The sequence below is a fragment of the Cylindrospermum sp. FACHB-282 genome (assembly GCF_014697195.1).
GTDB lineage: Bacteria > Cyanobacteriota > Cyanobacteriia > Cyanobacteriales > Nostocaceae > Cylindrospermum.
Genome location: NZ_JACJRJ010000017.1, coordinates 57,672 through 113,745 on the forward strand (window position 1 = coordinate 57,672; position 56,074 = coordinate 113,745).

27 protein-coding genes and 1 pseudogene (1 of these 28 running past the window's edge) are annotated in these 56,074 nt (G+C 42.8%); 11 read left to right on the forward strand and 17 right to left on the reverse strand.

Annotated elements, in window-relative coordinates; genetic code table 11:
- Positions 1-10,318, reverse strand: partial view of a type I polyketide synthase gene (locus tag H6G32_RS11115; protein ID WP_190458066.1) — the 5' portion only. 620 nt of this gene lie to the left of the window's left edge; the window shows 10,318 of its 10,938 coding nt (coding positions 1-10,318); the start codon lies at positions 10,316-10,318; its stop codon lies beyond the left edge, outside the window.
- Positions 10,319-10,365: 47 nt separating this feature from the next.
- A complete protein-coding gene (locus H6G32_RS11120) occupies positions 10,366-24,354 on the reverse strand; it encodes a type I polyketide synthase (protein WP_190458069.1) in 13,989 nt (4,662 codons plus the stop codon).
- A gap of 1,142 nt (positions 24,355-25,496) precedes the next feature.
- Between H6G32_RS11120 and H6G32_RS11125 the strand changes: the two genes are divergently transcribed.
- The 7 genes from H6G32_RS11125 to H6G32_RS11155 all read left to right on the forward strand — a co-directional run bounded on the left by H6G32_RS11125 (position 25,497) and on the right by H6G32_RS11155 (position 32,694).
- Entirely contained in the window at positions 25,497-26,468 is a 972-nt protein-coding gene (locus tag H6G32_RS11125; RefSeq protein WP_242046562.1) for an NAD-dependent epimerase/dehydratase family protein, read from the forward strand.
- 24 nt (positions 26,469-26,492) lie between these two features.
- Positions 26,493-27,821, forward strand: a complete 1,329-nt coding sequence (locus tag H6G32_RS11130) for a phthiocerol/phthiodiolone dimycocerosyl transferase family protein (RefSeq protein ID WP_190458071.1) — start codon at positions 26,493-26,495, stop codon at positions 27,819-27,821.
- Between the two features lie 122 nt (positions 27,822-27,943).
- The gene (locus H6G32_RS11135; RefSeq protein ID WP_242046563.1) at positions 27,944-29,095 is read left to right on the forward strand and encodes an ABC exporter membrane fusion protein; all 1,152 of its coding nucleotides are present in this window, start codon (positions 27,944-27,946) and stop codon (positions 29,093-29,095) included.
- A gap of 73 nt (positions 29,096-29,168) precedes the next feature.
- On the forward strand, positions 29,169-30,527 hold the full coding sequence (locus tag H6G32_RS11140; RefSeq protein WP_190458075.1) for a cytochrome P450: 1,359 nt from the start codon (positions 29,169-29,171) through the stop codon (positions 30,525-30,527).
- Between the two features lie 54 nt (positions 30,528-30,581).
- Complete coding sequence (gene devC / locus H6G32_RS11145; protein WP_190458078.1) at positions 30,582-31,748, forward strand: ABC transporter permease DevC; 1,167 nt, start codon at positions 30,582-30,584, stop codon at positions 31,746-31,748.
- Between the two features lie 368 nt (positions 31,749-32,116).
- A complete protein-coding gene (locus H6G32_RS11150; protein ID WP_190458080.1) occupies positions 32,117-32,377 on the forward strand; it encodes an AbrB/MazE/SpoVT family DNA-binding domain-containing protein in 261 nt (86 codons plus the stop codon).
- On the forward strand, positions 32,365-32,694 hold the full coding sequence (locus tag H6G32_RS11155; RefSeq protein WP_190458083.1) for a type II toxin-antitoxin system PemK/MazF family toxin: 330 nt from the start codon (positions 32,365-32,367) through the stop codon (positions 32,692-32,694). The genes H6G32_RS11150 and H6G32_RS11155 overlap by 13 nt, the downstream gene beginning before the upstream one ends.
- A 123-nt stretch (positions 32,695-32,817) precedes the next feature.
- Here H6G32_RS11155 and secA read toward each other — a convergent pair whose 3' ends face one another.
- From secA to H6G32_RS11185, 6 genes are all read right to left on the reverse strand, one after another.
- Positions 32,818-35,610, reverse strand: coding sequence for a preprotein translocase subunit SecA (gene secA, locus H6G32_RS11160; RefSeq protein ID WP_190458085.1), 2,793 nt, complete (start codon positions 35,608-35,610; stop codon positions 32,818-32,820).
- Positions 35,611-35,931: 321 nt separating this feature from the next.
- Positions 35,932-36,471 carry a cytochrome C gene (locus H6G32_RS11165; protein WP_190458129.1) on the reverse strand — a complete coding sequence of 180 codons (540 nt, stop codon included), beginning with the start codon at positions 36,469-36,471 and terminating at the stop codon, positions 35,932-35,934.
- A gap of 512 nt (positions 36,472-36,983) precedes the next feature.
- A complete protein-coding gene (locus H6G32_RS27535; protein ID WP_190458087.1) occupies positions 36,984-38,954 on the reverse strand; it encodes an NACHT domain-containing protein in 1,971 nt (656 codons plus the stop codon).
- Positions 38,955-39,373: 419 nt separating this feature from the next.
- Complete coding sequence (locus H6G32_RS11175; RefSeq protein WP_190458089.1) at positions 39,374-39,817, reverse strand: hypothetical protein; 444 nt, start codon at positions 39,815-39,817, stop codon at positions 39,374-39,376.
- Between the two features lie 36 nt (positions 39,818-39,853).
- On the reverse strand, positions 39,854-40,762 hold the full coding sequence (locus tag H6G32_RS11180) for an AAA family ATPase (protein WP_190458093.1): 909 nt from the start codon (positions 40,760-40,762) through the stop codon (positions 39,854-39,856).
- Positions 40,763-40,928: 166 nt separating this feature from the next.
- The gene (locus H6G32_RS11185) at positions 40,929-42,041 is read right to left on the reverse strand and encodes a bifunctional riboflavin kinase/FAD synthetase (protein WP_190458095.1); all 1,113 of its coding nucleotides are present in this window, start codon (positions 42,039-42,041) and stop codon (positions 40,929-40,931) included.
- A gap of 96 nt (positions 42,042-42,137) precedes the next feature.
- Here H6G32_RS11185 and H6G32_RS27080 point away from each other — a divergent pair, with 96 nt between their 5' ends.
- Positions 42,138-42,269: a hypothetical protein gene (locus H6G32_RS27080; protein ID WP_255502417.1), complete on the forward strand. Its 132-nt coding sequence runs from the start codon at positions 42,138-42,140 to the stop codon at positions 42,267-42,269.
- A 121-nt stretch (positions 42,270-42,390) separates the two neighbouring features.
- On the opposite strand, the gene H6G32_RS11190 is transcribed toward H6G32_RS27080, so the two are convergent.
- Entirely contained in the window at positions 42,391-43,287 is an 897-nt protein-coding gene (locus H6G32_RS11190; RefSeq protein WP_190458096.1) for an MBL fold metallo-hydrolase, read from the reverse strand.
- Positions 43,288-43,572: 285 nt separating this feature from the next.
- Positions 43,573-44,370 carry a 5'/3'-nucleotidase SurE gene (surE, locus tag H6G32_RS11195; protein ID WP_190458099.1) on the reverse strand — a complete coding sequence of 266 codons (798 nt, stop codon included), beginning with the start codon at positions 44,368-44,370 and terminating at the stop codon, positions 43,573-43,575.
- 191 nt (positions 44,371-44,561) lie between these two features.
- Here surE and pheS point away from each other — a divergent pair, with 191 nt between their 5' ends.
- Complete coding sequence (gene pheS, locus H6G32_RS11200) at positions 44,562-45,554, forward strand: phenylalanine--tRNA ligase subunit alpha (RefSeq protein ID WP_190458101.1); 993 nt, start codon at positions 44,562-44,564, stop codon at positions 45,552-45,554.
- Positions 45,555-45,738: 184 nt separating this feature from the next.
- Entirely contained in the window at positions 45,739-46,212 is a 474-nt protein-coding gene (locus tag H6G32_RS11205) for a shikimate kinase (protein WP_190458104.1), read from the forward strand.
- Positions 46,213-46,214: 2 nt separating this feature from the next.
- Here H6G32_RS11205 and H6G32_RS11210 read toward each other — a convergent pair.
- The 7 genes and pseudogenes from H6G32_RS11210 to H6G32_RS11240 all read right to left on the reverse strand — a co-directional run.
- Positions 46,215-46,373: pseudogene (locus H6G32_RS11210) on the reverse strand (RecQ family zinc-binding domain-containing protein); the annotation flags it as partial.
- An 80-nt stretch (positions 46,374-46,453) separates the two neighbouring features.
- Complete coding sequence (locus H6G32_RS11215; RefSeq protein WP_190458106.1) at positions 46,454-47,089, reverse strand: hypothetical protein; 636 nt, start codon at positions 47,087-47,089, stop codon at positions 46,454-46,456.
- Between the two features lie 100 nt (positions 47,090-47,189).
- On the reverse strand, positions 47,190-47,342 hold the full coding sequence (locus H6G32_RS11220; RefSeq protein WP_190458108.1) for a hypothetical protein: 153 nt from the start codon (positions 47,340-47,342) through the stop codon (positions 47,190-47,192).
- Between the two features lie 483 nt (positions 47,343-47,825).
- On the reverse strand, positions 47,826-49,271 hold the full coding sequence (locus H6G32_RS11225; protein WP_190458110.1) for a RecQ family ATP-dependent DNA helicase: 1,446 nt from the start codon (positions 49,269-49,271) through the stop codon (positions 47,826-47,828).
- 240 nt (positions 49,272-49,511) lie between these two features.
- Positions 49,512-50,174 carry an ester cyclase gene (locus H6G32_RS11230; RefSeq protein WP_190458113.1) on the reverse strand — a complete coding sequence of 221 codons (663 nt, stop codon included), beginning with the start codon at positions 50,172-50,174 and terminating at the stop codon, positions 49,512-49,514.
- A 364-nt stretch (positions 50,175-50,538) separates the two neighbouring features.
- Positions 50,539-52,143 carry a 2-isopropylmalate synthase gene (locus H6G32_RS11235; RefSeq protein WP_190458115.1) on the reverse strand — a complete coding sequence of 535 codons (1,605 nt, stop codon included), beginning with the start codon at positions 52,141-52,143 and terminating at the stop codon, positions 50,539-50,541.
- 92 nt (positions 52,144-52,235) lie between these two features.
- Positions 52,236-52,757: a LabA-like NYN domain-containing protein gene (locus tag H6G32_RS11240; protein WP_190458117.1), complete on the reverse strand. Its 522-nt coding sequence runs from the start codon at positions 52,755-52,757 to the stop codon at positions 52,236-52,238.
- A gap of 718 nt (positions 52,758-53,475) precedes the next feature.
- Here H6G32_RS11240 and H6G32_RS11245 point away from each other — a divergent pair.
- Positions 53,476-55,836: a serine/threonine-protein kinase gene (locus H6G32_RS11245; protein WP_190458119.1), complete on the forward strand. Its 2,361-nt coding sequence runs from the start codon at positions 53,476-53,478 to the stop codon at positions 55,834-55,836.
- Positions 55,837-56,074: the final 238 nt, after the last annotated feature.

The following is a 56,074-nucleotide window of genomic DNA, read 5'->3' on the forward strand; positions in this document are numbered from 1 at the left end:
CCTTTTCTAGGGCTTGACTTTCCCCGGCAATAACTGTGTTTTGGGGAGTATTTACGGCGGCGATCGCAACTTGCTCCCCAAATGGTTTGAGGAACTGGGTCACCGTTTTCTCATCCGTAAATACTGCTGCCATACCGCCGATCTGCGGTAGCCTTTGCATTAACTGTCCCCGACGTGCTATTAGTCGCAAACCATCTTCCAGGCTAACCACACCTGCCACACAAGCTGCTACATATTCACCTACACTATGTCCTAAGACAACATCAGGCTCTACACCATAGGATTGCCACAAAGTGAATAAGGCGTATTCAATGGCAAATAAGGCAGGTTGGGTATAAGCTGTTTGATTTAAAAGCGACTCTGCACCAGTTTGGGGGTAAATTACCGACAACAGAGATTGCTCTAAGTAAGGTTGGAGAATGCTGTCACATTTGTTGAGGCTGTCGCGGAATGTCGGTTGCGTTTCGTACAGTTCCCGCGCCATATTAATTTTTTGAGAACCTTGACCTGTGAACAGAAAAGCAACGCGGGGACGTTTGCGCGACTCCCAACTACCAATAGCCATTCCTGACATTGGTTTGTCTGAAACGAAAGCTTCGAGTTTAGCTTGCAAATCTGCAATGGTAGTGGCTGTAATTGCCATGCGGTGGATGAAGTGGGAGCGACCGCAGTTAGCACTGAAACATAGGTCACTGAGTTTTGTGTGTGGATTTTGGGCTAAATAGGAAAGATATCGCTTCCCTAGTTCTTGACGTGAATTTTGATTGCGAGCCGATAATGTCAAAATGCGGATGGGAAGCTCAACAGTTTTGTCTGGCTGCAAAATTGTTGGTGCTTCTTCCAAGATGACATGGGTGTTTGTACCGCCAAAACCAAAGCTGCTAATGCCCGCACGTCGCACACCCTGTATTGGTTGCCAAGGACGCAGACGATTATTAACGTAGAAAGGCGTATCCTCAAAATTAATGTAGGGATTGGGAGTTTTAAAGTTGAGCGTTGGCGGCAGTTGTTTGTGTTTAAGTGCCAAAATCACTTTAATTATTGATGCCATCCCAGAGGCTGGTTCTAAATGACCGATGTTGCTTTTTACCGAACCGATGGCACAAAACTGACGGCGTTGGGTTTGTTCGCGGAACACTTCTGTGAGGGCGTTCACTTCGATGGGGTCACCCAAATCAGTACCCGTGCCGTGTGCTTCTATATAGGAAATAGTTTCGGGATTGATATTTGCTTGTTTGTGTGCATTTTTGATCACGGCAACTTGGGCGCGGCTATTGGGCGCTGTTAACCCGTTCGATCTGCCATCTTGATTGATGGCAACGCTTTTGATCGTTGCATGGATCGTATCGCGATCGCGCAGTGCTTGTTTGAGTGGTTTAATCATTAATACACCCACACCCTCGCCGCGTACGTAGCCATCAGCACTGGCATCGAATGTTTTACACTGCCCCACAGGAGACATAAAACCTCCTTTGCTAAAGAAAATATAAGATTCAGGTGCAAGAATTACGTAGACACCGCCGACAATAGCTGTTTCGCAATCCCCCTGAATGATGCTTCGTACTGCGGTATTCAGTGCCACAAAGGAAGATGAACAGGCTGTATCAATAACTAAGCTAGGGCCTTTGAAATTGAATTGGTAAGAAATGCGGTTAGCAACAATAGAAAGGGAATTACCCAAACCCAGACTAGCGGTTACTTGTTCTTTAGAACGTACTTGAGTCTGGGCATATTCTGCCGAGCTCAGACCAATAAACACCCCTGTCGAGCTACCCTGAGATGTCTCTTTAGCATAACCAGCCATTTCCATCGCTTCCCAAGCAGTTTCCAAAATCAGGCGCTGCTGCGGGTCCATCGCTTCAGCTTCCCGTGGTGAAATACCAAAGAATAGGGGATCAAACTCATCTATGGATTTCATAAATCCGCCCCACTTGGTATACATTTTCCCTGGGGTTTGGGGGTCGGGATCGAAATATTCATCCAGCGACCAGCGTTGATTGGGAATTTCCCGAATGCAATTAATACCGTTGGCCAGGTTGTACCAATACTCATCTAAATTTTCGGCATTGGGGAAGCGTCCAGAATAACCAATAATTGCCATATCCGTATCTGCAATTTCGGCAAATTCCTCTTGCCGATTCATGGGATTCTCTGGCGCAGATTGGTTATTTATGGCTGTTGATACTGATTTTTTACCGTTAGCGGTAGCAACAGGCGCTCTTACAAGTTCTGATGTTTGATTTAGAGGGTTTTTGGCAGTTATTAGCTGCGGTAAGCTGGCTGTAACTTTTCCCTGAGATTTACCGCGCAACAGGAAATCTACTTCTAATTGACAAATGGCTTTACCCCATTTATCTAGAATTGCAACCGGACAGGTGTAACGAACTTCCCCTTGCAGTTGCAGTTTTTCCAGCAGTGTGGAAATTTGTGCAGGTTCAAGGTAGACATCACAATACACGTCATTAATCGCCATCTCCTGATAGGTGATGCGTACACCCAAGACTACAAAATTAACATGATGTGCCGATAATGACTGTACCAGTGCCATTGCTGCTACTGCTTCTCCCAGAGAAAACATTGCCCCAGCGTAAATTGTGCCGATATGGTTAAGGTTTTCTGGTTTTGCTGGCAGCATTACGGAGATGCCGTTACTCGTTTGCTTAATAACTTCGATACCCAACTTGTCAACTATCGGCACACCGATTGGTGGTAGAGGCGTTAGGGATACTACTGGTGGTGTTGGTTGTACGTTAGCCGTGTCTGCAACAGAAGAAATCGCTGCTGTTGGCTCGTTTAAATTGCGCCCCCATTCACCCGCATTGGGTTGTTCTGATAAATATGCCGCTAAAGCATCTACAGTTGGGTAATCAAAAAGTAATGTCGCGGGGAAGGAACTCTGGGTCTGCTGCTGAATTTCTTTCACAGCCCGCACCGCTAAAATCGAATCTAGACCCATTTCTAAAAAGCTTTGTTGCGGATCGATTTGTTCTGGTGGAGTTTCCAGCACTGTTGCCATGACATTAATTACCTGCTCTTGGATTTGCTGACGCAACAAGCGAGGTGACAGGTTATTAGTAGTTTTAGTAGTGGCAGGTGTTAGTTGGGGTGTAATAGGTTCTAGTTTCTTGGCTGCATCCGTAACAACTGGGTGATCATTTGCCGCAGTCAGTTTCAATTCTACAGGCTGAGAAATATGCTGATTTTGGTTGAAAATTGCAATCCCAGCATGGGTAGGTAATAAAGTTAAAGCTTGTTTTAATGCAGTTAAAGCAGTAGGAGTAGTCAGAGCAGCCAAGCCGCGCTGTTGTGCAGACTCTAGCAAATGTTGACCCATGCCAGTTTCTGCCCACAAACCCCAATTAATACTTAAAGTTGGCAACCCTTGGGCATGACGCCACTGGGCAAAACTATCTAAATAGCAATTGGCCGCGGCATAATCTGCTTGTCCAATATTCCCAGTCAACGCCGCCACTGAAGAAAATAACACCATCAACACTGGTGATTGCTGTTGGCTGCTGAGGCTATGTAACAACCAAGTGCCGTATACCTTCGGCTGTAACACCTGGGCTAGTGTTGACTTTGACTTGGAACGTAACAACCCATCTTGAGTTATCCCTGCGGTGTGGAAAATTCCGTCTATTTGTCCGTATTCACTGTTGATATTGGCAAATAAACGTGACATCGAGATCAAATCAGCTACATCCGCTTGTGCAATTTCCAGTTTGCTACCCAGGGCGACAATTTTTTGCAGTTGATGAATTTTAATACTGGTGGGGTCATCCTGGGGATGTGTCTGTAACCATTGTCTCCACTCTTCTGTTGCTGGGAAGGAAGAACGGGCGCTCAAAATTACAGTCACTGGTGCAAGTTGTGCTAACCAATGGTCAACTGATAAGCCAATCCCCCCTAATCCCCCCGTGATTAAATACACGCCATTTTCCTGGGGCTGCCACGGAGAATTGCCAACATGATCAACTGGTGCTAAAACTCGTCGCCAGCGTTGTCCGTTGTTGTAGGCAATTTCTGCTGCTGTAATTGGGCTGGTTAATTCTTGCTGTAATTGTGTAACTAACTCTTTTAAATCAGTTTGGTTGTCAATTTGCACTTCTATGGCTTGGGTTTGCAGTTGCGGCATTTCCCAGGCGATGGTTTTCAGTAATCCCCAACTGGTTGCTGCTTCTGGATTTTGGATCTGACTGGGTGTTTGGCTGTTGGCTGTGACTAAACGCAGATTTAAGCCTTTGGGTAGGTATTTTTCTTCTACTAGAGCCAATATGAGTGCGTGTAAGCTGCGTAAGCCACGCTCTAGTCCTTGTTCCAGGGTCACTAGGCTATGCTGGTCGCCCTTAGCCGTTGCTGTCCAGAGATGGACGATTTGTTGTACTTGTTGTTGTTGGATGATTTTGGCTAGTTGTTGCCAGTGTTGGGGCTGTTGGGGGTTGAGGGTGTAATGTTGGTTTTGATTTGTAAATTGCTGGCCGCCAGAGACAGTGAGAATCTTGATCCCCCTTTGAGCCAGGCTATGGGCGAGGCTTTGGCCAATGCTTTCTGGTTCGATGAACAGTAACCAAGGCTGTTGGATGTTGACCTGTTGGTTTGTATTGATGGGGCTGGTTTCCCATCTGTTTTCATGGAGTAATGATTGTGGGGTTTGGCTCACCTGTTCGCGCTGTCTGATGCGGCGCAGACGAACTTGTTTCATTTCTACCAATACTTCTCCCTCTGGGGTCGCTAAAATCACATCTGCTGTGGCATTTTCCCCAGGAGAATTTGTTGTGTCTCTCAACTTAGCCCAACTCAGTACGTGATTGGGGAGGTGATTGTAAATACAAACTTCATCGATCGCAAAGGGAATATAGAGGAATTGCGATTGTTCTGGTTGTCTAAATAGTACTGCTAAAGCTTGGAGAGCAGCATCTGCTAAGACTGGATGCACTCGATAAGCTGAAGCGCTGGCCAACCATATATGCGGTAGTTGTAATTGAGCTAATACTTCGTGCTGACCAAATTGGACTTGAGTGAGAGCTTGTAGTGCCTCTCCGTAGTTTAAGCCTGCCTTAGCAAAACCCTGATAAATTTGTTCTCCGGATAATAGTTGGGAACACCTGGCTGTAATGTTGCTAATATCAAGTGCTGTCGGCTTGCTGAATGTGGCTTCTGCCAACTGCGCGATCGCATTATCTGTCCAATGGGACTCTGGTGTTGGATTTTCTAGAGAGCTACGCAAGTAGAAGTTTAAATTTTGACTGTTCTTAGTAATTAATACTTGAGTCCAGACTTCTCCCGATGCACCTAAGTTGAGCGGACGGCTAAAGACGATTTGTGACAACCGATAAGTTTTATTTGGCTGCAAATATTGGGTTGCGGCTGCCATAAATTCGATGACGCTTGCTCCTGGTAATAGAGCAAGATCATTAACTTGATGATGCTGTAATAACAGAGAGTTTTGCTGATGCCAATGTTTTTCAAACACTGCTCCTTCTAGGTTTGAGCGTGGCTGTCCCAACAAAGGATGTATGGACATTTCCCAACTGCTATTGGCAATATTTTCTTGTACTGGTTCCAGCCAACAACGCTGACGTTGAAAAGGGTAGGTAGGTAGTACAACGCGCTTTCTCATCAAACCTGCATCTACTGCTTGCCAATCGATTTCTACTCCCAAACAGTAAAGTTCTGCTAGCTCTTTCAGTAATTCTACGTAGGTGTGATCGGTAAGAGGAAGAGCGGCATTGCTTGTAAATTCTGGAGCTAATCCCAGATGTGGCACAATTTTATCGCTGAATAAACTGCCTTGACACCAGTTTCGCAATGCTGTTTGTGCTGAGGGTGGTAATTGTTGCAGTCGCTCTACAATTGAGGAAAAGGTTGTTTCCTCTATTACTTTAGGGCTGAGAAAAATAAGCGATCGCCGTAGGGAGGTTTTGTTGGCAGCTTGTGAGATGATGTAAAGCTTATCTGCTAATTGATCTTGAAAGCGTACAACTAAGGCTAGACGATGGCGGAAATGAGTTCTGCCAGTATTGACGGTAAAGCAAATATCGCGGATATCAGCGCTATCTTCTTGATCGAGATATTCTAAATAACGCTCTACCAACTGTTGCAAAGCTTCGGGACTTTGGGCAGAGAGAGTAAAAATATGGGCTGGTCGGTCTTGTGCTGGTCTCTCGACTGGGATTGTTGGGGCTTCCTGAAGAACCGCATGGGCGTTTGTACCACCAAAACCAAAACTGCTTATTGCTGCCAAGCGTTTATCTGCCGTTGATGTCCACTGCCGCAATTTATCGTTCACATAAAATGGACTTTCTTCAAACACAATATGAGGGTTGGGACTTTGAAAGTGCAGCGTTGGTGGCAATTGTCGGTGTTTTAAAGCAAGTATTACTTTTATCAACCCAGCGATTCCCGCAGCTGGTTCGAGGTGTCCAATATTCGACTTGACCGTACCAATAGCACAGAAAGCGCGTTTTTTTGTATGGGTTGCGAAGGCTTCCACCAGCCCGCGAATTTCGATTGGATCGCCTAAAGAAGTACCCGTACCGTGGGCTTCAATGTAACTCAGATGGGATGGGTCGATACCCGCCTGCTGCCAAACATTTTCTAACAAGCGACGTTGGGCTTTGGGATTTGGTGCGGTGAGGGTGGCTTTAGAGTGACCGTCATGATTCACTCCTGCACCCTTAATTACAGCCCAAATATTGTCTTTGTCTCGTATTGCTTGGGCTAAAGGTTTGAGCAACACCGCGCCCACACCTTCACCCCGCACATATCCGTCAGCTCCACTATCAAAGGTTTTACAATGTCCATCCGTAGATAACATCCCCGCCTGACCGAAAATAATTGCTCCGTCTGGTGTCAATATCAAATTAGAACCGCTAACAAGAGCAACATCTACTTCCTTACGGCGTAAAGCTTGATACCCCATATTCAGCGCCACTAATGACGAAGAACAGGCTGTATCTATCGTCATACTTGGGCCAGTCCAGTTAAACAGGTAGGAAATGCGGTTGGAAACTATTGATAGGGCATTGCCAGAACCTGTATGGCCATCGTAGTAACGATGAGCACGTTTAAGTATGTTGGCATATTCTTGACCAGCAGCACCAACAAACACGCCAGTGGTGACTCTAGCCAATTGCTCTGGCAAGTATCCGGATGTTTCTAAGGTTTCCCAAACTACCTCTAACATGAGGCGTTGTTGCGGGTCCATTTGTAGCGCTTCCCGCCAAGACAACCCAAAGAAGGCTGGGTCAAATTCCTCAACACCCTCCATAAACCCACCCCATTTACTACAGGTTTTTCCTGTTTGGGAGCGGTCTGGGTGGTAGAATTTTTGCCAATCCCAACGCGATCGCGGTACTTCTGTAATTGCATCTACCCCTAGCTGGAGATTTTGCCAGAACTGAGTTAGGTTTGCTGCTCCTGGTAAACGGCAAGATAAGCCAATAATAGCCACATCCCCGTCATCTTCGCTGTTAAGTTGCTGGTGAGTTCGATCTAACTCGTTCAGCAGGCTCTGTTTAGATACTATTGATGTAACACTTTTCTCTGAATGATTATTTAAACTGTTATTTTCGATTACAGGCTGTTTTGGTTCTGGATCTACCTGAATTACTGCATCTGGTAATAACAATTTCGTAAAAGCTTCTGGATGTTGATTAGTTAGATACTCAGCTAGCTCGATAATGGAAGGAAATTCAAACAATAAGGTTGCATCTAACGTTAAGCCAGCATCTTGCTCAATGGAACTTTTGACTTGCACTGCCATAATGGAGTCAAATCCCAAATCCATAAAGTTTTCTTTAGGATTAATATGTTCCTCTGCAAGTCGCAATGTCCGGGCTATTTTGTCAAGCAGATACGATTGAATTAACTTTAACAGGTCAGGATTTTCTCTTACTTGAGGTTCTAGTGTACTAGTTGGCGTGGATTTTTGTCCCTTGCTAAGACGAAGTTTATTTAAAGAAATTACACCTTCACCCAAGTTTTGAGTGGAAGATTGCTTAAAAATTGCCCATTGTCCGAATCTGTGACGTAGGGCTAAATCAAACAACTGCCGTCCTGAATCTGGTGTGATTGCTTCCAATCCCATTGCTCGAATCTGCTCGTTGTCAGTTGTTTTTAACATACCGACATGACTCCAAGGCCCCCAATTGATGCTGAAAGCGGGACGGGATGGTTTTAGGTAGGCAGCATAAGCATCAAGAAATGCGTTAGCAGCAGCATAATCACCTTGACCAACATTGCCAGTTAAAGCAGCAAGGGAAGAGAAGAAGATTAAGAAATCTAAATTTAAATGCTGGCTGGCTTGTGCTAAAACCCATGCACCCATGACTTTTGGACGTAGCACTTCAGAGATCGCCGTCATTGATTTGCTACGCAATAACCCATCCTGAATTACACCGGCAGCATGAATAATGCCATGCAGTTGCCCGTGACGATTGCAAATCGACTCGATTAATGCTGTCATTTCTGCTAAATTCGCTACATCTCCACTCACAGGGATAACTTGTACCCCTAAAGATTGGAGTTGCTGAACTTGTTTGATGCGGGTGGCAATTTCCTCTTGTTCGGAATTTTGTGTTAACCATGCAGACCATGTAGACTCTGGTGGTAGAGGTCTGCGTCCTAGCAGGTACAGATGGGAGCAATCATGAGAAGCTAGTAATTTCGCAACTTCACCACCTAAACCCCCAAAACCGCCTGTAATCAAGTAAACCCCCTCTGGTCGTACAGTTAAGGGTTTGTTGTTGGTAAAATCTACTGGAGTAATCGGTACTAGGTGGGGTGTCCAGCGTTGTTTTCCTCGATATGCAACATCATGGGACGAGCTAGCAATTTGCAGTTCTTGCCGCAGTATTTCAACAAGTTTTGCAATGGGTTCCTGCAACGATAAATCTACACAATGACAGCGTAGTTCAACATATTCGCGGGAAATTACCCGTGCTAGTCCCCACAGCGCTGCTTGTTCTGGGTGGGAGACCTGAGTATTGTCTGTTACCGACTGCGAATCATTGGTAATTAACCATAAATCGCAGGGTTGATGCTGTTGTTTTGCTAATGCTTGGGTAATGAATAACAGATTCTTAAATTCTTGTTCGACATTGACGTGCAGTTGCTGGAAATCAGTGTTGCGAAAATCTTTATTTGTCAGCGACCAAAGGTAAATAACCCCAGTAATTTCTTCATGGTCTTGGTAAACTGCTTGCCATAGCTGTTGGTATGCACTCTCTTGGGTAGGAGAGATGGAAAAATTATACTTATCTATACGATTAAATTTAGTACCAGCTTTAACTGCTATATATGTATGTCCAGCTTGTTGTAGAGATTGACACAGGGCTTCTGCCAAGCCGAGTTCGTCCATGAAAACTAACCAAGCCCGTTTTTTGTTTGTAGAAGTTACAGGTGCTGGCTCTGGCTGCCAAAGTAATTGATAACAAAAATTGTATAAGTTGGCAAAAGATGAAGATATGGATTCTTCAGCCATGTTGGTTTTGCGGAGGACAGTTACTCCCTGCAATTCGACTAAAATATTACCATCGGGGCTGGTAATACAAACTTCACCCTTGGCTACGGTTGAGTTTTTATTCTCTGACTCCAAGCGACGAACGTGGGCGAAAACCTGCCCCTGAACTTGGCCGTAGACTGTGACTTTTTCAATAGCGAATGGCAGGTACAGCGTGCCTGTCTGTTTACTCGTACCCAAACCAAGCAGCGCCCCCAAAGACTGTAGTGCCCCATCCAAGAGGGCTGGGTGCAGGTAGCAAGTTGAGGCTTCTGTCCACAGCGATGCTGGCGCTTCTAGTACCGCGAGTCCTTCGCTTTGGTTGACTTGTAACGACTGGATCACTCGGAATCCAGCACCGTAGTCAATGCCCAAACTGCGATACCAAGAATAAATATTCTCTGGTTGGAGCGATTGATGTGTGCGATCGCGGATTGTGCGAATATCTAAAGCTGTGGGATTTCCTTGTTCTGTCTTTGCTACCGTACCCGTAGCATATATGACATTTAACTTTCTATTAGAGATTTGAAACTTAGTCGTTTGGGCTTGTGGTTCTAGCAGTAGTTCAGCATTTACAGGTTCTCCTGCTGGGACTGTCATTGGTTTGGTAAAGGTGAGGTCTTTAACTGCAATTGGAAATTTTCCTTGCAGTGCAAAAGTTGCAGCTATCACCATTTCCAGGTAAACAACCCCCGGTAATACCGCCATCGCCATAACTTGATGGTCAGTTAATACCCTTTCTTTCTCCAAAACAAAAGTTTTTTCAAAGGAGGTAGACTTTTGAACTACGGGTAGTAATTGCGTGTTGTGTATCATAACTTTTTTTATACCTCTGATAATAAGCTAGATGGTGAGATAGAAATTTACGTTTGTAAAATAACTTGGCGATCAAGGAAAGTGTGGAGTGGTTTTATAGTGGTAGGTTGATCGTTTTGATTGCTGGGTTTTAACCAATAGTGCTGACGTTGGAAAGGATAAGTCGGCAAAGGAACGCGACAACGTTGAAAGTCAGCATCAAATTGTTCCCAATTGATATCTATGCCTTGGGTATACAGTTTTCCAGCAGAAGACAACAGAGTTTGCCAACAGGATTTATCCTCTCGACGTAGGGAAGGTAATAGCTGTAAGTTCTGCTTTTGCGGCAGCTTACTAGCCATTCCACACAAAATCGGATGAGCGCCAATTTCTAGAAATACTTGATATTGCTGTGTTTGTAAGTATTCCATTCCCTTAGCAAATTGAACGGGACGAAGAATTTGCTCGCACCAATACCGAGCATCCATCACCTGTTTTATCGGTTCGCCATTTAAATTCGATAGGAGTTGAATTTTTGGTGCTTGCCACTTGACAGTTTCAGCTTTAATCGCAAATTCTTCTAGCATTGGCTCCATCAAAACTGAGTGAAATCCTTGGCTAACTGCTAACGAATGTACCGATATTCCCGCAGCTTGGAGTTGCGAGCAAGCTTTTGTAATAGCTTCTTGCGAACCAGAAATAACCGTGTTTTGGGGTCCGTTAAGAGCGGCAATATCAATTTGGCTGGTGTAAGATAACACTTGCTCAACAGAAGCAAACACTGCTGCCATTGCTCCATTACTTGGTAATGCCTGCATGAGTTTGCCCCGATATGCAACTAAGCGCAGCCCTTCTTCTAGGCTCATTACAGAAGCAACCGTTGCAGCGACATATTCACCCAAACTATGCCCCATCACCACATCTGGTTTAACTCCCCACGACTGCCATAATTCGTAAAGTGCATACTCGATCACGAACAGTCCAACTTGGGTATAGCTGGTTTGTTGTAGTAGCTGTTGTTGTTGACCGAATAATACTTCTAATAAGGGTTGTTCTAATTCACCCTCTAAAATGGCTGCACATTGATCTACCACTTTTCGGAAGGTAGGTTGAGTTAGGTAAAGTTGCTTGCCCATTTCGGCGTACTGGCTGCCTTGACCTGTGAATAGGAAGCAAATTTTGGGACGGGACTCGATTTGTCCGGTGTGGAGATTAGCTGCTGTTTGCCCTTGGTGATAAGTATGCAGGGTATTAGCTAGCTCATGTTGACTGGATGTTATGACACAGAGACGGCGCGGTAGATGTGCCCTTCCTGTGTTGGCACTGAAACAGATATCAGCTAATTTTTGACCGGGATGATTAGCTAGATGTTGGCTAAATTTATCAGCAAGTTGTTGTAAAGCGGTTTCATTTTTGGCACTGAGTGTGAGAATGTGAATTGGGCGATCGCCACTATTTTCTATCGCTGGTACTTCTGGTGCTTCTTGAACAATTACATGGACATTGGCACCACCCATGCCAAAAGCACTTAAACCCGCTCTTCTAGGACTCTCATCAGCTTTCCAGTCTCGCAGACGGTCATTGACATAAAATGGAGTTTGTTCAAAATTAATATTGGGATTAATTTCCGTAACGTGTAATGTTGGTGGTATCTGTTTGGCTTTCATCGCCAACAAGATTTTGAACAGTCCTGCCATACCCGCAGCTGGTTCTAAGTGACCAATATTAGACTTGACAGAACCAATGGCACAAAATTGTTGGCGTTGGGTATCTGCGCTGAAAGCTTGTACTAGTCCTTGAACTTCGATGGGATCGCCAAGGGAAGTTGCTGTACCGTGAGCTTCGATATAAGAAATATCATCTGCACTGACATTTGCATCCTTGAGGGCTCGTTGAATCAAACGCGCTTGGGCTGATGAATTTGGCACGGTAAGACCGCTAGCTCGACCACCATGATTAGTAGCACTACCTAAAATCAGTCCCCAAATAAAATCGCGATCGCGCAATGCTTTGGATAAAGGTTTGAGTATAAAGACTCCCGCACCCTCACCTGGAACGTAACCGTCAGCTTGACGATCAAATGTACGACAACGTCCTTCGGGTGATACTGCTCCCAAACGACTTAGGGCTTGGTAGTAGCCCAGGGACATTCCTGCATGTACTCCACCGACGATGGCTTGTTCGCACTCGCCCCGACGCAAGCTTTGTACTCCCAGATGTAATGCAACAAGGGAGGAAGAACATAGAGTATCTATTGTCAGGGAAGGACCGCGCCAACCAAAGAAGTAGGATAAACGATTGGCAAGAATGGCATTACTATTACCCAAACTAGCGTAAGCGTCACCATGAAGATAGGGAACATTTTCCCGCGAATAATGGCTATAAGTAGCACCGATAAACACACCTGTTTCTGTATCGGCTAGCTTCTTGCCTCCATATCCAGCAATCTCTAGAGTTTCCCACACTAATTCCAACATGATTCGCTGTTGCGGATCCATCGCTTCTGCTTCTCGCGGAGAAATGCGGAACAACAACGGGTCAAATTGTTCTAAGTTTTTGAGAAACGCACCCCATTTGCTGTAGCTTGTGCCTTCAGCTTGGGGGTTAGGGTTGTAGTATTTATTAACGTCCCAACGTTCGGCGGGTACTTCTGTGACTGCATCGTGTCCTTGACGGAGAAGTTCCCAAAAGCTTTGTAAATCGCTAGCATCAGGGAACCGTCCGCTCATGCCAATTACGGCTATAGGTTCGCTGTTAAAGGTAGAATGTGCCCAATTTGTCTCTATCTGAGATTTGCTGGCAGTATTTTCGACTGCTTTTGGTATCTGAACGTTAGCTGTTGGCTGTGGTATTGATTGCTTAAAGTTCAACAAATTACTGTATCGGTTTACTAGCCCTTGGCTTAAGTCTTTAATATTGGCGTAGTCAAAGAAAAGTGTTTTGGGAAGAGAGGTTTGGGTTTGATCTTCCAGGATGGCCACCAATTTTAGAGCCGTTACCGAATCAATACCCATTTCTAAAAAGGGTTGTTGAACATCAATTCGATGTGGCGGAATTTCTAGATTTTTACTGAGGATTTCTACTATAAATTCCTCGACTTCAACAGCAGTATTATGGTGTTGTTGATTTAGGTGATCCTGATTTTGCAACTGGGGTTTTTCATCTTGGTCAAATTTGGCGATCGCTACCTGAGCTTTGTTTAAAGTCATTACCAGTTGTAAATGAGCCAAAGCAGTAGGAGTAGTCAGAGCAGCCAAGCCGCGCTGTTGTGCAGACTCTAGCAAATGTTGACCCATGCCAGTTTCTGCCCACAAACCCCAATTAATACTTAAAGTTGGCAACCCTTGGGCATGACGCCACTGGGCAAAACTATCTAAATAGCAATTGGCCGCGGCATAATCTGCTTGTCCAATATTCCCAGTCAACGCCGCCACTGAAGAAAATAACACCATCAACACTGGTGATTGCTGTTGGCTGCTGAGGCTGTGTAACAACCAAGTGCCGTATACCTTCGGCTGTAACACCTGGGCTAGTGTTGACTTTGACTTGGAACGTAACAACCCATCAAGAGTAATCCCTGCGGTGTGGAAAATTCCGTCTATTTGTCCGTATTCACTGTTGATATTGGCAAATAAACGTGACATCGAGATCAAATCAGCTACATCCGCTTGTGCAATTTCCAGTTTGCTACCCAGGGCGACAATTTTTTGCAGTTGATGAATTTTAATACTGGTGGGGTCATCCTGGGGATGTGTCTGTAACCATTGTCTCCACTCTTCTGTTGCTGGGAAGGAAGAACGTACACTCAAAATTACAGTCACTGGTGCAAGTTGTGCTAACCAATGGGCAACTGATAAGCCAATCCCCCCTAATCCCCCCGTGATTAAATACACGCCATTTTCCTGGGGCTGCCACGGAGAATTGCCAACATGATCAACTGGTGCTAAAACTCGTCGCCAGCGTTGTCCGTTGTTGTAGGCAATTTCTGCTGCTGTAATTGGGCTGGTTAATTCTTGCTGTAATTGTGTAACTAACTCTTTTAAATCAGTTTGGTTGTCAATTTGCACTTCTATGGCTTGGGTTTGCAGTTGCGGCATTTCCCAGGCGATGGTTTTCAGTAATCCCCAACTGGTTGCTGCTTCTGGATTTTGGATCTGACTGGGTGTTTGGCTGTTGGCTGTGACTAAACGCAGATTTAAGCCTTTGGGTAGGTATTTTTCTTCTACTAGAGCCAATATGAGTGCGTGTAAGCTGCGTAAGCCACGCTCTAGTCCTTGTTCCAGGGTCACTAGGCTATGCTGGTCGCCCTTAGCCGTTGCTGTCCAGAGATGGACGATTTGTTGTACTTGTTGTTGTTGGATGATTTTGGCTAGTTGTTGCCAGTGTTGGGGCTGTTGGGGGTTGAGGGTGTAATGTTGGTTTTGATTTGTAAATTGCTGGCCGCCAGAGACAGTGAGAATCTTGATCCCCCTTTGAGCCAGGCTATGGGCGAGGCTTTGGCCAATACTTTGTGGTTCGATGAACAGTAACCAAGGCTGTTGGATGTTGACTTGTTGGTTTGTATTGATGGGGCTGGTTTCCCATCTGTTTTCATGGAGTAATGATTCTGATTTTTCGACATTGCTTGTTGGGGATGGTTGGAGTGTGACAACATCAAGATGATTTTCTTGTATCCAACAATGTTGTCGTTCAAAGGCATAAGTGGGTAGTGCTACTCGCTGTCTAATCAAACCTGCGTTGAAAGCATTCCAGTCTACCTCGACACCCAAGCAGTACAAATTAGTAAGTGCTGATAAGAGTTCAATATAGTCATTCTCAAGCAAACTCAAGGCTTGATGATCTTTATTTTCTATCCCTGCTGCGAGATGCGGCAGTATTTTTTCAGTAAATAAACTGTCCTGACACCACCGATGTATTAATGATTGAGCGGAATCTGGCAATTGGCATAATTTTTCGATAATTTGGGCAAGGGCTGTTGGCGAGACAATGCTATCGGTAAAAATCAACTTTTGCTCTAAATGCGATCGCTCTTTCTCTCTCACAAAAATATCTAATTTTTCCAGCAGTTGATGTTTGGAACTGACAACCACAGCTAACCGATGGCGGAAATGGGTTCTACCAGTGTTGGCGGTAAAGCAGATATCTCGCCAGTCAGTTTCGGTATCTGCTTTGAGGAAGTTAATATAGGATACTGCCTGATTGTGCAAAGCCTCGGCACTACGGGCGGACAAGGTGAAAATAGATGCGGATTGGTCTTGTGCTGGTCGTGAGAGGTTGATTTTTGGTGGTGACTGCAGGATTACATGGGCGTTTGCCCCACCCATGCCAAAAGCACTAACGGCTGCATACTTCTTACCACTGGCGGGTTTCCAAGGGCGCAATTTGTCGTTGATATAAAAAGGCGTTGTTTCCAACTCTAGATAGGGGTTAGGTTCTTGAACATGCAGGGTCGGTGGAATGTAACCCCGATCCATTGCCAGCAGCACTTTCACCAAACCTGCTAATCCGGAAGCGGGTTCCAAGTGTCCAATATTACTTTTTACAGCACCAATGGCACAGTAGCCGTGTTTGTTGGTGTGGGTGCGAAATGCCTCTGTTAAGCCTTGAATTTCAATCGGATCTCCCAAGGCAGTACCAGTACCGTGAGTTTCTACGTAGCTAATTTGCTCTGGACTGACACCACTGCGCTGATAAGCATCAAGAATTAAATCCGCTTGGGCGCGGGGATTAGGTGCAGATAAACCATTAGAATAACCGTTGTGGTTTATAGCCGAACCCTTAATTACACCATAAATTTTATCGTGGGCAGCCAATGCATCCCCTAGAGGTTTGAGAGCGATCGCCACAACTCCTTCACTGCTGACAAAACCATTGGCATGATGGTCAAATGTTTTACAGCGTCCATCACTCGCTTGTGCCCTACCACCACTTAACCCAACGTAATATTGTGGGTCTAGTAAAATATTTACTCCCCCAACTAAGGCCATTTGACATTCTTTTTGTCGTAGGCTTTGACATGCTAAATGTAAAGCAACCAAAGAAGAAGAACACAAAGTATCGACAAACAGGGACGGCCCCTGAAAGTTCATAAAATAAGAGAAGCGATTGGGAATTAGGGCAAGGGAGTTACCTAATAAAGCGGCAAAATCACCTCTTAGTTGTTTCCTGCTATCGCTATTAATGTAGGAAGAGTTGGTACATCCCACAAAGACACCTGTTTTTGAACCTTTTAACTGAGTGTTACCATAGCCCGCATGTTCCAAAGCCTCCCAAGCAACTTCCATAAATAGTCGTTGTTGCGGGTCAATTTTTTGAGCTTCTGCGGGATTAATATGGAAAAACAACGGGTCAAATTGGTCTATTTGACTGAGAAAACCACCCCACTTACTATAAGATTTTCCTTGAGTTCCCGGTTGGCTATTGTAGTGGTTTTTCCAAGACCAACGACTTTGGGGGATCTCTGCGATCGCATCAATACCTTGGGAAAGTAATTTCCAAAATTCCTCAATTGAATCAGCACCGGGAAAACGCCCAGCCATACCGACAATAGCAATATCTGTATTGGATGCATCATCTGTTTCGGGGACAGTTACCCTCAGTGAGGTAATGGTTTGAGCATCAATCAATATTTGTGATTCCTCTGTTGCCGCTGATTGTGGTATATCCTGGTTGTAAACAGCTTCTAGCGATTGCGGCTCTGTTTCTAACAAGTATTTGGTTAGGGCTGCAACCGTTGGGTGTTCAAACACAACCGTTGGACTAAATGCACTGAGGTTGAGTCTTTGCTTCAATTTACTGACAGTTTCTACTGCCATGAGGGAATCTACACCCTGATCCACCAAGTGACGATATAAGTCTACCTGTGTCGCTTCTACACCTAGTACCTGTGCTAAAACTTCGACTATGAGGTTACTTAACCATGAAGCTAATCCTGTAGTTGTAACTTGAGGAAAAGCAGTTATATTTTTTACATTATCTAATTTTTGAGGTTGAGAATTTTGCTTGACAGGAGTAATTGGAGACAATTTTTCTGTCAGTCTTGCCAGTATTAAACTTTGACCAATCAGCCCTAATTGCTTATTCTCATGAGGAAAAGTACAAACATCCCCAAAACCTTGAGCTTGGAGAACACTACACCACTGTTGCGGTAGTAGTAAAGGCATTTCTTGGCGGAAATCATTACCTTGAAATAGCCACCACCCTTTGGTTAAACCAAAAGTCAAATCTAACCAACGCTGGGGTTGGGTAAGTTCTATTAAAACTAAGACACCGTTGGGTTGGAGTAAACGCCCCACATTGGCGAGGGTAGTTGTTAAATTGCTAGTGGCGTGCAGTACGTTAGCCGCAATAATTATGTCAAAACTACCGCCCTCAAAACCTTGTACATCAAAAGGTTTTTCAATATCCAAACGTGCATATTGTACAAATGGATATTTGGCAAACTTACCCTTGGCAGCAGTGAGAAAGATATCGGAATAATCTGTAAACCAATATTCAACTTGACCAACAGGTAAAGTAGTTAATACTTCAGTAGTTGTACCGCCAGTTCCTGCACCTATTTCCAAAATGCGTAGGCGTTGTTTGTTAGGGGAATTATTGATGATTTGTTGTACGGCACTGCTGGCTGATTTATTGTAAAATTGGGCAACAGGACTGCGCTCATATAAATCTGTGAGGGTTTCCATTGAACCATCGGGAAACAAAACTTGTAATGCTTCAACTTTCCCCGCCAATATATCTGCTAAACAGTCACCACAACGCTGTATTAATTGCAATTGCGCCCTATCTTGAGGATAACGGGCGATCAGTTCAGCGCTGAAATTCTCTGTTAAGGTATTGGTAAAAGATTGTTTGGCAATGTAGATATTACCTTGTGATTCCAATAGCCCATCTGTTACCAGCATCTTCAAGAAACGTTGCATGATTGGCTGGTAATGGGGCTGAATATTTCCTGCTTGATAAATTTTCTCTAAGGTTTGCTGTGAGCCTGCTTGCGGGAATAATTGCCACTGTGCTAGTAATTTTTGGCAATAATAGATAGCAAGGTTGTCTATAGCTTGGAATTTCTCTGGATCAACCAGTGCAGAAGTATTGGGGTTATTTTCAATTTCCGCTTGAACTTGTTTTAATAACTGCTGCCATGGATCAAAAGAAGCAGTTTTACTTGCGGTTATTGCTTCAGTTTTTGTCGATATCAGCTTTGTTTGCTGGGGTGACAGTTTCACAATACCCACTTGATTCTGTTGCATTGCCAAGGCTTGGGCAAAAGCCCAGATACCCTCACTATTGGTAATCGATTCAATTCCCTTTTGTTGCAACAACTCACGATATCGTGGCGTTGCGACGACTCCTGTTTCTCCCCAGAAACCCCAATTGATTGACATTGCAGGTAAACCGCAAACTTGCCGTCGATAGTGTGCAAGTGAGTCCATAAAAGCATTTGCGGCCACATGATTAGCTTGCCCTGGGGAACCAAAGATCGCTGCCATGGAGGAAAAAAGAATGAAGAAATCAAGGGGTTCCTTTGCCAGCAAGCGGTGTAAAATCCAAGCACCTTGGACTTTGGGACGTAACACCATTTCAAAGGTGGCAATGTCCATATTGGTCAATGTCCGGTCTTCCAGTACACCTGCACAATGAACCACGCCATGCAAAACACCATATTTTTCCTTGATGTCCCTAATTACCGCTAATATTTGCGTTTCATTGGCAACATCACCAACTATTGGGTAGACTTCTGTTCCCGTTGCACGTAGCAATAAAATGTTCTGGATTTTTTTGACTATTGAGTCATTAACATCGTTTTGTTTTAGTATCGTCTGCCATTCGGCTTCTTTTGGCAAAGCAGAACGATTCATTAAAATGAGTTTGGTTTTACCACCAGTTGCTAGATACTTGGCGACTTCCATACCCAATCCACTTTGCCCGCCTGTAATTAGGTAAACTCCATCTTGGCGAGGTGTCCAAGGGGATTTGGTGCTGGTGTCACTTGATAAATGAGTCAGATAGCTAACCCAACGTTGTTGGTTGCGATAGGCTACCTCTGGAGCGGAAGTAACGCAGGTATGTAATTCATCCCAGATTATCGCCGCTAAGGTTTCGCTAGTATTACCGGCAAATTCTAAATCTATGCAGCGCGTACTAATCGCAGGCAATTCTTTTGATACAACTTTAGCTATGCCTAATAAACAAGACTTATCGGGTGCAAAATGCGGGCTAGTATGATTAACACTTTGGGCATCTGTAGAAACAACCCATAATTCTAATGGCTGTGGAAATAACTTAGCGATCGCTTGCGTTAAATATAATAAGCTATAGGTTCTCAGTTTTAGATTTACTTCGATTTCCGTGACAGTTAGCTCCTCAAAATCAGGAGCGGTGCAACTCCAAAGATGAAAAATACCTTTGATATCGCCGTAGTCACTGCGAATTGATGTTAATAGGCGAACGTAATCTTCACTCGACTCAGGATTAATAATATACTTATGCTGGCCAAGTGCCTGAAACTCTTTACCAGGTTTGACGTGCAAGTAACTATTACCTTGAGATGTCAATTTTTGGCTTAGGGTATTACCAATATTTAATTCATCTACAAAAATTATCCATGTTCCTTGTGGTAGGGGGCGTAATTCTCCCTTTGGTTGTTTCACCCACTGAACTTGATAAAACCAATCCTGAGTAGTTTGAGCAGATATAGCTTGTTCAAAACTATGGGTATTCGCCACTTGTTTCGCACAAACTTGATTGAGTGTTGCCAAAACAAGACCATTTTCATCAAATAGAACAATATCGGCAACTAAAATATCTGAGTTATCTTGATGTTGTTCAGACAGGCTAGTCCAACACCACAAACGTGGGGGTAATTTCTCAAATACTTGAATTTGTTGAATACAATAAGGCAAATAAGGACGTTGTGCTTTGTTACCTTTAGCAAATTTCAATCTGGCAATGGTCTGTAAAGCTCCATCAACAAGGGCTGGGTGGAAGATATAGTTATCTATATCTGACCAAGGTTTAGGTAATTCCAAAAGCGCCAGTACGCTACGATCAGCAGTGTAAATTTCTTTTAGAGGTTGCAGTTCTAGTCCATAAACCATCCCTAAAGAATTAAAATCTGCATATAGTTCTTGGACAGGGAAAGACGAGTTATGCTGACGCTTTAGGTTGCTAATGTCTACTTTTTCTGTGGATTTTGGTTGCGTTATAGGTGTTACTACACCACAGGTGTGTTGCGTCCATTTGCGCTCTTTTTTATTATTACTAACTATTCGGAAATGAGTTACTTGATTTTCTGGTTCGAGGAGAGTTTGTACTAATACCTCAGCATCATCAGCAACTGCTAAAGGCTTGGAAATAACAATATCGTCTAAGGTAAACTTAATATTACCTTGTGCATGCTTTTGTGCTGCTAGCACCATTTCTAAATATCCAGCTAAGGGAAATATGTTCTTTCCCAAAATTTGATGCGATCGCAATAACCAATTCTCTGCCAATGTCAGTCGCTTTTGGTAACAAAGTGTCTGCGAATTGACCAAATTTGCCCCTATTGCTACCTGTTCGTCGATGAGGGGATGAAGTTGGGTGACAGCAGGTGTTAATTTGGTAAATTGATTTTTGGCTTCATACCAATAACGCTGACGTTGGAAAGAATATGGGGGTAAAGGAGTGCGAAAAGATTTTTCTATAGATGAGATAAATGGCGCTTCTTGAATAATTACATGGACATTAGTACCTCCAAAACCAAAGGAATTTATAGCTGCAATACGCGGTTGCGAATCAGTTTCCCAAGGTAAACATGTCTGAGGAATATCAAAAGCAGGATGTTTCTGAATGTAGGAATTGAGATTTTGGAAATGTAGATTTGCAGGTATTTTCTTTTGTTGTAAAGAAAGAATGACTTTAATTAGAGAAGCGATACCAGCAGCAGATTCCAAATGTCCAATATTTGTTTTTACAGAAGCGACAAAGCATTTGCGATCGCTTTCACGATTTTGACCGAGGACTGTCTGTATCGAGTGCATTTCAATTGGATCACCCAAAGGAGTCCCCGTACCATGAGCTTCGACATAGCTGATTTCTCTGGGTTCAACACCAGCTCGCTTCAGAGCTTGCTGCATCACGGCTTGTTGTGCTAGGCCATTGGGTGCAGTAATTCCATTCGATTTACCATCTTGATTCGCTGCGCTTCCTCGCACTAATGCCAATATGCGATCGCCATCTCGGATTGCATCCGATAATCGCTTCAGAATCACCACACCACACCCTTCCGAGCGCACGTAGCCATCAGCCTGAGAATCGAAAGTCCGGCAACGTCCTGTAGGGGACATCATACCGGCCTTGGAAAAGTTAATCGTCAATTGTGGCGACAAAATCACGTTAACACCACCAACAATCGCCATTTCACATTCTTGGGAACGCAGACTTTGACAAGCCAAATGTAAAGAAAACAAGGATGAAGAGCAAGCCGTATCAACAGCTACACTTGGCCCTTTGAGATCAAAGGTATAGGAAAGACGATTGGCTGTTATGGAATGGGCGTTACCAATTGCCAAATAAGCATCTATTTCTGAGACATCGTACAACTGCGCTAAAGAGTAATCCTGAGTAGAAATGCCAACATAAACTCCTGTTTGACTACCTGCAATTTGCTCCGGTGTCACTCCAGCATTTTCCAAGGCTTTCCAAGTTACTTCTAGTAATAATCTTTGTTGTGGGTCTACACGTGTAGCTTCACGCCGAGAAAAACCAAAGAAAACAGCGTCAAATTCATCAAGACGGTCAATAAAACCACCCCACTTGGTATTCATTTTCCCAGGTATTCCGGGTGTAGAGTCGTAATAACTATTTATATCCCAGCGGTCTGCTGGAACTTCTGTAATTGCATCCATACCTTGGCTTAACAAATGCCAAAATGCTTCCGTATCTTCTGCACCAGGGAAACGACAAGCCATTCCCACTACTGCGATTGCCTCTGGGTTAGTTTCTGCGGTCGGATTTTCTGAGACTGAAGTAGAGCTGTCTTGAGAAGTATTTTCGGTTAGATGCAGGGACAGAGCTTCAATGTTGGGATAATCCCAGATAATTGTTGGGGAAATAGGTCTTTGTAACCAAGCCTCGAGTTCTCCGGTAAGATTTACTGAATCTATCGAAGATAGACCAAAACGTGTAAACGGTTGAGTTATATTAATTTGCTGGAGTTCTATATGCAGTCGTTTAGCTATTTGTTCGGCCAGCCAAGTTTCAATAGCTAATTGTTGGGTTGATTTTGCTGGGGATCTAGTATCTTCAGAAGTTTTGGCATTTTCCAGAACAGGACTTAGCCAAACACCCACAACTGAGAGTTGATTTTCTAGAAACTGCTTTTTAGTTTCCCTACGCATAATCTTACCACTGGAAGTTTTAGGAATACTACCCGGTTTGATAATAATAATTGCGTGGGTTTGCAGTTCGTGAGTTTCTGCGATCGCTTGACGAATGTTACCGATAACTTCATCTAGATCCGGTTTTTGGTGAAAATCTAATTCTTGGACAACCACAAGACACTCTTGTCCGTTGGTATCAACAAAAAAAGCAGCACTACCCCCAGCCCGTAGAGAAGAATGACTGGATTCCACAGTCAATTCAATATCTTGGGGATAATGGTTGCGACCCCCAATGATAATTATGTCCTTTAAACGTCCCGTCACGAAAAGCTCGCCATTATGCATCAACCCCAAATCCCCAGTGCGGAGAAACGGACCTTCACCAGTATCAGCAAGATAAGCAGCAAAAGTTGTAGTGGTTTCATCTACGCGGTTCCAATACCCCTTAGCAACGCTAGGACTCTTAAACCAAATTTCTCCGACTTCATTGGGTGGGCAAGTTCTGAAATTTTCGGGGTTCGCAATAACTATTTTTTGGTCTAAAATTTCACCCCCACAACCCACTAAGGTGTAAACCTTAGCCTTGTTACTGTAATCGGCAACGACAATCCGATTTTTTTCTAAACTATCTTTGTCAACATCAATATAAATTGGCAATTCATCTCTATTACCACCCGATACAAATAGAGTCCCCTCAGCAAGTCCGTAACAAGGGTAAAAGGCTTGTTTGTTAAACCCACAAGCACTAAAGGTTTTTGTGAATGCTTCTATTGTTTCTTTACGCACTGGTTCAGCACCAGACCCAGCATTTTTCCAACAGCTTAAATCCAATTCTACAAGCTCTTGTTCTGTAATTTTTTCGCTACAAAGTTGATAGGCAAAATTTGGTGCAACACTAGTCGTACCGCGAAAGCGAGAAATTGCCTGCAACCACCGCAAAGGCTTTTGTAAAAACGCCGTCGGTGACATAAATACGCAAGGCATCCCTACATACAATGGCTGCAACATCCCACCAATTAAGCCCATGTCATGAAAGGCTGGTAGCCAGGAAATAAAGCAATCTGTAGGAGAATGACCCCAAGCAACTCTAATTATTTCTGAGTTATGTAACAAATTACCATGAGTAACGATAACACCCTTGGAATTACCTGTAGAACCAGAAGTATATTGCAAAAATGCAACTGTTTCTTTATCTGTCTCAGCATAATGCCATTGAGTACTAAGTGAGTCAGAAATTTCATCAACAGCAACCCACTGTAAATGCTGCAAGTCAACATTCTGCATCACTATCTGTCGTACCGTCACCATAGTATTTGCATCTGTCAATACAACAGTGGCAGATGTATCTACAACAATAGAAAGCAGTCTAGGCATGCCTCTATTTTTCCTAGGTGGATAAGCCGGAACAGCAATTATTCCCGCGTAAAGACAAGCGAAAAATGCAACAAGAAACTCTATCCCGGCAGGAAACATTAATAGAACGCGATCGCCTCGATTGCAAATAGTTAATAAATGAGCAGCAACGGCACGTGCGCGTTCTTCAAGCCCTGCGTAAGTTATGCTTTCTGATGGATTTACTCCATCTCTTAAAAAAGTATGTGTTATCTTATCTGGTTCAGATTGCGCTCGAAATTTTAATAATTCAATCCAATTTTTAAAATCCTTTGGTTCTTTATCTAATAAGTCTAAAAACATATTTTTTATTTATGGTGTTTTTTTTTGAAAAAGAATAATGCCAAAAAAAAATTCAATTCTGTCAATAAAGCTTGATTGGTATTTTGACACTTTTTTAGCCCCAACCTAGGCAGACTTAGCTTTGTAAATAGCAACTATATTAATATATAAACCTCACCTTCTTCACCCAAAGCTAGCTAATTTTGTTAGTTAATTTGAGCATTCTAGATACCAATATTGAAATCGGCGCTTTCTTCACCTACCTAACCCACCTATAGTTTGAGTGGTAAAGTCTGCGCCACCTATAATTTGACCAGCTTGTTCATAGGTTCAGATATTGAAACTACAGATTCAGCGATTCTAGTTATGTGTTTTCTAAATTAAAGCTTTTATTCTCCTATGAATATAAATAGGAAGAAACGAAAAAGCCAACTATGTTAAGAAAAGTAAATATCCCTAATAAAGCTGTCAGGAGCTAAAAGCATCTGAAAGCATCACTGTTCTTGGATTGTGTTCCTTCTTGAAGAATTAATTTTGTTTCCTATGTAATTTCTTTATAGCACGACAATACCATATCACATAAGATTCAAGTATGAATTCAGTGTAAAAAAATAGCCAAGTTCAGAACTTTAGATAAATTCAGGTAAGTTAAGTTTCATGTAGCTAGATAGTTGATCACTATTTACCTACTGCAAGGCTAAAAACTCTTATTTTAAAAGGGTTCCAGCTTTACCGAAAATCATTGTTGTGGGACTGCCTACGATATTATAAGGGTTCAAGGCTTAATTAAGATCAAACAAAATTTTTAATTTTTTTTTAAAAAATAATTGTAAATCTAACCTTTCGTGTAAAATCAAGAACTAGCACAGAAATTGAAATTATGCATAATTTACACATCAGCCTAATATGAGTTAAAAAAACAGGCAGGAGAAGTAAGAAGATGAAAGCTAACACACATTTGGGTATAAAAAATAGTTGGCTGAGTAAAAAATATTTCTCACCGTACACAAGTTATTACTAATATTAGGTCTTAAACATGACAAAGGACATAGTTATTTTAGCAAAAACGCTACCTCTGTTTGGTGTGTTTCCAAAGGACACGTTTTAAACGCAACTTAACATCAAATACGTATAAATCTAATAAAACAGACATTGTTGATATTATGATGCGAGTTTTTGTTACTGGTGGCAACGGCTTTTTAGGTTCATCCGTGGTACGTACTCTTGTAGATAAAGGATATAAAGTACGCTGTCTTTTACGTTCTACAAGCAACACATCTCGCATTGATGGGCTACCCATTGAACGAGTATTAGGTGACATTCATGACCTGTCTTCAGTCGAAGCGGGAATGATTGACTGTGATGCTGTCATTCACTTGGCCGGCATCTCTGACTGGAAAGAAGTAACCTCCTCCAGAATGCATGAATCAATTGTTGTTGGCACCCAGAATGTTCTTAACACTGCTGTCAAGCTCGAACAGCGGCGTTTTGTCTACATTAGTACAATTTCTGCCGTGAATGGGACTAATAGACCAGTTTTGCAAAATGAGGATACACCATGTACCTTAAACTTGAATCAATTTGCCTTCGTTAAGGCTAAACGCGAGGCTGAAGCACTATGCTTCAATGCAGCATCCCTAGGTGCTTCTGCAATTGTTGTTTGTCCTCCAGAAACCTTTGGTCCTAATGATATTGATTTGATTACTTCTCAGAATCTCATCAACTGGTATAAACAGTTAAATGTATTAGTGTCAAAAGGAGGAGTTTCTGTGGGTTACGTAGATGATGTAGCAGTAGGTATAGTCGCTGCTTTGGAAAGAGGTAGACCGGGTAATCGCTATATATTGGGTGGGGAAAACGTGACTGTAAAACAAATCGCAGCACTAATGTTCGACATTTTGGGGGAAAAACGAAATATTATTGAAATCCCAAATCCGATTATCAATTTGGTAACAAAGGTAGCTTGCTCTTTACACATACCACTTCCATATAATCCAGAGGTAGTACCCTATGCAACGCGATTCTGGTTTATGGATAATTCAAAGACTGTGAAAGAACTGGGAGTCAGTTTCCGTTCCGTACGAGAAGCTTTGATTCCAACGCTGGCTTGGTTAAAAGAAAAACATTTTATTTAATTGAATAATATTGTCGCTAACAGGATGAATAGAGAATTAGGCATATCAGAAAAAATTGTTTGGCTTCTCAGTGAAGCTGGTTGTAATAACTTTGTTATCGTCAGTAAAATTAATGGGTTTATCTCGGAAACTGTTTTGCACCAAGCACTGGTGCTGTTACAGAAAAAACATCCGATTTTAAATGTAAAAATTGAGTTAGGCGGAACCACTCCTCTATTTGTTTCTAATGGTACTCCCCATATTCCATTACGTGTCATCAATCTCACAAGTGCTGATGATTGGATTGAACAAGCAAATAGCGAAATGAATCTTCCCTTTTGCTGTGAGCAAGGGCCATTAGTGAGATTGGTATGGTTAAAGTCCTCACAAGAAAATTTTATTCTTGTGACTTTTCACCACGTTATTGGAGATGCTATAGCAGGTACTTACTTTCTTCGAGATTTGTTATACATATCAAATCATTTAATGACTGAAGGTACTGTAACAAGTCAAATACCTTTACCCCAAAGACCTCCAAGTGAAGAGCTAATTCCCACTAATCTACAGGGAATAAAAGGTGCATTTAATGCTCTGGGAGGAGGACTACGCCAAGGTTTAATGTTTACCAAACAACCAAAGAAAATCCCTCCAGATCAGGATGTTCCACCGAAAGAAGTACAGACTCGTGTGATTCACCGAAGATTATCGCCAGAAATCACACAATTGATGGTAGAACGTTCTCGGAAAGAAAGGACATCTGTTCATGGTTTAATTTGTGCCATTATCCTAAAAGCCATAGCACGTAAACTCCAAGGCAAAAATCATGAATCAGTCAATTTGGGTTGCTTCTCTACGGTCAACTTACGTAATCTGCTAACGCCTAATATTGGAGAAGAAATTGGCTTATACGCCTCTGGAATTTCCACATTTCATCAAGTTTGTATTGATACTCCTGTTTGGGATTTAGCCAGAGAAGTTAAAACAGACCTTTCTCGACTACTAGAAAAAGGTGAGGCGTTTGCAACATTGATGCTACAAAAAAATCTATTACGCCAACGTCTCACTCCTCTACAAATAGCGCAACAAGCCAATCGATTTTTCCTATCTGCAACTTGCGTAACTAATTTAGGGGTAGTCAATATTCCGCAAAACTATGGTGCTTTAGAATTAGAAGAACTACATTTTTGTGTTGCGGGAAATGCCTTTCCTGGAGGTGGTATTGGGATTGCAGCAACAACTTTCAACGGTCAAGCAACATTGAATTTTCTATTTGGTAAACCTCTCATGACTCCCGAAAATGCTGTAGTTATAGTTCATGATACTCTAGACTTGTTAAGTCAGGCAATCGGTACAGATAAAATCACAGGAGAATAATCTGGAAGATTTTTGATTATGCAACGATGGAGATTACATAAGTTGCTAAAATACGGAGAATTCCAGAAAACAAAAGTTAATTTGCAGAATCTTCAATGCTTGAAAATTTGAGTAATAGATTTTTGAAACGATCCTCAGCCAAGACAATAATTACTGTTGCTAGTTTTTTATCTTTATCTTGTCTAATTATCGGCGTTTACAAGTTTTTCGCCAATACTGACAACACTCAACAAGCTTCTCAATTAGTTCAAAATACTAAACCTAACAAAAGAAACTTAATTGCTGCTCTCGGTCGTGTCGAACCTCAAGGAGAAGTGATTATTGTCGGTGGGCCAATTGGAGAACGTGTGGGTAAAATGCTTGTCCATGAAGGTCAGGAAGTGAAACAAAATAGCATTCTTACCTATTTAGAAAGCTACCCAGAAAGATTTGCGGAAAAAGAAGTTGCTGCTAGCCAAGTCAATGAAGCTCGTATTCGTTTAAAGACTGAGACAAAGCTTGGTAAAGCTGGAATTGAAGAAGCGCGATCGCGTCTTGAACAAGTCAAGTTACCCCAATATTTAGAAATCGGAGCACAACAAGCAAACGTTAAACGCCTAGAATTGGAATTGAAAACTGCAAAAACGACTTTAGCACGCTTCCAAAATCTCAAGAATGAAGGAGCGATTTCTCAACAGACTTTAGATGAGAGACTGCTTTCTTTTAACAGTAAGCAAGAAGAAGTTAATTCTGCCAAAGCAACATTATCAAGGCTCATTCAAGAACGTCAGGCAAATTTATTAAACGTACAAACTCAAATACAATCTGCACAAGCGAATCTAGAACGTTCCCAAAGTCAAGTTTTGCTAAAGTCTTCCTTGCAACAATTTAATCTGGCTCAAGCACGTTTAGAACGGACAATTACTCGCGCACCAAAAAGCGGTCAAATCCTGAAAATTATTGCTCGTGGAGGAGAAAGTATTACCCAAGACGGAATTTTACAAATAGGTGATACGCAACAAATGTATATTGTAGCCGAAGTGTATGAAACCGATATTGCAGAACTGCGTGTTGGTCAACGTGCTCACATTACAAGCAGTATTTTTCCACAAAAATTGCAGGGAATTGTCGATAAAATTGGTTTACAAATTGGTAAAAAAGATATTTTAGCAACCGATCCGGCTGCACAAGTTGATTCCAGAGTTGTCGAGGTAAAAATCCGTCTCGATCAAGAAGATAGTAAGCTTGTAGCTGGGTTAACTAATTTACGGGTAACTGTAAAGATTGATATTTAGAATAGTTATATGTTATATAGTGAAATCATCACACTGGCGCTAGTAATTCACATCAGAGGGAATTTCAAGATTAATGAATATTAAATATGCCAAAAAGCCCATACCGGAACTACAAGCACGAGGTTATTTAGGACATTTCCCAGAATTTAGAGATAATCCGCTTCAGTTTTTGGGCAATCTCAACAGAGAATGCGGTGATATTGCTAAATTCCGGATGGGGCCAATGTATTTTTACTACGTTAATCATCCTGACTACATTAAACATATCCTGATTACAAACCGAAAAAACTATCACCGTGATCGTAAATTTTTAGCCGAAGGGATACCAATTTTAGGTCGAGGATTGCTAACGACGGATGCTGAGGAGTGGGAACGGTTACGTCGCATCGCACAACCAGTATTTCATGCCAATCAAATGGCAAAGTATGCATCAATGATTTCAGAAGTTGCGACAAATTCGCTCAAACGTTGGGAAGTTTCAGCTAATAAAGGTCAACCCTTGAATATCGCTGATGAAATCTTACGTTTGACGTTGGATGTCGTAGCTCCAACTCTCTTTGGTATCAATGTTACAGATGAGTGGCAGAGTTTTATTAATTCGGTCAATATTATACAAGCAGAAGGAGCGAAACGTCTTGTTACACCAGTGACTCTACCTCTATGGATACCAACAAGATCCAACATCAAAGCAAATATTGCTCTACGAAATATAGACAACACTGTTTTTGGAATGATAGCAAAATATCGCCAGCAGCAGAAAGCCCAGCATAACTTAATGAATGCTCTAATTCAAGCCCGTGACGAAGAAACCGGTGACTCCCTAACAGACCAAGAAATTAGAGATCAAGTTGTTACACTTTTGACTGCAGGTTATGAAACTACTGCAAGTATCCTAGCTTGGCTATTTTTACTTTTATCGCAACACCCAGAAGTAGAACAAAAACTGCGGTACGAAATAGAAATAGTACTGAAAAATCAATCGCCTACTTATGAATATATTTCCAGTATGAAATATTTACGGATGGTAATTCAGGAATCTTTGCGTCTGTACCCACCTATTTGGATATTTGCACGCACCCCTATTCAATCGGATGATTTAGGAGATTATGAGATTCCCGCCAATACAGTCGTTTATATTAGCCCTCTTATGGTTCAGCGCCATCCTAAATTTTGGCAATCTCCAGAAGATTTTAAACCAGAACGTTTTGAAGTTACAGAACCTACACATTCTGAGTTAGCCTACATTCCATTTGGGACTGGCGTACGCTCTTGTATTGGTAGAAATTTTGCTATCATGATGATGCAATTTATAGTCATAAAAGTATTACAAACATATCGCTTGCATTTAGTGCAAAATCAGCATATTAAACCTCAGTTTGATATTACATTACACTCTCATAATGGAATTTATATGAACCTAGAAAAAATCTGAATATTCAAAATATATTCATCAATTAGAAAATATTTATATAAGGATGTCAAGTAAATGTCTAAAAGAATACCTTTAGCATGGCTCCAATTAATGAGCAAAAAAAATAGGTTACTGGTAGTATTGGCTGGCATTGCATTTTCAACTCTTTTAATCTTTATGCAATTGGGATTTCAAGTAGCCCTTTATGATAGTGCAACTGAAATACATAAAAAATTTCATGCCGACCTAATTCTCACTCATCCTCGTGTTGAGAATTTGATAGATGTAACCTACAGACTACATTTTCCTAATCGTCGCCTTTATCAAGCTCTTAGTATTGATGGTGTAGAATCAGCAAATTCGTTATATGTACGTTTTGCTGATTGGAAAAATCCCAGTCAGTCTAACAATCGTGCCATATTAATTTTTAGCTTCGATCCGGAGGACACCATTTTTGATATACCGGATATAAATGCAAGTTTGGATAAAATTAAACTACCTGATGTTGTACTATTTGATAGATTATCTAGATGGGAATTTGGTTCTGTTGTTTCAAATTTTGAGCAGGGTCAAGAAGTTTCTACTGAAGTTAATAATCGCAAAATTACCGTCGTTGGTTTATTTAGTTTAGGAGGGTCTATTTTTTCGGCTGATGGAATTTTAATGACTAGCGATTTAAATTTTATTCGATTATTCAATGAAAATTTGCAAAACGTTAGCTTAGGTTTAGTTAATATTAAGCCCAATGCCAATGTTCAGGTAGTTAAAGAAAATTTAATTAAAGAATTACCTCAAGATGTAAAAGTGCTAACCCATAAGGAGTTTATAGAACTGGAAAAGAAATATTGGGCTAACAGTTCGACTATTGGATATATTTTTTCACTAGGTGCAATGATGGGTTTTATCGTTGGTGCTGTTATTGTATATCAAATTCTTTACACCGATGTAACTGAACACTTAGCTCAGTATGCAACATTAAAGGCAATAGGTTACACACAAAATTATTTATTAAGCCTAGTTTTACAAGAAGCTTTGATTTTAGCAGTTTTAGGTTATATTCCTGGATTTTTAATCTCAAGTATTTTGTATGAACTAACTAAAAATGCATCTCGTTTACCTATGAATATGGATCTTAATAGAGCATTATTTGTATTCATCCTAACATTTCTTATGTGCCTAATTTCTGGTGCTATTGCAATGTTAAAACTTCGAGATGCTGACCCAGCAGATATTTTTAATTAGATGCCTCCCTTAGATGAAGTTTGGCGACTTTACCTCAGACGCTTTACCATTGACCATTGGTATCGATTTCTGAAACAACGCTTGCATTGGACACTGCCTAAAATTGGGAAAAATATTAATCCAGGGATAAGTAGAGCAACGTAAATAATTAAAGGTTTTAGGAAGCTACGCGAAAGTGCCTTCGTGGTTCATTTCTTTTCTTCTCATCTTATCATAAAATAAAGAAGCAGAAAAACCTCTCTGCGCCTCTGCGTGAAAAAAATCTTACACAATCTCAGAACTTTGCACCGTTGCTTGAGGCTTTCAACTTGACTACTATTATCTTTGTAATTACAATGTAAATACTGTCTGATCCTCAATCACATAAAATGGGTACAGCTATTAAAACCAGAATAGTAAAAATTGGCAATTCTCAGGGACTTCGTATCCCCAAAACCCTGTTAGAACAAAGCGGTATTAACTCAGAAGTAGAAATTGAAGTTCACGGGAATCATCTCATTATTCGCCCAGTTGAACAAATAAGGCTTGGTTGGGACAAAGCATTTGCAGCAATGGCAGAAAAACACGATGATGTTGTATTAGATGATGTGAATACAACAGAATGGGATCAGATTGAATGGCAATGGTAGTCAACCGATTTGATGTTTTTCTAATTAATCTTGACCCTACCATTGGTAGTGAAATTCAAAAAACACGCCCCTGTGTAGTGATTTCACCAAACGAGATGAACAACCATATTGCTACCGTTATTGTTGCACCAATGACAACAAAAGGGCAAACATATCCTACAAGGATAACTTGTCAATTTCAAGGACAAGATGGACAAATTGTACTTGACCAAATTCGCACAGTAGATAAAACTCGATTAGTCAAATTTCTTGGTCAAATTACTGAAGATGAACAAAAAGCAGTTCTTGATATTTTGGCTGAAATGTTTGCTGAATGATTAACCTCAACTCTCAAAACAAAGACGCAGAAAGCGACTCTCTGCGCCTCTGCGTGACGCCAGTTGCTACAACGCGGGGAACCCGCACAACGCACAGGCTCCTCTGCGTGAAATCTTCCCTTCTTACACCATCTCAGACGAAGTTTGCACCACCGGCTGGGGCTGAGGCTGGAACATAAACAGCGAATAAACCACGTCACGGCGGATATTCACCATCATATCCAAGAACAACTCATAACCCTCGCTCTTATACTCAATCAGCGGGTCTTTTTGACCGTAACCACGTAACCCCACCGACTCACGCAAAGCGTCCATTTGTTGCAAGTGTTCCCGCCACAAAGTATCAATGCGTTGCAAGATAAAGAAACGTTCAGCTTGGCGCATTAGTCCCGGCTGAATTTGGTCTATTTGCGCTTCCTTCATGTCGTAAGCAATTCGCACTTGTTCATGGAGGAAAGCTTTTAACTCACTGACACCCATATCTTCTAATTGACTGGGTTGCAAGTCCGCTAACAAATAAACAAACTCTTTGACTTTCTCCACCAACTTATCTAATTCCCACTCTTCCGAGGGCAATTCTGGGTTGATGTAGAAATCAACGATGTCATCCATCGTTTTTTCGGCGTACTTGATTACCTGTTCTTTTAAGTCGTAACCTTCTAGTACCCGACGGCGTTCGGCGTAGATGGCGCGGCGTTGATTGTTCATTACCTCGTCATACTCAAACACCTGTTTACGGATGTCGTAGTAATAGGTTTCAACTTTTTTCTGTGCGCCTTCTAAACTGCGGGTGAGCATTCCTGACTCAATGGGCATATCTTCCTCTACTTGGAAGGCGTTCATTAAGCCAGCGACGCGATCGCCTCCAAAGATCCGCAATAGGTTATCCTCTAAACTGAGGAAGAATCTTGTCGAACCTGGGTCACCCTGCCTTCCCGCCCTTCCCCGCAACTGGTTATCAATCCGGCGCGATTCGTGGCGTTCTGTACCAATTACGTGCAAACCACCCAGTCCTACAACCTCTTCATGTTCGCGGACGGTGAATTCTTCATATTCCTGCTTAACGCGGTTGTAAGCTTCTCGCAATCTCTTGATTACAGGGTCATCTGTTGGCGCTTTTTCGGCCGCTACAGCTACTTTATCTTCTGCTTCTAGTTCTGGTAAATTGCGATCGCCATATTCCTTGACCGCAACTTCCACCGCATCTTTCAAAAGCTGTTCTGTCTCTTTTGTCAACTCCCTGGGGAAAATTTCTGGTGAAGCCCGCCAAGTTTTCACTTTCTTACCAGGGACAAAGCCTTGGCCCCCACCATGTCCACCAGGTAATCCGCTGGCTTTTTGGATACCAAAGGTATCTTCATCATCTGGTCTGACAATTCGCGGCATAAAGTATTCCCGCAGCTTCAGACGCGCCATATACTCGGAGTTACCACCAAGGATAATGTCCGTCCCGCGACCAGCCATGTTAGTCGCAATGGTCACAGCCCCCCGGCGTCCTGCTTGGGCGACAATTTCTGCTTCCCGTTCCACATTTTCCGGTCGGGCGTTCAGCAACTCGTGGGGAATCTCCATCTCTTTCAACAGTCGGCTGAGATATTCCGATTTCTCAACGCTGGTGGTTCCCACGAGTACAGGTCTGCCGAGTTCGTGCATTTCGCCACATTCACCTGCGATCGCTCTCCACTTACCCGGTTCCGTCTTAAACACCATATCAGACCAGTCTTGGCGGTTTCTCACCCGGTTGGTGGGAATCACCGCCACTTCTAGTTTGTATATTTTTTCAAACTCTGGTTCTTCCGTCTTCGCCGTTCCCGTCATTCCCCCCAATTTGGGATACAGCAAAAACAGGTTTTGATAAGTAATCGTCGCTAGAGTTTGGGTTTCTGGCTGAATTTCTACATGTTCTTTAGCTTCAATAGCTTGGTGCAGTCCATCACTCCAACGCCTCCCCGGTAGCACCCGACCGGTGAATTCATCCACAATTACCACTTCCCCATTGCGGACAATATAGTTTACGTCCTTGAGGAATAATTCTTTAGCTTTAATCGCATTAAAAACAAAGTGCGCCCACGGATCTTCTGGGTCAAATAAATCTGTCACACCCAAAAGATTTTCCGCTTCCGCAAAGCCTTCATCTGTCAAAAGAACGTTACGAGCTTTCTCGTCTACATCGTAATGTTCCTCAGGCTTGAGTGTAAAAGCGATTTCCGCAGCTTGCAGATATTTTTCTGTCGGTCTTTCCACCTGACCAGAAATAATCAGCGGTGTCCGGGCTTCATCAATTAAAATTGAGTCAACCTCGTCAATTACGCAGTAATTAAACGGGCGTTGCACCACATCCGCCATTGATGTCGCCATGTTATCCCGCAGATAGTCAAAGCCTATCTCGCTGTTGGTAACATAAGTAATATCGCACTCATAGTTTTTCTGGCGTTCACTGGGAGTCATGCTAGCTTGGATTAGCCCCACGCTTAAACCCAAGAAGCGATGCACCTGCCCCATCCATTCCGCGTCCCGTCGAGCTAGGTAATCGTTAACGGTAATGACGTGGACACCTTTACCAGTTAGAGCATTTAAATAACTCGGTAAGGTAGCGACTAAGGTTTTACCCTCACCGGTTTTCATTTCGGCAATTTGCCCAGAGTTGAGGATCACCCCACCTAAGAGTTGAACATCAAAGTGCCGCAACCCTAAAACTCGCTTTCCTGCTTCCCGGACTACCGCAAAAGCTTCTGGCAAGATGTCATTCAGCGGCTCACCTTTAGCAAGGCGTTGTTTAAACTCTGCGGTTTTACCTTTTAAATCCTCGTCAGAGAGAGCTTGAATATCTTCCTCTAAAAGGTTAATTTCCGTAATGTACGGTTGATATTTCTTTAGTTTACGAGCGTTGGGATCGCCCAACAAAAGTTTTAGCATGGCAAGTTATAGAACTGAATCAAGGGGGATGGAAATTAAAGGTTCGGCATTTGATTAAAAACATTTGACCCAGCACAACTGTCTAGGTTGTGGATGGGTATGAAATGAAAATTAACTCAAAAACGGCTGAAAAAGGAACCGAATCATTTAGTAAACTGATTGGTTTTAACTTATATCTTATATTTAGACTTTCTTTATAGTATCATTTCACCCCCAGATGAGGCAGATAACCCCGCCCATACTCCAGTAGCGATTACTCACCTTGTGCAAATTGGGGCGATGAGCGATAAATTCTTCCTTGCCCCTTGCCCCTTGCCCCTTCTATTCCCATTCTGAGGTAAGGCTACGGAAATTATACTTATTAGCGCCAATATGACAACTAACGCAACTGCCTAGTTCTACAGGACGTGACAGCTTAACTCCAGGGTGTAAGGCTTGGAAATAACGGGATTTATCGACGCGATAGGGTGTTTCTTCCTCTTGTCGCTGGACACGGGAGAATGTCGATAGATACTTCCATACCAAGAGACGCGGCGGATCTACTAACGGCTTGAGTTGTACACCGTAGTGCTGGGAGTCTTCCAGGAGATTTTGCCAAGTTTGGGTGGGTAAAACGGCTGGTGGTAAGGCAATGTGACAACTTGAGCAGTTTTCTAGATAAAGTTCTTGCCCTAGTTGGTATTGCGCCGGTACTACGTCAACGGTGCCAATAGTGGAAACTGGGTTAGCACCTTGGGCGCTGGTTGCGAGGGACAGCAGCCAGCCCATAGCCAGACTCCAAGCTAATATTACCAAAAGTAGCCCAAAGGGACGGCCTTTGAGTTGGCGTTTATTGAATTTAGGCTTAACCAAATTTGACATACACCTCACACTCACAGATAGATGTCGCGCTTCTTGCTCATCATAAGGGACTTCCAAATAAAAAAAGCCCCAACTATCTCTTGTGGGGTGGGCATCCTGCCTGCCCTAATTGATTGATGGGCGGGCGAGACGCCCACCCCACAAGACTGGGTAATTTATTTGTTGGCAGTCTCTTAGAGTTCTGAGCATGAAGTTCCGAGTTCATAGCACGAAGTTCCGAGTTCATAGCACGAAGTTCCGAGTTCAAAGCTTGAAGTTCCGAGTTCATAGCACGAAGTTCCGAGTTCAAAGCTTGAAGTTCCGAGTTCATAGCACGAAGTTCCGAGTTCAAAGCTTGAAGTTCCGAGTTCAAAGCTTGAAGTTCCGAGTTCAAAGCTTGAAGTTCCGAGTTCAAAGCTCGAAGTTCTGAGTTCTGGGGAGCAGAATAAAAAACTGCTAACTAATGTAGAGATGTTGCATGGAACGTCTCTACAGAATGGGTGATTTGCCGGATATGATTATGAACTACAAATTCAGGAATTATTGGACTCAGCAAAATGATCGAGGAGTTCGCGGTGCAGGAAGCGGTAACGCCCACCAACACGCAACAGCAAACGCCTCTCGACGCAGTAGTTGAGGAAGCGGGCAAGGTTCCAGGGTACTCCACTTTGCCAAAGGACGAAGCGCAGGGAAAGATGCTGCACACAGGCTAGTCCACCGCCGTAAAAGAAGCCGAAGGATAGCGCCATCAACAGTCCGTGTAGCAAAAGTTGAGACTGTTTGCGGGAAAAAATACCTAGCAGATCCAGCCAGTTGTGCTTTTCTACCACTGTCCCAGCAACTGCAAGTGCCATTACATAAATCACGCTGAGGGGATAGATAAAGGCAGTCGTCCACAGCATACTTTGTAACGAGTTCCAGATGCCCTGGTTAGGATGCGATCGCACTTTTAATTCCTGCTTCAGCCCGTAAATCAGCCCGATACTCAGCCCGATATTCAGCCCACTAATCAGCCCTCCAATCAGCCCAATAATCAACCCTCCAATCAGCCCTCCAATCAGCCCAATAATCAGCCCAATAATTAGCCAATCGCGCAAACTGTTTAAAATTTCTCGTCTCGCTGCGCGAGACATGGAAATTTGAAATGCTTCTACAGGTTCAATCTTATCCAGCCCTCCAATCAGCCCAATAATCAGCTCTCCCATGAGTCCTCCAAAGAGTCCTCCAAAGAGTCCTCTAATCAGCCGATAACGCAGCCAATAGCGCAGCCGTAACTGTTCAAACTCAATCCAACTCGGCTGCATTTGCTCAATGAGTAACTCCACCTTATTGTTAGCCTGTAACTGCCGTGCTATCCAGCTTAGAGTGCTGCGGGTTTGCCGCCAGTGGGGTTCATCTTTCACTGTTTTGTATGCCCAGCCCTGTTTCAGGTCTTGCCGGCGAGCTTGCTCACGGGTATCTTTGGACAACTGACGCTCAATATACTTCTCTAACAAGTCTGCTTTGCCGCTAATGGGCTGCTGTGGGTCATACACATCGGCGGTCAATTTGAGAAACAGAGGCACTCTCAACAAGCCTGGCTCACCTTCTGGAGTCGGTTCTAGCAGGGTTTGCAGATGAGGATTTTTCTGAATCGCTGACCATAACTCTGGGCGTTTCAGGCTGTGGAGATAATTCTGAATTTGTGAGTCAGATAACGGCTGGAGACACACCGCACCTCTGAGGGTGTTTAGCTTCAGGTTTGCGGCTTCAAATTCTTTGAGACGACAGCAAACTACCAATTGCGGATAGTGCTTGGCAAATTCCTTCAGCTTGATGGTGCATTTTTTCTGTCTTTCTAGTCCGAGTTCATCTAACCCATCCAGCAGAGGTAATAACACCCTTTTTTCTAGCCAGCGTTCATATATTTTATATTTGCGGTTTCCCCCGTGTAGTTCATAAAGTTGCTCTATCAGCCAGTTTTCAATGCTTTGGTTGTCATCCCTCCAAGTGGAAAGCTCAAAGATAACGGGAATTACGGTTTGGGGATTTTTCAGCGCACCACGCACTAACTCCTCTGCTAAACTCAACAGCGCGGTTGTTTTCCCTGCTCCCGGCGCTCCTAAAATCAGCAGTTTTCCTTCAATATCATCTCGCGCATAAGTCTCAATTAGAAGTTTATCTGCATCCAGGGTTCCGTAATCTTGTCCATTAATCTGCAATGTTCGACTTACCCAAGATGGCTGTTCTTTAAGGGAGACATTCAGAGAAAGGCGCTTCTGTCCCAAGGTATCAGCCAAGCGTTGACGGATATCAGGTAACTGCTTTTGTTCTAGTAACAACTTTCCCCAATCCCAATCAACCTGCCGTGGCTCTAATTTTCCAAACAGCCGCAGGATAATGTTATTAATGGTGACTTGGTTATCTTGGCTATTCTGAAAGCTGACAGTATCTCGCCCTGCTTGAGCCTGCTGAATTGCACTATTTTCAAGTGAGCTATTGTCAATATTTTGATTTTGCCCCATCACCCACACCCACAAGGAATTGCCCCAGATGTCTTTTATCAGTGGAGAAATACAGACCTAACCCCCCAGCCCCCTTCCCTACCTCTCTCTAACCCTCTCCTAAGAGGAGCTACGGTGTACACCAAGGTATCCGATTACCCAAAAGTCCTCCAAAACCTCACCCTGGTTGTGCTACGCAAAACCTTTCCCTCTCCTTGTGAAGGAGAGGGATGTCCGTCAGGACAGGGTGAGGTTTTTTTCCTCTGTTCGGTAAAGCATAAATTGCATTCAGAGAGACTTGTGTGTACACCGTAGCCTAAGAGGAGAGGGGAAAGGAAAAACTTTTGTTGCTGGAATGGGGAGTAAGATTCAAAGCCTCTCTCCTCCTAGGAGAGAGGTCAAAGCGTACTGCACCCAAACGAAAAGCGCTATAAATATCTCTACATTCCAATCAAATTAGCTGCCGCTTCTAGCCAAGGTGCGATCGCCCCAAAAACTTCCTGTCCAGTTTGCCACAAGCTCTTTCCTGCTTCTGTGGTGTCTTTCATGGTTTGGAGCGTTTCACTGACTGGTTTCAGGTACTGCCCCACCATATCTTTATTCACACCTGCCTTTGCTGCTTCGCGCTTGGCGGGGCGCAAATAGTCCAGCAGTTCATCTTTTTCATCTTGAGTCAATTTTGCGGCTTTTACGGCTATTTCCAGATTTTCTAATTGCTTAACTACATCGATATTTGTGATTTGCTGCTGTGTTTCCAATTTCCCTGATTGACTTTGCTGGACATCACGCCCTGCCTGTGCTTGTTGAATCAAACCGCCAGTTGCAGCTACACCGCTCATATTTTGCGATTGGCTTGGTTGTTCTGGCTGCTTTTTACCAAACATAGATTTTTCCTGGTGAGAGATTCTTTTTTTATATTTTTAAGGGATGGGTTGCGATCGCAATATCCGTTCTACAATAGTTCTCGCATTCCTTCCCCCTCTAGGGATGAGACGATGACAGAGAACATGAGGAACAAGTAATTTCACATCATCGGGAATGGCATAATCACGCCCTGATAAAAAAGCTAGGGCTTGGCTAGCCTTTTGTAGTGCCAAAGTACCACGGGGACTAACACCCAAAGTGATTTCTTCATCTTCTCTTGTAGCCCGCACCAAGTCCAAAATGTATTGTTGCAAAGGAGTTTCAACTTTTACCTGGGAACACATTTTGCGTAATTCTGCTACTTCTGCCAAGGTAATACAAGGTTGCAAATCATCAACTTTGATACCCTTTTGCAGACTTTGCAACATTTGCAATTCTTCTGTTTCTGAAGGATAGCCCAAACTCAAAGACAGCATAAACCGATCCATTTGTGCTTCCGGTAAGGGAAAAGTACCTTGATACTCAATGGGGTTCTGAGTCGCAATCACAAAGAAAGGCTGGGGAACGGCACGAGAAACGCCATCAACTGTTACCTGATGTTCTTCCATCACTTCCAACAAAGCTGACTGGGTGCGGGGTGTAGCGCGGTTAATTTCGTCAGCTAGCAGCACATTGGCAAATACTGGCCCAGCCATAAAGCTAAATTCGCCGCTTTTGGGGTTCCAGATGTTAGTGCCGGTGATATCTGTTGGTAGTAAGTCGGGGGTACATTGTAGCCGTTGAAACTTGCCATCCACAGAACGGGCTAAGGATTTAGCGAGGAGGGTTTTGCCCACACCAGGGACATCTTCTAGCAAGGCATGACCACCACCAAGTAAAGCTACTAGCACTAAGCGTATAGCCTCGCTTTTACCAACGATGGTACGAGCTAGATTTTGTGTTAAAGCGTCAATTTTTTCTCTCATGCACTAGGGAAAGAGGTAATGGGTGATAGGTAATAGGTAATGGGTAATGCGGTGATGGGTGATGGGTGATGGGTAAATAGTCGTTTACCAATTACCAATGACCAATTACCAATGACCCATTACCAATTACCAATATATACATTGTTCCCAATTAGCTTTCCTTTCTTCAGCGTTCAGCACTTAAAACTTGTTTAGCTACAGTGCAATCAAGTTGAATTTGGGTTTTTAAGGCTTGTAGAGAGGGAAATTTTTGTTCGGGGCGCAAAAATTCTACTAGCTGTACGGCTAATGTTTGACCGTACAAATCACCAGCCCAATCTAACAAATGTACTTCCACAGATGAATTAGTACCATCTACTGTGGGGCGGTTGCCGATATTCATCACGCCTAAATGCTGAGTAGTGGCAGCATTTTGTGTTTCACTCTGGGTGAAAACTCGGACGGCGTAAACTCCTTGACGGGGTACAAATTTATCTTTTGGTAGTTGGAGGTTGGCGGTGGCAAAACCAATGGTTCTGCCGATTTGTTGACCTTGCACTACTACTCCTGAGAGGGTGTAAGGGCGTCCTAGTAGGAGGTTTGCCTGTTGAATGTCGCCTTTCTCCAGAGTTTCGCGAATCAATGAAGTGCTAATGCGACCATCATTTTGCGTACCGTGAACGCAACCGCTTTCTATGGGTAAGTCACCTGTATAAGTTTCTAAGGGAACGATAGTTACGGGGATATCATAGTTGGCGGCGAGTAATTGCAAATCCCTGGCGGTACCCAGGCGCTTTTTGCCAAAACAAAAATCCTGCCCGACACTAATGCGTTGGCATTTGAGTTGTTGCACGAGAATTTTTTCAACAAAATCTTCGGGAGACAAAGCTGATAATTCTTTGTCGAAGGGTAGTAGTACCAGTTGTTCTACCCCAAGCGATCGCAATTGTTGCACTTTTTCATCAAGTGGAGTTAACAAAGAACGGGGTTGTCCTGTAAAAAACTCCTGTGGATGGGGATGAAAGGTAACAACTGTTGAGTATATGTGTTCGGTTGCTAATGCTAGGGAGTTATCTTGTTGGGGTGGCGGGCTAGTAGGCTGACGGGGTGAGCATTCTAAATTCTCCCCATTGCCCCATTTTTCCTTACCCCTGGCTTGCTGCAAAACTGGTTGAATTACTCTTTGATGACCAAGATGGACACCATCAAATTTACCAAGAGCAACAGCAGTTGGTGTTAGAGCCAATTCAGTAGAAGAAGCAACCCACACAGAACACCCATTTTGAGACAAATTTAGCACGTGGATTCTGGGATTTTAGGTTTATTTTAGCTATCAGCGGTCTGCTACTCTGTCATCGGCAACCGCCTGTTACTCCACCAAGCACAGAGCCAGAGAGTGTTTATCTCACCCCTTTTAGCCATCAGCCAAAAGCCTAGCTTGGGAGAAGTCGCCGGATTGGGCTGCGGCTGGGTCTTAGCGGACTCTCTACCACCGACTGAGGGCATTTTGTGGCTGCTGTACTCTTAAGAGTGAATCCACAAAGCTGATCCTCTGGTTGTCGCCGCGTACTCAACAGGTATGCTCCGACGCTGTTAGCTCTCTGATCACCAATCTAATCTAAAATCCATCATCCCTCCGAGAGCAACCGTCATAGGGAAAACTTGCTGACCGGAATTGCTTCTGATAGCGAAGCTGAGACCGGAATCTGAAGTACTAATCCTTCCCGTGCCATGATTGCACCAGGAAATTTTTCCACTACTTCTTCCCCTACACGATCCAGAAAATCATCATTGTGGGCGGGGTCGTGGTGATAAATTACCAGAGTTTTGACATTAGCAGCTTTTGCTACTTTCACCGCTTCTTGCCAAGTAGAATGTCCCCAGCCAACTTTTGGTGATTTTGGGTTGTGGTATTCCTCGTCTGTATAGGTGGAATCGTAAATCAGCACGTCGGCATTCCGAGATAGCCACAGGACTGTTTCATCTAACCGATCAGGAAAATGTTCAGTATCGGTAATGTAAGCAGCCGCGCTACCACCCCAGTTAACTCGATATCCTATGGCTTCACCTGGATGGTTTAAATGTGCGGTTTCTATCACAATGTCATCGATCTGTATTAGTTCCCCCACCCCAATGTCGTAAAACTTCATATTGGCCTCCATAATCTGCAAAGGCACAGGGAAATTGGGGTGGAGCATCTGGTCATTCAGCCGCTGCTCTATTGTGGAACCATCGGGAGCGATCGCACCATAAATATGAAAGTTATTCCCCTTGATAAACCCTGGGCTAAAGAAGGGAAACCCTTGCATATGATCCCAGTGGGAGTGGGTGAAGAATATATGAGCTTCTAGGGGCATTTGGCGCAACAAAGATTGCCCCAAAACATGCAACCCTGTACCAGCATCGAAAATTAAGCGTTTACCGCCCACTTGCATCTCAACGCAAGGGGTATTACCACCATAACGGACGGTGTGTGGCCCTGGACTGGGGATGCTGCCGCGAACGCCCCAAAATTGCACAGTAAATTGATTCTCTATCCTAGACATTGGTATTGCTTGCTGGATTGAGCGGGCGATAAATCACAAAAATGTTACTTATTTTGTTAAGTTTATGCTGTTTTACTACCTTTAGTAGAAGATATTTTTTCAAAAAATACCATATCTTGTTTAAGGTTAGTTTGATCAACATGAATAAGTCACTGCAAGGCAGAAGACTCAAGTTTTCCGGGCTGATGTTTACAGGCTTTTTCAATCTTAGTTCCTACTTTATAGCCTAAAATTGGCACTGATGCATTTAACTAATCACAGATACTGTTCTCCTCGTCAAATAATTTACGGAAGCTGGAATTCCCACCCGGACAATTGCTCTAGTGCATTTCCATAGGTGAGATTGTATTGCAGTGGCGTGATGCTGATGTAATTTTTCCGAATTACATGGACGTCAAAGGGTACGTTTGGCGGCAGATTTAATCCTGTTGGCTGTTCTACTTCCTCTAGGACTTCTCCAGTTAACCAGTAGTAGGTTTTTCCTCTGGGATCTACTCGCTTGTCGAAAACATCAACGTAGCGCCGCACACCCTGACGAGTCAAAGTAACGCCAGCTATATCTTCCCATTTGATTGCCGGAATATTAACATTGAGTAACATCAAATCTGGTAGAGGTTTTACTGCTAGCTGTTCTACCAAGAGTTGGGCAAACTTGGCAGCAGGTTGAAAGTCTTTGTAAGTGTGACTCGTTAGGCTGAGGGCGATGCTGGGAATACCTTCAATCATGCCTTCCATTGCCGCTGAAACGGTGCCAGAGTAGAGAATTTCTGTTCCCAAGTTGGCTCCTTGATTAATGCCAGAGAGCACTAAGTCGGGGGGAGACTCTAACAAAGCCCACAGCGCCAATTTGACACAATCTGAGGGAGTCCCATCACAAGCCCAAGCATGGACAGCAGGATGAAAAACCGATTCGACAATTTCGGCGCGAATTGGTTGCTGTAAGGTTAGTCCATGTCCGGTTGCCGAACGCTCCCGATCAGGACAAACTACAGTAACATCATGACCCACTTCTGCCAAGCAATTGGCTAGGGCACGGATACCCAGGGCAGAAATGCCGTCATCGTTGCTAATTAGTAATTTCATTAGTCATTTATTCATTAGTTCAGGGTCTATTGTCAGTGTCTCTGGTCACAACCACAAAACAAATTACAATGCTAAACAGGTAAAAAAAGAAGTCCTTTAGTTTATTAATGGCATAAAAGACGGGTGATTTGTTCTCCAGTCCACAGGTTTGGACTATAGACTATAGACTAATGACTCTTGACTAATGACTAATGACTAGCAATTTAGAGGCTCAACTTTTAGCACTGCGGCAGGAAGGAGAAAAAGCGATCGCCGCCGCAGATACCCTAGAACGCCTAGAAGAACTCAGAGTCAACTATCTGGGTAAAAAGGGGCAACTGGGGGCACTGTTGCGAAGCATGGGGCAGATGAGTGCCGAGGAACGACCGAAAATAGGAGCGATCGCCAATACAGTCAAAGAGAGTCTGCAAATCAGCCTCGACCAGCAACGCGCCACTTTAGAATCTGCTCAAATTCAAGCACAGCTAGAGGCGGAAACAATAGATGTGACAATGCCGGGAATTTATCGCCCCCAAGGTCGCATCCATCCCCTCAACGGCATTATTGACCGGGCGTTAGATATCTTTGTCGGTATGGGCTACACCGTGGCTCAAGGGCCAGAGATGGAAACAGATTACTACAATTTTGAGGCTCTCAATACCCCCCCTGACCACCCCGCCCGTGATATGCAGGATACTTTTTACCTGCCAGATGGTAATTTGCTCCGCACTCACACTTCCTCAGTGCAAATTCGTTACATGGAAAAAGAGGAGCCACCCATCCGGGTTATTGCCCCAGGGCGAGTTTATCGGCGAGATAATGTAGACGCCACCCACTCGGCAGTTTTCCATCAAATAGAATTGTTAGCAATTGATGAAGGACTGACTTTTACAGACCTCAAAGGCACAATTAAGGTATTTTTGCAAGCAATGTTTGGCGATTTACCAATTCGCTTCCGTGCCAGTTATTTCCCATTTACTGAACCCTCCGCAGAGGTTGATTTGCAGTGGAATGGTCGCTGGTTAGAAGTTATGGGTTGCGGTATGGTCGATCCAAATGTCCTCAAATCTGTGGGTTATGATCCAGAAGTTTATACTGGATTTGCCGCCGGTTTTGGTGTAGAACGGTTTGCAATGGTGTTACACCAAATCGATGATATTCGCCGTTTATACAATAGCGATTTGCGCTTTTTACAGCAGTTTTAAATGTTGGAGTGAATAGAATTCGCAACTCTTAGTCCGCGAAGGCGGACTTTGTTTGTGTAGCCGCGAATTCTATTCGCCAGGACTTTGTTTGTGTAGCCTTTATATTGGCGGAATCCGATCCTTTTTAGAATCACTGAGCTAAAATTAATCGCCCGGCACACATATTTAACATCAAAACATTACAATGCATCGATTTCTAATATTTGGTAATTCTGGTTCTGGAAAAAGCACGCTTGCAAATAAACTCGGACAAGATTTGAGAATTCCTGTTCTCGACCTCGATACTATTGTCTGGAAACCAAATAAAATTGCCATACGGCGTCCTCACGAAGATTCAGAAAATGATCTACGAGACTTTATAAAAAATAATCCTTCTTGGGTAATTGAAGGCTGCTACAGTACGCTAATTAAAATTGCTCTTGAATTCTCAACTGAAATTTATTTTCTAAATCCCGGCATTGATAAGTGTCTGGAAAATAATAGTAAACGCCTTTGGGAACCACACAAATTCAAATCGCCAGAGGAGCAAGCACAAACTTTTGAGTTTCTCCAAAATTGGATTCAAGAATATGAAAAACGCGATGATGAATTTGGTTATTCATCCCATCGCTCAATATTTCAGCAATTTAAGGGCAAAAAGCAGGAAATTATCGCGTAGTTCTAATTGTTTCGGCAATTATCACAATGTCCACAACGCCAATTTGCAGCTTCTTTATCAAAACCAAAGGCGTTTAACAAAAATTGCCAACGATACTGTTTTCTCGTCAGATATTTATTCATTTGTTGGGCTACTTGTATTTGCGTTGGTGGCAGATTTCCCGTTTTTTGGGTAATAAGTCACCGCAAAATCCGATAAGTATTGCAGTAATTATTTCTAAATTTTGAATGATATTACTTTTTTAGTTCTTTTTCAGAACTACTTTTTTTCCAGCTTGCAAATAAGCAGCTAAAGCTTCAAGTTCTGGTGTTGGTTTCCCAGGGAAGGATTTAGCTTTGCGACGCTGGTTTAAAACTTCTTCACTATAACGTGTTGGATATTCAACAAGCCACTTAAGCACAGTTTCAGCACCTAATTTGTCATAAATTACAGCATATTGTTTAAGCATTTCTTGATTATACTTCTCCATTGCCAGAACAGGGTCTTCTTCTTGGAGTTTCTTTCTTTCATCCTTCTCACGTTGAGTGGTAGGCAAATGATGAAGATATTGATCAAAGTAGTTAAAACAATAATCCGTGTACTCAGGTGTAAAAAGAATGAAGGCATGCCACATTTCGTCAATAGCAAAAAACGCTTCTGTCATTGATAACTCTTCAATGTCTGGTTGAGCACATAACCAAAGCCATTTTTTTGTTTCTACAAAGATATCATTTCCTTCTTCAAAGCTAATATCATAGGTGTCGATAAACCGATAAACAACTTCCTCATTTTGATAGCTGATTGCTTCATTAAGAGAGCAGGGTTTAACAGTTAGCAATAAAGAGTTAGAGTTTGAAATAGATTGAGGATGGATTGTATTGAAATTAGCATTAGCCATTTTCTTCTCTCCTAAAATCCTAGATTGGTGAAAGGCATAGCCACTTATCGCGAACAAAAATAAGTGGCTAAGTTAAAACTAGTTCGGTGATGACAAGGCACTAAAACTCAACGCCTGCGGTGCCAACAGCTGTTCCATACGCCGCCGCCACGGCATCCACCGCCGCGGCGGCATCCACCGCCGCCACGGCATCCACCGCCGCCACGGCATCCACCGCCGCCACGGCATCCACCGCCGCCGCGGCATCCGCCATGTCTACCACCAGATATTTGCATCAATTCTTCTAAGGATAGTTCAACAATTTCGTTGCTGGAAGATCCACTTTGGTCGTTGGACGCGGAAATAGTAGTTTGAGGATCTTGATTACCTTGAAGCATGGGTATCTACTCCTTGATAGAGTGTTGAAAATCAGTCAAAATTATTAATTATGTGGTTACCACCTATTGATATTTTTTAGGTAACCACCTAATAATCAAAGATTAAGCATTGTTTGTTTTAAATTCATAACTCTCACGGTAGAAATAAAACAGATAATAATGCTTCTTTTGGTAGATATTAAATCGTTTATTTTTTGGGTTTTCAGTACCTTATGACTTACGCATCAAGTAGGAAATATAGGGGCAATTCATAAAAACAGCGTTTTGAATGAATAAGGCGATGATAAATTTGGTTATTCATGCCATCGCTCAATATTTCAGCAATTTAAGGGCAAAAAGCAGGAAATTATCGCGTAGTTCTAATTTCGGCAATTATCGCAATGTCCACAACGCCAGTTAGCAGCTTCTTTATCAAAACCAAAGGCGTTTAACAAAAATTGCCAACGACATTGCTTGGTAGTTAAATATTTATTCATTTGTTGGGCTGCTTGTATTTGCGTTGGTGGCTGAGTTCCCGTTTTTTGGGTAATCGTGTAATGAAAAGGGTCAAGCCATTGGAGTTGTCCGCTACTATGAAGTAGAGAAAGTGCGATCGCACCATCGGGAAATTTTTTGGTTACAGCGTTCACTTCACCCTGCTGTGGCAGCTTTTTGATTAATTGTTGTGCTGTTTGTTGTTGCGATCGCACTTTTTCTTCAAAAAACCGCTGTCTCTGTTTATCCTCAGAATCTAACCATCCCGTCGGTTCACTTACCAACATCAACGCTTCAGACGGTTTACCATCCCTTCCAGCGCGGCCAATTTCTTGCACATATTCAGACAGCAGATTTGGTGAGTGAAAGTGAACCACCCACCGCACATCAGGCTTATTTATCCCCATCCCAAAAGCACAAGTACACACCACAAAGGGCATTTTTCCACTTAACCAACTTGCTTCTACAGTGCGGCGTTCTGTTGCACCCAAACCCCCATGATAACTCGCTGTCACATAACCCATCTCTGCTAACCACAGTGCTAAATTTTCGCTATCTCGCCGAGTGCGTACATAAACTAAACCCCCTTGATTTGGTCGATTTTGAATAAACTTTAATAATTGTTGCTTCCTACCTCTAGGAGTCCAAGCAATGCGGACACTCAAATGCAAATTAGAACGGTAGGGATTAAGCCGAAAAGCTTCAGGTTTTTGTAATTGTAAAACTGTAGAAATAATTTTTTGCGCTAAAGGGTCAGCAGTAGCAGTAAAAGCAGCTATGCTAATTTTTGTCCCCGGTGGTTTTGATTTTAGCAAAGCTGAACGCACCGCCCCCAACCGCCGATAAGAAGGACGAAATGTATCACCCCACTGCACCAAACAATGTGCTTCATCCAAAATTAAACCGTTAATTTGCAATTGTGGATCACATAATCTTTCCCAAACTGGCGCACTTAATAAAGTTTCTGGGGATAAATACAGTAATCTTAATTGTTGCCTTTCTAAAGCTTGCAATGTTGCACGACGCTGGAATGAAGGTAATTCACTATGCAATAGTGCCGCTTTTTGCTGTTTTTGGCGTAATTCCTCAACTTGGTTTTCCATCAGCGCCACTAAGGGCGAAATTACCAAGGTTAATCCTGTTTGTAGCAGTGCAGGAAGTTGAAAACAAATCGACTTTCCCCCACCTGTAGGCATGATAATTAATGCGTCTTTTTGTGCCAATAAACTGCGGATTATTTCTCCCTGTGGCGGACGGAAATCTTCATAACCCCATATTTTTTGAAAGGCGGCTCGGACTTGATCCCAAGATTTGTTTAAGGGTTGATTCATAGATATAGCACTTTGCAAGTAAATGAACTATAAATATTAGCAGTTAAACTCTTGTGGGGTGGGCATCTTGCCCGCCCTCATATACCTCATCTTGAAGTAATTTGCTGTAATTCAAATAGATATTTTATCCCAACTTTTATCTTTTAGGGTGCGTTAAGCAAGCCTAACGCACCCATGAATATTTTATCCCTGAGTGTAATTTTGGACTTATTTAAGCTTTAGTGATTGTCCTAACTAATGTTAAGAATGAAAAGGACAACCACCAGCAGTTAATTTTTGTAGAAAAGCATTGTTATCAAAATAATGCTCCAAAGATTCAATCTTTAAATCATCAGTTACGCGAGCGATACTTACTCCAGTAATTTCTATTGTTTCTCCTGTGGGTGCATAGTCTTTATATGAGCCAGTAAATGTTCCCCAATGTCGCCACTTAAAGGTTACGCTAGGCGGGCCAGAAAGCACTTCTGTTAATTCCCATAAAAAGCCATTGGGAAAGGCTTGATTAAATACAACAAATGAAGATTCAAAGGTTTCTGTAGTGGAGCTATAATGCTCAGTTTCACCTATAAATAAGTTATAAGTTCCTTCTGTGGCTACATCTTGAGCAGTATATTTTTTTCCCCCATTACTACTCATCTTAAACTTATCGGTGACTATCGAAAGCCACTGTTGGGGATTAGCTTTATTGGAGGCTTCCATCTCAAAGGTGCGAACTAAGTTTTGGGCGATCGCTTCTAAAGAACCCTCTGGATGGTTAAATTTGCTCTCTTGGTGCAGAAATTGATTGGTGTAGGAATAATCTGGGCGCTTTCCTTCTCGCCACTCTACTCCTTGATCATGGGCAATGACTGTATCTCTGTCTTGTACCCACAGTGGTAATTTTGTATTCTCGGCGTTACTCATTCCAGTTTACTTGTTATACACATCATTCCTCAGAATAAAATCCTCTGTTATTTAGGTAAATAGAAATACCTAAAAAAGCAAAAAATATTCATAATTAAAGGAATTTAACGCCCGTAATTATACTTAATAGCAGTTCTCACTAAATTTTAATTTAGGTACCTGTGCAAAATTAATTTCTGATTTTAAAATCCTGTATCCTTGATTGGATAAGCCACAGAGCCAAATAAAATGTGCAAATAATTTTCCATTACTACTTAATTACGGCTGGGGAAACTCGAAGAAATCAAATAGCTCTTAGGACAGGCAAAATGCCTGTCCTACAAAAAATCTTGGCGGGCTTTTTCTCTGGAAGTGCCTGGGCTGTTTACACCTTCTGTGCGGTTACTTCCTCTGGCTCTTCTTGATTGTGTAATGCCGCATATAATCTATTCAGTGCATTTACGTAAGCCTGAGCCGAAGCCACAATAATATCCGTATTTGCTGCATGACCAGAATAGACTCTAGATTCGTGCTGTAAGCGGATGGTTACTTCCCCAAGAGCATCAATTCCCCCTGTCACCGATTGCACAGAAAACTCAATCAACTGATTAGGCACATTTACCACCCGGTTAATGGCTTTGTAAACAGCATCAACTGGCCCTGTACCAATAGCTGCATCAGTTAATTCTTCACCTTCTGGGGTGCGGAGGGTAACTGTAGCGGTGGGTTTGGCGTTGCTACCGCAGGAAACTTGCACCAACTCTACTTGGAATAAAGCGGGGGCTTGTTGAATTTCATCATTGACAATTGCTTCTAAATCCCAATCAGAAATTTCTTTCTTTTTATCCGCTACTTCTTTGAATCTGACGAAGGCTTTATTTAATTCAGTTTCCGACAGTTCAAAGCCTAATTCTTTTAAGCGGGTGCGGAAAGCATTTCTGCCGGAATGTTTGCCCAAAACTATTTGATTATCTGTCAACCCAATCAATTGGGCATCCATAATCTCGTAGGTGAGCTTGTTTTTTAACACTCCATCTTGGTGAATGCCAGACTCATGAGCAAAGGCATTTGCCCCGACTATGGCTTTATTTGGTTGCACTAGCATTCCCGTCAAATTGGAAACCAAGCGCGAAGTTTTGTAAATTTGTTTGGTGTCAATATTGGAAAGTGGTTCTTGAGAATCTGCTGGGCGTCCTAAGAAGGGGTTAAAATATTGCCTGCGGACGTGCAACGCCATGACTAATTCTTCTAATGCGGCATTTCCTGCCCGTTCACCAATACCATTAATGGTGCATTCTAGTTGCCTAGCGCCGTTTTTCACAGCTTCCAAAAAGTTGGCAACGGCTAAACCTAAATCATTATGACCGTGAACGGAGATGATCGCTTGGTCGATGTTGGGGACGTTTTCTTTAATGCCCTTAATTATCGCCCCAAATTCGCTGGGGGTGGTGTAACCCACAGTGTCAGGAATATTAACTGTTGTGGCTCCAGCTGCGATCGCTCTCTCTAAAACTTGGTAGAGAAATTCTGGGTCTGAGCGTCCGGCATCTTCAGGAGAAAATTCTATATCATCAGTGAAGGTTTTGGCATAAGCTACCATTTCTTCAGCTATGGCTACTACTTCTGGTCTGGTTTTTTTTAGTTTGTATTGGAGATGAATATCTGAAGTAGCAATAAAAGTATGAATTCTGCCATGAGCCGCTGGTTTGATTGCTTCTGCTGCGGCTTTGATATCATCATGCCTAGCTCTTGCTAAACTACAAATTATTGGGCCGTCTTCTGTGCCGACAATTTGAGCAATCTTGTTGACTGCGGCAAAATCTCCAGGACTAGCAAAGGCAAACCCTGCCTCAATGATATCTACACCCAGACGGGCTAATTGCTTGGCAATTACTAGTTTTTCATCTATGTTCAGGGTTGCTCCCGGACACTGCTCTCCATCTCGGAGTGTCGTATCAAAAATGATAATTTTATCGGGTTTGTTGCTCATTTGTGGGTCGTTGTTTAGTTTTTACTGTCCGGCTTAAAATACCTTGAACCTTAGTTTTTTACTTTTACCTTTGTCAATATTTGCTAAGGTGACTAAGCTTCTGTTTTTTCTATTTGGTTTCTGATATCGTTCAAGTCTATATATCTATCCGTAGCATTACGTAGCTCTCTGGCAATCATTCCTTCCGTTGATACTACTGTTATATGTGTATTTTTTGAGCGTAATAGTTCGATAGCTCTTTCAAAATCTCCATCACCGCTGAATAATACAACTCGGTCGTACTGGTCTACTGTATTAAACATATCTACAACAATTTCAATATCTAAATTTGCTTTTTGGGAGTAGCGACCGGAGACATCATCATAGTATTCTTTGAGGATTTTAGTGCGTACTGTATATCCTAAACTAATTAAAGCGTCTCTGAAACCGCGTTGATCTTGCGGGTCTTTTAAGCCAGTGTACCAAAATGCATTGATTAATGTTGTCTCTGACTGCTCGTTTTTGAAGTATTCTAAGACTCTTCGCGGGTCAAAAAACCAGCCATTTTTTTGTTGAGCATAGAACATATTGTTTCCGTCTACAAAAATAGATAGACGATTCATTGGAGAACCCATAGAAATTTACACCTAATAATAGATAAGAATGTTAGATGGAACAATAGATTATAGCAATTCTCTCATGATAATTTTGCTACTTTCTATAAAGTAAATCTGTATGTATAGCTTTTATCTTACCTCTTGCAAAGCAGAGAATCGGCTAAAACATTAGAGTTGAGATGCTGGGCGCTGCAACTTATTTCACCTCCGACACTTTCAACAGACGCCCCGTGATCAAAATCTACCAATAAAATTGACTGAGTAACAGCATTCTGATCTGCATAACACTCAAGTTTACTCCTAAAGAGGTATGGCATCGGCTTGAGATAGCATATAGGCTGATGCCCATCAATGGGTTTTGTCATCAACAGTAGGAAAAGTTTTGTGGTGAATACCAATATTACACTAGAGTCAGAAAACTCCCTTGGGGTGGCTGTTGGTAGATCCTTCGTTGGGGGTAGGGAAAAATCTCACTGTCACCAATTGCGCGGGTAAAGCATCTCTAGCTTAAGTCTGTGCCACAATCACAGATAAGCCCTCAGTCAGATAATGAGTCAGGCACGATCTAGATTGGGAGTTTCCTGGAGGAATGGTGAAGAAGCAAGTTTGCTGAGGATTAAAGGATGCTTGACAAATGTATAAGATTGTCATTTAAGTCTTAATTTCAAAATGTTTACACTAAAACAGGGTCTGAATAAATAAAAGCGTTGTCCCTAAATTAATTTAGTAACACGATATGGCGGAAGAACCTACATCAACCTTAACCAAAAAATCAGTCACTGCTACCGATAATCCGTCAAGTAAACCGACAAAACCAACTTCGACGGCATCAGCACGCCAGTGTCAGATGATAGTCCGCTTAGGTCATCTGCTAAATGGTGCTTCAGCATTGGGTGCAGCGCTGCTGAGTACTTCTGGTTGGGGCTGGGTTCAATTGATGGAAAGTCAGACGCTGTCCACTTTTTTTCAACTGCGTGGATCGATGTTGCCTCCAAAAGACATCGTGATTTTGGCAATTGATGATCAGTCCATATCAGTCCCCGAACAGTACTATAAAACAGATCCGCACCAGTATGCCTACCTAGAACCACTGAAATCTTTTCCCTATAAACGTGCTGCCTACGCCCAGATAATTACTAATTTGATGCAGGCGGGTGCCCGCTCCGTGGCATTAGATGTGGTTTTTGATACGCCAAGCAGTTATGGAGTGGCTGACGATCGCCTATTCCAAGGGGCATTACAAAAGTATGGCAGCAAAGTCACCTTGGCCGCACTCTATGAAAGTTCTCAGACGCACCAAGGCACTTTTTTGCAACTAACTCAGCCCCAGTCGATGTTTCGCACGGGTTCAACAACCATTGGCTTAGTGAATTTTCCTTTGGAAGTGGATGGCAAAATTCACCGATTGGCCAGTGAATTTCCTAAGTTGTTAGCTGGACGTGAAAACCTGACAACAAAAGTACCTTCTTTTGCTGAAGCAGTGCTCTTTGCCGCACAAGTTAATTATCCCCAACCAAAGGGCGATCGCATTTATTTTTGGGGACATACGGGGACTTTTGAGACGATTCCTTTATGGTATGTACTTGACCCAGAAAACTGGAACACCTATTTACAGGGGGGAAAGGTGTTCAAAGATAAGATAGTCTTGATTGGTGCCACGAACCAGTTAAGCAATGATTATCACCCAGTGGCTATTTCCCAAAACTGGCTATATCCTGAGCGGATGGTGGGAGTAGAAATTCACGCCAATGCGATCGCTACTTTGATGGAAAATAAAGCGATCGCCTCAGCAATTAATAGTCCACCCCTACGCGGTTTATTCGTGCTGATGCTTGTGGGTGGTTCAGCTTTCATCGTTACCAAAAACAAGCAGGGGATTAAGCGATTTCTGTGTAGCCTAGGGGTGGGCAGCATTTGGTTCGGCATCAGCTATGGCAGCTTTATCTATGGTCAGTTAATTTTCCCAACTACAGTACCAATTTTAGCGATCGCCCTGGGCGGACTTTCCTATCTGGGAACCGAAGTGGTTAAGGAAAAAATCAGCAAGCAGCAATTAGTCACGATTTTTCAGAAATATTCATCTTCCCCCGTTGTTCAGGAGATTATCAGCCAACAAGATGATCTCCACAGCCTGATCCAGCAAAGGGATTTAGCTGTCACAGGGAAAATACTAGGCAGTCGCTACAAAATCGTTAAAGTTCTCGGTGCAGGTGGATTTAGTGAAACCTACATTGCTGAAGATATCCAACGTCCTGGTAACCCGCAGTGTGTGGTTAAGCAACTAAAACTATCTAGCAACAAATCAGAGGGTTTAGAACTTGCTAGACGTTTATTTAACTCTGAGGCGCAAACCCTGGAAAAATTGGGAACACACAACCAAATTCCTCAGCTTTTAGCTTTTTTAGAAGAAGACAAAGAATTTTATTTAGTTCAAGAGTATATAATTGGCCATCCCCTGAATAAGGAACTGCTATCAGGCAAAAATACTGAAGAAAGGGCAGTTATCGCTATTTTAAAAGACTTATTGCAAATAATTGTGTTTGTCCATGAAAATGGTGTAATTCACCGAGATATTAAACCTAGTAATATTATTCGCCGACACTCTGACTGGAAACTGGTACTGATTGACTTTGGTGCAGTTAAAGAAGTGACTGCCCAACAGATGGAAAATCTAGAGCAAAGCGCCTTCACTATTGGCATTGGGACGAAGGGTTATGCACCCAGCGAGCAATGTTTTGGGCGTCCACGATATAGCAGTGATATCTATGCGATTGGGATGATTGGCATTAGAGCTTTGACTGGTATCACTCCCCATCAATTAGAAAGAGATGCTGATGAAGAGTTGAAATGGGTGCATCAGGCAGTAGTGAGCCGTCCTTTAGCACAAATTCTCAGTAAAATGGTTCTAGCTGACTTTAAGGGGCGCTATCAGTCTGCATCGGAGGTTCTGGAGGCGCTGAATCAATTGACCACTCCTGATGACAATGACTCTACCTCAGAAGGACTCACATTAGGGAATGATGCAACTTTAGATGATACCGACGCTTCTACCACGCCTTGGGTAGGGGGTAGATGCAATTATCAAAAATCTAGCTAATTATCCTCAATCCTACTCATTCTTATAGCTAGATGAGAATAATGAGTAAGTGTTTTTGAACTTGGTTTTAAGAAGGGTTCCAAGTCTTCTGGCTGCGTCCTAATCTGCGCCCAGATTGATCAGTTTTTAGCTGAAACAAAAAGAAGCCTCTCACCTACCCGAAGGGAGGTGATGAGATGAATTTTTGGGTGATGAGGAATTGACCTCTAACCAATTCAATCCGCTGTCCTTGAGAGGG

What these genes read in the sequence shown, in the direction of transcription:
- H6G32_RS11180 (WP_190458093.1), bottom strand. Translation starts at nt 40,762, where the DNA reads ATGAGAGAAAAAATTGACGCTTTAACACAAAATCTAGCTCGTACCATC.
- H6G32_RS11245 (WP_190458119.1), top strand. Translation starts at nt 53,476, where the DNA reads ATGGCGGAAGAACCTACATCAACCTTAACCAAAAAATCAGTCACTGCT.
- H6G32_RS11130 (WP_190458071.1), top strand. Translation starts at nt 26,493, where the DNA reads ATGAATAGAGAATTAGGCATATCAGAAAAAATTGTTTGGCTTCTCAGT.
- devC (WP_190458078.1), top strand. Translation starts at nt 30,582, where the DNA reads ATGTCTAAAAGAATACCTTTAGCATGGCTCCAATTAATGAGCAAAAAA.
- pheS (WP_190458101.1), top strand. Translation starts at nt 44,562, where the DNA reads ATGACTAGCAATTTAGAGGCTCAACTTTTAGCACTGCGGCAGGAAGGA.
- H6G32_RS11125 (WP_242046562.1), top strand. Translation starts at nt 25,497, where the DNA reads ATGATGCGAGTTTTTGTTACTGGTGGCAACGGCTTTTTAGGTTCATCC.
- H6G32_RS11235 (WP_190458115.1), bottom strand. Translation starts at nt 52,143, where the DNA reads ATGAGCAACAAACCCGATAAAATTATCATTTTTGATACGACACTCCGA.
- H6G32_RS11205 (WP_190458104.1), top strand. Translation starts at nt 45,739, where the DNA reads ATGCATCGATTTCTAATATTTGGTAATTCTGGTTCTGGAAAAAGCACG.
- H6G32_RS11240 (WP_190458117.1), bottom strand. Translation starts at nt 52,757, where the DNA reads ATGGGTTCTCCAATGAATCGTCTATCTATTTTTGTAGACGGAAACAAT.
- H6G32_RS11215 (WP_190458106.1), bottom strand. Translation starts at nt 47,089, where the DNA reads ATGGCTAATGCTAATTTCAATACAATCCATCCTCAATCTATTTCAAAC.
- H6G32_RS11230 (WP_190458113.1), bottom strand. Translation starts at nt 50,174, where the DNA reads ATGAGTAACGCCGAGAATACAAAATTACCACTGTGGGTACAAGACAGA.
- H6G32_RS11225 (WP_190458110.1), bottom strand. Translation starts at nt 49,271, where the DNA reads ATGAATCAACCCTTAAACAAATCTTGGGATCAAGTCCGAGCCGCCTTT.
- H6G32_RS27535 (WP_190458087.1), bottom strand. Translation starts at nt 38,954, where the DNA reads ATGGGGCAAAATCAAAATATTGACAATAGCTCACTTGAAAATAGTGCA.
- H6G32_RS11140 (WP_190458075.1), top strand. Translation starts at nt 29,169, where the DNA reads ATGAATATTAAATATGCCAAAAAGCCCATACCGGAACTACAAGCACGA.
- H6G32_RS11155 (WP_190458083.1), top strand. Translation starts at nt 32,365, where the DNA reads ATGGCAATGGTAGTCAACCGATTTGATGTTTTTCTAATTAATCTTGAC.
- H6G32_RS11175 (WP_190458089.1), bottom strand. Translation starts at nt 39,817, where the DNA reads ATGTTTGGTAAAAAGCAGCCAGAACAACCAAGCCAATCGCAAAATATG.
- surE (WP_190458099.1), bottom strand. Translation starts at nt 44,370, where the DNA reads ATGAAATTACTAATTAGCAACGATGACGGCATTTCTGCCCTGGGTATC.
- H6G32_RS11165 (WP_190458129.1), bottom strand. Translation starts at nt 36,471, where the DNA reads ATGTCAAATTTGGTTAAGCCTAAATTCAATAAACGCCAACTCAAAGGC.
- H6G32_RS11120 (WP_190458069.1), bottom strand. Translation starts at nt 24,354, where the DNA reads ATGTTTTTAGACTTATTAGATAAAGAACCAAAGGATTTTAAAAATTGG.
- H6G32_RS11220 (WP_190458108.1), bottom strand. Translation starts at nt 47,342, where the DNA reads ATGGCGGATGCCGCGGCGGCGGTGGATGCCGTGGCGGCGGTGGATGCC.
- secA (WP_190458085.1), bottom strand. Translation starts at nt 35,610, where the DNA reads ATGCTAAAACTTTTGTTGGGCGATCCCAACGCTCGTAAACTAAAGAAA.
- H6G32_RS11150 (WP_190458080.1), top strand. Translation starts at nt 32,117, where the DNA reads ATGGGTACAGCTATTAAAACCAGAATAGTAAAAATTGGCAATTCTCAG.
- H6G32_RS11190 (WP_190458096.1), bottom strand. Translation starts at nt 43,287, where the DNA reads ATGTCTAGGATAGAGAATCAATTTACTGTGCAATTTTGGGGCGTTCGC.